Source organism: Enterobacter cloacae complex sp. P17RS (genome assembly GCF_014895885.1).
In the GTDB taxonomy this organism is placed as follows: Bacteria; Pseudomonadota; Gammaproteobacteria; order Enterobacterales; family Enterobacteriaceae; genus Enterobacter; species Enterobacter bugandensis.
In genome coordinates, this window is sequence record NZ_JADBQK010000022.1 from 171,968 (window position 1) to 222,610 (window position 50,643).

Genomic DNA, 50,643 nt, shown 5'->3' on the forward strand with positions numbered 1-50,643 from the left:
CACCTCAACGGCTAACCGCAGGCTGGCGATAGTGCTGTGGTTACAGGGGGCGGGCGTGCTGGCGGCCTGGCTGCTGCCGGGCATTGGCGGCTTGCTGACGGGCGGGCTGCTGGTCGGCGGCGGGTTCCTCTGCGCGGTGCAGCTCTCTCTTTTATACGGCCGCGAACTGGCACCGAACCACACGCGCTATATGGCGGGGCTGCTCACCACCGGGTATGCCATCGGGCAATTGGTGGGGCCGGTGACCTCGGCGTTATCAACCTGGCTAACCCACCGGCTGGAGCCTGCGCTGGGGCTGGCTGGCGTTGCGCTGTTTGTCGCAGGTACCCTGGTCTGGAATCGCCACGCTGAAAGGCAACAGCAATTGCAATAATTATCGTCGTGAATACTGGATTATGTGCGTCGCCTCACGCACAATGAGCGCATACTTTTGCCACAACGAGGGCGAAAGACGCCACACCTGCAGGAGAACAAAATGTCATCACTCAGTAAAGAAGCTGCCCTGGTCCACGAAGCCCTGCTCGCGCGCGGTCTTGAAACGCCACTGCGTCCGCCCGTTCAGGATATGGACAATGAAACCCGTAAAAGTCTGATTTCCGGGCATATGACCGAGATCATGCAACTGCTGAATCTCGATCTGAGCGATGACAGCCTGATGGAGACGCCCAAGCGTATCGCGAAAATGTACGTTGATGAAATTTTCTCCGGACTGGATTACGCCAACTTCCCGAAAATTACCGTCATCGAAAACAAGATGAAGGTGGATGAGATGGTGACGGTCCGTGATATTACGCTGACCAGCACCTGCGAGCACCATTTCGTGACCATCGACGGTAAAGCGACCGTGGCGTATATCCCGAAAGACACGGTGATTGGCCTGTCGAAGATCAACCGTATTGTGCAGTTCTTCGCGCAGCGTCCGCAGGTTCAGGAGCGTCTGACGCAGCAGATCCTGATCGCGCTGCAAACGCTGCTGGGTACCAATAACGTGGCGGTCTCTATTGATGCGGTGCACTACTGCGTGAAAGCGCGCGGCGTGCGTGATGCGACCAGCGCGACCACCACCACCTCGCTGGGCGGCCTGTTTAAATCGAGCCAGAACACCCGCCAGGAGTTCCTGCGCGCCGTGCGTCACCACAACTAATCAGACAGGGCAGGGACCATGGAGCGAAACGTCACGCTCGATTTTGTTCGCGGCGTCGCCATTCTGGGTATCCTGCTGCTGAATATCAGCGCCTTCGGTCTGCCGAAGGCCGCTTACCTCAATCCCGCCTGGTACGGCGACATCACCCGCAGTGATGCCTGGACGTGGGCGATCCTCGACCTGTTTGCCCAGGTTAAATTCCTCACGCTGTTTGCGCTGCTGTTTGGCGCGGGCCTGCAGCTTCTGCTCAAACGCGGCACGCGCTGGATCCAGTCGCGCTTAACGCTGCTGGCAATTCTCGGCTTTATCCACGGCCTGTTCTTCTGGGATGGTGATATTCTTCTCGCTTATGGGTTAGTCGGGCTAATCTGCTGGCGGCTGATTCGCGACGCGCACAGCGTGAAAAGCCTGTTTAACACCGGCGTGATGCTCTATCTCATGGGACTCGGCGTACTGCTTTTGCTGGGGCTGATCTCCGGTGACGCCACAAACCGTTCCTGGATCCCGGACGCCGCTAACCTCCAGTACGAGCAGTACTGGAAGCTGAAGGGCGGTACGGAAGCGATAAGCAACCGTGCGGATATGCTGGGCGACAATCTGCTTGCCCTGGGGGCGCAATACGGCTGGCAGCTGGCGGGCATGATGCTGATGGGCGCGTCACTGATGCGCACCGGCTGGCTGAAAGGGGAATTCAGCCTGCGTCACTACCGCCGCACCGGCGCGGGGCTGGTTCTGCTGGGCGTGCTGATTAACCTTCCGGCGGTGATGGCGCAGTGGCACCTTCACTGGGATTACCGCTGGTGCGCGTTCCTGCTGCAGGCGCCGCGTGAATTGAGCGCGCCGTTCCAGACCATCGGTTATGCGGCGCTGATCTATGGTTTCTGGCCGCAGCTTTCTCGCCTGTGGATCGTCAGCGCCGTAGCCTGCGTTGGGCGGATGGCGTTAAGTAATTACCTCCTGCAGACGCTGATCTGCACCACGATTTTCTATCGCTTTGGCCTGTTTATGAAATTCGACCGCCTCGGACTACTGGCGTTTGTTATTCCGGTCTGGATAGTAAACCTGGCGTTTTCTGTCATCTGGCTGCGTTATTTCCGCCAGGGACCGCTGGAGTGGGTGTGGCGTCAGTTAACCGCACATGCTTCGGGGGTATCATTGAGTAATACATCCAGATAACGATCTGGATCACAATCATTAACAAAACGGATGTAAGCGTTTTCATGAGTGTGAGCTTCTTCACGTAGTCCCCTTTCTCTCGCTGCCAAAATAGCCACCTTGCTAAACACAGGGGGTGTCTGTGAGTTGCTGCAATTCTTTGAAGGATGGTGAATATGATCACCATTCGTGACGTCGCCCGTCTGGCGGGCGTTTCTGTGGCTACCGTCTCCCGCGTGCTGAACAACAGCGCGCTGGTCAGCCCTGAAACCCGTGAAACCGTAATGAAAGCCGTGACTCAACTCGGGTACCGGCCAAATGCCAACGCGCAGGCGCTGGCAACACAGGTCAGCGATACCATCGGCGTGGTGGTAATGGATGTCTCGGATGCCTTTTTCGGTGCGCTGGTGAAAGCGGTCGATGTGGTCGCCCAGCAGCATCAGAAATACGTGCTGATTGGCAACAGCTATCACGAGGCGGAAAAGGAGCGTTATGCCATTGAAGTACTGATCCGTCAGCGCTGCAACGCCCTGATTGTTCACTCAAAAGCCTTAAGCGATGAAGAGCTGGTCGGGTTTATGGAGCAGATCCCGGGCATGGTGTTGATCAACCGCATCGTCCCGGGCTATGCCCACCGCTGTGTCGGGCTGGATAACGTCAGCGGCGCCATGATGGCCACCAAAATGCTCATCAATAACGGTCATCAGCGGATCGGCTATCTGGCCTCCAGCCATCACATTGAAGATGACGAGCTGCGGCGTGAGGGGTGGCAAAACGCCCTGAAAGAGCACGGTATTACGCCATCAGAAAGCTGGATTGGCACCGGCACGCCGGATATGCAGGGCGGTGAGGCGGCAATGGTGGAACTGCTGGGCCGCAATCTGCAGCTTTCTGCCGTGTTTGCCTATAACGACAGCATGGCGGCAGGTGCGCTGACTGCGCTGAAGGATAACGGCATTGCGGTGCCACAGCATTTGTCATTGATTGGTTTCGATGATATTCCGATTGCCCGTTACACCGACCCGCAGCTGACTACGGTGCGCTATCCCATTGCTTCTATGGCAAAACTGGCGACCGAGCTGGCGCTACAGGGAGCGGCAGGGCTGCTGGATCCGGGGGCGACTCACTGCTTCATGCCGACGCTGGTGCGTCGTCATTCCGTCGCCGCCCGGCAAATTGTGGTTCCGATCACTAACTGATTACACCAGGTGATGTAACCGTTTTCAATCTGTGAGTAAATTCACAGTATCTTAACAAGGCGCTGACTATGATGTCAGCGTTTTAGGGGCTGAAACGCTATGTAACGGTGATTATTCGCTTTCACCATAGCCAATGTGCCGCAAACAACGAATAAAACGCATTTCTGGAGCGTTACCGACCACGGAAGATAGAAATTTTATAAGTGAACGTCGGCTGTCAGTAACGTTTTATTAACACCTGCCTGCCGATCGTTATTCACAAGAACTACCCTGCATAAAAAACCGGAGATACCATGAATAAGAAGGTGTTGACCCTGTCTGCTGTAATGGCAAGCATGCTTTTTGGTGCAGCAGCGCACGCTGCGGATACCCGTATTGGTGTGACCATCTATAAATACGACGACAACTTCATGTCTGTTGTACGTAAAGCAATTGAGAAAGATGCGAAAGCAGCGCCAGACGTACAGCTGCTGATGAATGACTCCCAGAACGACCAGTCCAAACAGAACGATCAGATCGACGTTCTGCTGGCTAAAGGCGTTAAGGCCCTGGCGATCAACCTGGTTGACCCGGCTGCAGCAGGCACGGTTATTGAGAAAGCGCGCGGCCAGAACGTGCCAATCGTCTTCTTCAACAAAGAACCTTCCCGTAAAGCGCTGGACAGCTATGACAAAGCGTATTACGTCGGTACTGACTCTAAAGAGTCCGGCATTATTCAGGGCGATCTGATCGCGAAGCACTGGGCGGCGAACCCGAACTGGGACCTGAACAAAGACGGTCAGATCCAGTTCGTGCTGCTGAAAGGTGAGCCTGGCCACCCGGATGCTGAAGCGCGTACCACCTATGTTATCAAAGAGCTGAACGACAAGGGTCTGAAAACCCAGCAGCTGGCGTTAGATACCGCGATGTGGGACACCGCTCAGGCGAAAGATAAGATGGACGCGTGGCTGTCTGGCCCGAACGCGAACAAAATCGAAGTGGTCATTGCCAACAACGATGCGATGGCAATGGGTGCGGTTGAAGCGCTGAAAGCCCACAATAAATCGTCCATCCCGGTATTTGGCGTGGATGCCCTGCCGGAAGCGCTGGCGCTGGTTAAATCTGGCGCGATGGCCGGTACCGTTCTGAACGATGCCAACAACCAGGCGAAAGCGACCTTCGATCTGGCGAAAAACCTTGCCGACGGTAAAGGCGCGGCGGATGGCACCAACTGGAAAATTGACAACAAAATCGTTCGCGTGCCTTACGTGGGCGTAGACCAGTCCAACCTGGCTGAGTTTATCGGTAAATAAGATCTTTGTTTTGTCTTCACTGGGCGCAATTCGTTGCGCCCTTTTATAACGCGATATGCGAGGCCAACAAGGTATAATTATGGTCAGCACAACTACTCAGTCGTCCGGTGAATACTTGTTGGAAATGACAGGCGTCAACAAGTCCTTCCCCGGTGTTAAGGCACTCGATAATGTTAATTTAAAAGTCCGTCCTCACTCTATTCATGCATTAATGGGGGAGAACGGTGCGGGTAAATCAACGTTATTAAAATGTCTTTTTGGGATCTATCAAAAAGATTCTGGCAGCATTCTTTTTCAGGGGAAAGAGATCGATTTCCATTCAGCGAAAGAAGCGCTGGAAAACGGTATCTCGATGGTTCACCAGGAATTAAACCTGGTACTGCAACGCTCGGTAATGGATAACATGTGGTTGGGACGTTACCCAACTAAAGGTGTGTTTGTCGATCAGGATAAAATGTATCGCGACACCAAAGCGATTTTCGATGAGCTGGATATTGATATCGATCCGCGCGCCCGCGTGGGGACATTATCCGTTTCCCAGATGCAGATGATCGAAATTGCCAAAGCGTTCTCCTATGATGCGAAAATCGTCATCATGGATGAACCTACCTCGTCATTAACGGAAAAAGAGGTTAATCACCTTTTTACCATTATTCGTAAGCTGAAAGAGCGCGGCTGCGGCATTGTGTACATCTCGCACAAAATGGAAGAGATCTTCCAGCTGTGTGATGAAATTACCATCCTGCGCGACGGCCAGTGGATTGCCACGCAGCCGCTTGAAGGGCTGGACATGGACAAGATCATCGCCATGATGGTCGGCCGTTCCCTGAACCAGCGCTTCCCGGACAAAGAGAACAAGCCAGGTGAAGTAATCCTGGAAGTGCGCAATCTGACCTCGCTGCGCCAGCCGTCCATCCGCGATGTTTCTTTCGACCTTCACAAAGGCGAAATTCTTGGCATTGCTGGCCTGGTAGGGGCAAAGCGTACCGACATCGTGGAAACCCTGTTTGGCATCCGCGAGAAGGCCGACGGCACCATCACGCTGCACGGGAAGAAAATTAACAACCATAATGCCAACGAAGCCATTAATAACGGTTTTGCGCTGGTGACGGAAGAACGTCGTTCGACCGGTATTTATGCTTATCTGGATATTAACTTTAACTCGTTAATCTCTAATATTCGCAATTACAAAAACAAAGTCGGGCTGCTGGATAACTCCCGCATGAAGAGCGATACCCAGTGGGTAATTGACTCCATGCGCGTGAAAACGCCTGGCCACCGTACCCAAATCGGTTCGCTTTCCGGTGGTAACCAGCAAAAAGTTATTATTGGCCGTTGGTTATTAACCCAGCCAGAAATTCTGATGCTGGATGAACCGACCCGCGGTATTGACGTCGGCGCGAAGTTTGAAATTTATCAGCTGATTGCCGAGCTGGCGAAAAAGAATAAAGGGATCATTATTATTTCTTCCGAAATGCCGGAACTGTTAGGGATCACGGACCGTATTCTGGTTATGAGCAATGGTCTCGTTGCCGGTATTGTTGACACCAAAACGACAACGCAAAACGAAATTTTGCGTCTTGCGTCTTTGCACCTTTAAGATCAGGGGCTCCTCATGAGTGCGTTAAATAAAAAAAGTTTTCTCACTTACCTGAAAGAAGGCGGTATTTACGTTGTTCTTTTAGTCCTGCTGGCCATTATTATTTTCCAGGACCCTACGTTCTTAAGCCTGCTGAACCTGAGTAATATTCTGACCCAGTCCTCCGTGCGTATCATCATTGCGCTGGGCGTGGCGGGCCTTATCGTCACCCAGGGGACGGACCTTTCTGCCGGTCGTCAGGTCGGCCTGGCGGCGGTTATTGCGGCAACCCTGCTGCAGTCGATGGAAAACGCCAACAAGGTGTTCCCGGAGATGGCGACCATGCCGATTTTCGTGGTGATCCTGATTGTCTGCGCCATCGGGGCGGTGATTGGCCTGATCAACGGTATTATCATCGCTTACCTGAACGTGACGCCATTTATCACTACGCTGGGTACGATGATCATCGTTTATGGTATCAACTCCCTGTACTACGACTTTGTGGGCGCGTCGCCGATTTCGGGCTTTGACAGCGGCTTCTCCACCTTCACGCAGGGGTTTATCGCGCTGGGCAGCTTCCGCCTGTCGTACATTACCTTCTATGCGCTGATTGCGGTGGCGTTCGTCTGGATCCTGTGGAACAAAACGCGCTTCGGTAAAAACATCTTCGCTATCGGCGGTAACCCGGAAGCGGCGAAAGTGTCCGGGGTAAACGTTGCCCTGAACCTGCTGATGATTTACGCGCTGTCCGGTGTGTTCTACGCCTTCGGCGGGATGCTTGAAGCAGGCCGTATCGGCTCCGCAACGAACAACCTTGGCTTCATGTACGAGCTGGATGCGATTGCGGCCTGCGTGGTCGGCGGCGTCTCCTTCAGCGGCGGGGTGGGTACCGTGCTCGGCGTGGTCACCGGTGTGATCATCTTTACCGTCATCAACTACGGTTTGACCTACATCGGCGTGAACCCGTACTGGCAGTACATCATCAAGGGCGCCATCATTATCTTCGCGGTGGCGCTGGATTCACTGAAGTACGCCCGTAAGAAGTAATCGTCACTCGCCATACCCGGCCCGCTCACCGAGCGGGCTTTTTTATGGCCTATGCCAGATGGGACTCTTCTTGCGTCACAATGCGCTCAAACCACTCGAGTTCAGAAAGCTTGCAGGCGACCCACTGTTCGGAAAAGGCGTCGCCCAGGCTGTCGGTGAGATACTGACAGCGGGCGAAGGCCTCAATTGCCTCCTGCTGGAACAGCGGGAGTTCCGGTTGGCCCTGCTGCGGCTCCGGGAGTTCCCCCTCGTCGATATGTTCCAGCCCGTACAGCATGCCGGTCAGGATTGTGGCCGCCACCAGATACGGATTCGCATCGGCTCCGGCCAGTCGGTACTCGATACGACGGTTGCTCTCTTCCGAGCAGGGAATGCGCAGGGCAGCGGAGCGGGTGTTATAGCCCCACGAGTTAAAGACGGGTTCCGTCAGGTTTTTTCGCAGGCGACGAAACGCGTTGACCCCCGGCGCAAGAATGGCGACGGAGGCGGGCATCAGCGCCAGCTGGCCCGCGATGCACAAGCGCATCATGCTGCTCAGCGCGTTCACCGGCGAGGCAAAAACGTTCTCGCCACGGCTGTTGTTCAGGCTGAAATGGATGTGCAAACCGCTGCCGGAGAGCTGGCTGAAGGGCTTAGCCATAAAGTTAGCCTGAAGACCGTGCTTTTCAGCGACATAGCGGGTCAGGCGGCGCAGGGCCAGCACGTTATCACAGACCTCTACGACGCGCTGGCTGTGCTTCAGGTTTAATTCGTACTGTCCGGACTCGGCTTCCGCTACCACCCCTGACAGCGGGATGCGCTGAAGGTGCGCCAGCTGTTCCAGCTCGTCAAAAAGCGCCGCGTGCGCCGACGAGGTGTCCATGTGAAAACAGCCCTGATTTTGCGGATCGCGATCGCCCTGTCCCGTCAGGTAAAACTCGATTTCCGGGGCAATGACCGGGAAAAGGCCGTGCTGGTGGAAGCGGGCCACGACGTTCTGCAGTATCGCGCGTGGCTCAAGCGGGCAGGGGTTACCGTCGCCGTCCTTCATCGTCAGCAGGATCTGCGCGGTATGCTCCGCATCCTGCGGACAGGGACGCAGAGAACCGGCGACCGGGACGCACAGCCGGTCGGGTTCATCATAAAGCGGGGCGGCGATTTTTCCCTTCTGATCCATGGAGTAGACGGAAAGCGGAAAATAACAGCCTTTTTCCAGACTCAGCATGCTCTCCACCGTGAGGCGCTTGCCGCGCATCGTGCCGTTGATATCGTTCAGGTAAACGTCAACGTGTTTCGTGTGCGGGTAGCGTTCCAGATAGTCGGCCACTTCCACGGCAATATTGTGCTGCAGGGCGTCAATTTTTTCATCCAGCCAGAGACCAGAATTAAGTGCGCCGGGGAGTGATAATCCGGGAAAGTTAAAGTAAGGGCGGAGACTTTTGAGGAAAAACGCATTCATTATCGAGTTCATAGTCATTCTTCAATGAAGCCGTAGCGGCAGTGAACTCAGGTTAAAAGAGCTGGCGTAAAGGGGGGATAAAAAGCGTCAGTGCCGGCGTAAAGAAAGTATAAAGGCAGGCCTACTTTTTCTCTTTTTTCTGCATATCCAGCAGCTGCTCTGGCGTCACCGCCGGGTAACCTTGCGCGTCTTCCGGCACTTCATGCATCGCCGGAATGGGCACCAGCGGGCCTAAAAAGCGCGGTTCGCGTTTGAAGATATAGAGATCGGCCAGGGCGCCAAAGCGGGCACCAAACTCGCGGACGCGCACGCTCAGCATATCTTTTGGCGACGGCACCGCATAGCACTGCGCCTGAATGCCCATATGCAGGGCGATAAACAGCGCGCGCTCGCAGTGGAAGCGCTGGGTGATGATGATGAAGTCGTTGGTATCAAAGACTTTGCGCGTGCGCACGATGGAGTCGAGGGTGCGGAACCCGGCGTAATCGAGCACGATATCGGCAGGGTCCACGCCCGCGGCAATCAAATCCTTCCGCATCGTCACCGGCTCGTTATAGCTTTGCAGCGCGTTATCGCCGCTCAGCAGCAGGTAGTTTACCTTGCCGCTGTTGTAGGCGTTCAGCGCGCCCTGAATGCGGTAGCGATAATACTGGTTGATCACCCCTGTGCGGTAATACTTGGCGGTGCCGAGCACCACGCCCACCTGACGGTAGGGGAGATCCTGCAGGTCATCAAAGATGTAGGGGGCCGTTTTCCAGCTCATCCAGCGGTCGAGACCCAGCACGATAAACAGCAGTATGCCGACCAGGACAGAAAGGCTGTAAAAAACGCGCTTTAACATGAAGATGGCTCGTTCGTGGATGAAATTTAACTCAGGCTACTTTACCCGCCTGGTTAGCGCAAGAAACAGCGACTCAACTGAGGGGTTTTTCAGCAACGTGGCGGACATTTCTGTCCGCCGGAAGGTTTACGCCAGCAGGACGCGGTCGATCGTCGTGCAGCCTAACGCCTTGAGCGTTGCGGCGGTGGCATCCCACTGAATCAGCGGCGCATCGGCCTTTTCGGCCAGAACGGCACGCTGAATGTCCGGATAATCGTAGCCGTTCAGGCTCAGCAGGTTGAGTGCGCCCTGCAGCGGCGGCAGCGTTGGGTTAAACGCGGCGTTTTCCGCATAGCTGCCGGTGAAGATACGGCCATCGCGGCACTGCAGTGCCACGCCGCTCGGGGAGTTGCTGTACGGGGTGTGGCTCTTGTTCGCCGCGCGTATGGCCGCCTGGTTCAGGTCATCGCCGGACAGGGCGAAACCGTGATCCTGCTCGTCCATCAGCAGCGTTTTAATCTCAAGATCTTTCGGGCCGAAGGCGTCAGGCAGGTAATCGCCCAGCGTGTGCGGCGCGCGGCCCGGCAGGTTAATGCGCAGCTGCAGCCCGCTGTTCAGCTCGTTCATAAACTGGCGGCAGTGGCCGCATGGGGTGTAGTTTACGGTGATGGCGCTCAGGGCTTTCTCACCGCGCAGCCAGGCGTGGCTGATGGCGCTCTGCTCGGCGTGAACGGTCTGCTGCATGGTTGCGCCGAGGAACTCCATGTTCCCGCCGAAGTACCAGGTTCCGCTGACGCCGCGCGCGATGGCGCCGACGTTGAAGTGGGAAAGATCGGCCCGGGCGCAGGCGGCAGCCAGGGGCAGCAGTGCGAAAGCCAGCGCGTCTTCATCCAGCCCGGTTGCCTGTTTAAGCACCGTGACCTGCTCCGCCGTCAGCAGGGCGGGGAAATGTGCATCTGCCAGAACGGGAGCCAGGGCTGACTGCAAATTCTCTGCAAGCTGAGCGAAGGCAGCTTGAAAACGTGGGTGCATGGCGTTTGCCTCATAAAGGTTAATGGATCGGTAGTTTACGGAGCCGTAAGGCCTTTATATGTGATCCACATCTCATTATGTATGCAACTTATGAAATCAAAATGAAATTTGCGCGACGCATCGCAAATTTTAGCCCATCACCGCCAGAATCAGCGGGAAAATGAACGGGGCGAGCAGGGAGGTGATAATCCCGCAGATCACCAGCGCAAGCGAGCTAAACGCCCCTTCCTGATAGTCCAGTTCCGCGCAGCGTGCGGTACCCAGCGCGTGCGAGGCGGTGCCCATCGACAGCCCGCGCGCCGCTTTGGTGTGAATACGCATCCCGTTCAGCAGAGTGTGGCCAAACACCGCGCCGAGAATACCGACGAAAATCACGCACATCGCGCTGATGGCCGGAATACCGCCGAGGCTGCCGCCTACCGCCATCGCGATAGGCGTGGTCACTGATTTAGGCAGGATAGAGGCGGCAATTTGCGGGGAGGCCCCCATCAACAGCGCCACCGACGTGCCGGTAATCATCGCCACCAGGCTTCCCACAAAACAGATAGTAATGATGGACTTCCACCGTGCGCGGATCTGGTGCAGCTGCTCATATAAAGGAAAGGCAAGCGCGACAACGGCGGGCTGCAGGAGGTCGTTTAAAATTTTGCTGCCTGCAAAGTAACGCTCATAAGGAATGCCGGTGAGCAGCAGGAAGGGAATAATCACCACCATCGCCACCAGCAGGGGGTTCAGCAAGGGCATTTTAAATCGTGCGGCAAGCTTGCGCGCGGCGAAGAATACCAGCAGGGTTAACGGCAGTGACCACCAGATATTAGCCATCATTTTTTTGTTTTCTCCCCGACCACGTTGCGTTCGCCATGTACCAGATGAGAACTCCAGCTCACCACCAGGAAAACCACCAGCGTACTGACCGCGCAGGAAACGACAATCGGGCCGAACTGCGCCTTGAGCAAATCAAAATACTGCATGACGCCCACGCCGATAGGCACGAAAAGCAGCGCCATATAGCGAATGAGTACGAAGCAGCCTGGATTGACCCACTTTGCAGGCAGAATTTGCAGCGCCAGTAAAACGAAGAGGATCAGCATACCGATAATGCTGCCGGGAATGGTGATGGGCAGCAGCGACGCGATGAAAATGCCGGCATACAGGCAGGCGTAAATCAGGACGAATGCGCGCAGATATTGCCAGATAATGTTCAATGATTTGCTCATGGTGATAGTCCTTGCTGAAACGCATTCATCATACAATTAAACCTAAAAATGTGCCACGGATCACATCATGAATTTTGAGCATACCAGACATTCCGGAATGGAACGTCCGGTATCACCTTACTGGTGCAGGCTACAGTTTAGAGGAAAGGGATTGCGCTGGCGAAGTCACGCGCCAGAGAAGGCATCAGCGTCAGGCGGTCAGTTTATCGAGAAAAGAAAACAGCACCAGGTTCATTTCGCGATAATCATGCGAGCGGAGTTTTTCCGCCGTTTCGACAAAACGGAATTCACCCGCACGGCGGAGGTCATTCTGCGAATGCTCAATCAGCAACTCTACCACCTCCGGCGTCAGCTCCATATGGCACTGGAAACCGTAAACCCGTTCGCTGTATTGCACGATCTGGCGGGGACAGCCCTCGCTGTAAGCCAGAACCTTAGCCTGCGGCGTCAACCCAGGCATATCGTTATGCCAGTGACCGACGTTCAGCACGCTGCCAAAGTCCTCAAACAGCGGGTTCGCCTTGCCTGCATCTGTGAGCCTGACGGGAAATTTGCCGATCTCTTTTTCCGGACTGTGGCAAAACGCTGCACCCAGCGCTTCGCCGATAAGCTGTGAGCCCAGACAAACGCCTATCACCGTTTTACCTGCCTCTATCGCGCGGCTGATGAGTGCCTTTTCCGCCTGCGCATCAAACCAGGGGCATTCCGCGAGCGTGGTAGCGGGGGATTGCGGGCCTCCCATGATGATAAGCAGGTCTGTGCCCCCCAGTTCCTCAGGTAAAGGTTCGCCCTGATACACTCTGGTGTAGCTCAGACTGCAGCCGCGGCTTTTCCCCCAGATTTCATAGGCGCCTGGCGCCTCGAAATGTTCATGAATAATAAAATGGATGTGCATTGCGTCTCTCTCTGGTTACGTGTACAAGCAGCATCATAAGAGGAAGGGGGGAATGTGAAATGCCAACCGTTATCGATAAAACGCCAATTCACGACGATGCTATCGGATGGTCAAGAGGGGCAATTCGCTATACGCGCGGCGAAGTCGATCCGCCTCACCAGCATTCGCAGGGACAACTTTTGTTTGCCATTAAGGGGGTTATGCTGGTTGAAACCGGCAGCAAACGCTGGGTCATACCGCCGCAGCGCGCGCTGTGGATCCCTCCCTTTCAGGAGCATACCTACAGCGTGTTATCCGCAACGGAGCTTCGAGCGGTCTGGTTTAGCCCGGCACTGATTTCGCAATGCGAACCTTTTAAGCGGAAAGACGAGGTTCACGTGATTATGGCCACAGCGTTGTTCAAAGAGCTGATTGCCGGGCTGTTCAGCGCGGAATACCGGCCGGCAAGCCAGCGCAGCATGGCCGTTTTGCTGCTCGACATCCTCAGCGAGACGCAGCAGATTTCTGCCGAACTGCCGATGCCCGTGGATGAGCGCTTACATCGCGTGGCCTGTGACATCATTGCCAACAATCTCTGGGATCTCTCTCTGGAAAGGCTGGCGGAACGGGCCGCGATGTCTGAACGCACATTTTCACGTGCGTTTATCAACGATACCGGCTTTAGCTTCCGGGCCTGGCGACAGCGCGCAAGGATTTGTGCCTCGCTGGATCTCCTCGCCAACGGATACCCGGTTAAGCAGGTGGCCTGGATGCTGGGGTTTTCCGGCCCGGCGGCATTTGCGGCGGCGTTTCGCGCTATTGTTGGGGCAACGCCGGGTGACTTTCTGCCTGAACAGAAGCGCTTCCCAGCGATATAGAGAGCGGCTACTATAGCGCGTCTTTTTTCACAGGTACTGCTATGCGTGTTTTACTGGCCCCAATGGAAGGCGTACTCGACTCCCTCGTGCGCGAGCTTCTGACCGAGGTGAACGATTACGATCTCTGCGTAACGGAGTTTTTACGCGTGGTCGATATGTTGCTGCCAGAAAAGTCATTCTATCGTCTCTGCCCTGAACTGTATCGCCAGAGCCGGACCCCTTCCGGCACGCTGGTGCGTATTCAGCTGCTTGGCCAGTATCCTGAATGGCTGGCGGAAAACGCCGCCCGCGCGGTAGCGCTTGGCTCTTACGGGGTGGATCTTAACTGCGGCTGCCCGTCGAAGCTGGTAAACGGCAGCGGCGGCGGGGCGACGTTGCTGAAAGATCCTGAGCTGATTTACCGCGGCGCGAAAGCCATGCGTGAGGCCGTGCCCTCGCATTTGCCGGTGACGGTTAAGGTGCGCCTGGGGTGGGACAGCGACGCCCGACAGTTTGAAATTGCCGATGCGGTGCAGCAGGCCGGGGCCACCGAGCTGGTGGTGCATGGCCGCACTAAAGAAGACGGCTACAAAGCCGAGCGCATTAACTGGCAGTCGATTGGTGAGATCCGCAAACGACTTACTATTCCGGTGATCGCCAACGGCGAAATCTGGGATTACGAGAGCGCGCAGGCGTGCCTGAAAGCCACCGGCTGCGATGCGGTGATGATTGGCCGCGGCGCGCTGAACGTGCCGAACCTCAGCCGGGTGGTGAAATATAACGAGCCGCGGATGCCATGGGCAGACGTGGTGACGCTGCTGCAAAAATACAGCCGTCTGGAGAAGCAGGGCGACACCGGTTTGTATCACGTCGCGCGAATTAAACAGTGGCTGAGTTATTTACGCAAAGAGTACAGCGAAGCGCTGGGATTATTTCAGGAGATCCGCACGCTGCAAACGTCGGCTGATATTGCGCGGGTTATACAGTCAAAATAATCGGCACTTATATTTAAAAATAAATAATTCACTCGGTGAATATTTTGCCGAGTATGTAAGTGTATGACAATTTGCGGATTGCCACGCGTTACTAAAAAATAGCGCGTCATCAAGCGTAAGTTGCGCCTTTATTTTTTTGAGTGCATGGCGTAATGAAACGTTTTCTTATTTTATCTCTGAGTGCTCCCCTTGTTTTTATGCTGGCTGCCTGCGCACCGGAACATTCCACGGTGTCGCCAATTCAAACGCAAGCGACAGCCGCGTCCGTTAATACCCAACTTCGTCATGCGGACTGGCCGAAAAATGAATGGTGGAAAGAATATAACGACCCGCAGTTAAATTCGCTTATTGCCAAAGCCATAGCGGATGCGCCCGATATGCAAATTGCCCGGCAGCGCATTACGCTTGCCGAAGCGCAGGCCAGAGCCGCTATCGCAGCCGATGGCCCACAAATGGATTTTTCAGCGGATGTTGAACGGCAAAAAATGTCGGCAGAGGGGCTGATGGGGCCGTTTGCCCTTACCGACCCGGCGGCGGGCACCACCGGACCATGGTATACCAACGGCACCTTTGGCCTGACGGCGGGCTGGGATCTCGATCTGTGGGGAAAAAACCGCGCCCGGATTGCAGCGCGTATCGGTAAAGTGAATGCGCAAAAAGCGGAGCTGGAGCAGACCCGTCAGCTGCTTTCAACCAGCGTTGCGCGTCTTTACTGGGCGTGGCAGACCCAGGCCGAAGCAGGGGAAGTTCTTACCCGGATTAAACAGGAGCAGGAAAATATTATCGACGCCGATCGCGAACTGTATCAGCACGGTATTACCTCCTCGGTGGAGGGCGTCGAAACCGATATACACGCCAGTAAGACTAATGAACAGCTGGCCGACGTAAAGGGCAAAATGAAGGCCATTGAAGCGCGTCTGGATGCGCTGACCGGCACCCCGGCAACACACCTTACGCGCCACCCGTTGCCTGCAGCAGAAGCCTCGCTACCGTCAACGCTGGGATATGAACTGCTGGCACGCCGTCCGGATCTGCAGGAGGCGCACTGGTATATCGAAGCCTCTATGAGCGAGGTGGACGCCGCCCGAGCGGCGTTCTATCCTGACGTGAACCTGATGGCGTTCTTACAGCAGGATGCCCTGCACCTGAGCGATCTGTTCCGCTCTTCAGCCCAGCAGATGGGCGTGACTGCCGGACTGACGCTGCCGATCTTCGACAGCGGCAGGCTGAACGCTAATCTGGATATCGCCCAGGCGCAGAATAACCTCTCGGTCGCGAACTACAACAAAGCGGTGGTGGAGGCGGTCAATCAGGTGGCGCGTACGGCAAGTGAAGTTGAAACCCTGACGGCAAAAAATCGTCACCAGCAGCAGATCGAAAAAGACGCGGCGCGCGTGGTGGCGCTGGCGCAGGCGCGTTTTAGCGCAGGTATTATTGCCGGTTCGCGGGTCAGCGAAGCCAGAATCCCGGCACTGAAAGAGCATCTCGAAGGCGTCATGTTGAAAGGCCAGTATCTCGACGCCACGCTGCAGCTGACGTCAGCGCTGGGCGGCGGCTATCATCATGGCTAAACAGGGCCATTATCTATACTTACCTCTTTGCAGTTTTTCAGGAGGTGAGTATGAACAGAGTAGCGATTGTAACCGCATCGGATTCCGGGATCGGTAAAACCACGGCGCTGATGCTGGCAGAGCGCGGGTTTGATATTGGCGTCACCTGGCATTCTGATGAAAAAGGGGCGCTGGAAACTTGCCGTGAAGTTGAAGCGCGTGGGCAGCGTGCAGAGGCTATCCATCTTGATTTAAGCACGCTCCCGGACGGCGCTGATGCTATTGAAACGCTGATTGCACGTTTCGGCCGGCTGGACGTGCTGGTTAACAATGCCGGAGCGATGACCAAAGCGCCATTTCTTGAGATGGCGTTTGACGACTGGCGGAACATTTTTACCGTCGACGTGGACGGCGCGTTTCTCTGCTCGCAGATTGCGGCACGGCAGATGGTGAAGCAGGGGGAAGGGGGGCGGATTGTGAACATCACCTCGGTGCATGAGCACACGCCGCTGCCTGATGCCAGCGCTTACACGGCTGCGAAACATGCGCTCGGCGGCTTAACCAAATCGATGGCGATGGAGCTGGTGAAGCACAAGATTCTGGTGAACGCCGTCGCGCCGGGGGCCATTGCCACTCCGATGAACGATATGGACGACAGCGAAGTGAAGGAAGGGTCAATGCCGGAAATCCCGCTGGCAAGGCCGGGCCACACCAAAGAAATCGCCAGCCTGGTGGCGTGGCTGTGTGACAGCGACGCCAGCTATACCACAGGGCAATCGTTTATCGTCGACGGGGGCTTTATGCTGGCGAACCCGCAGTTTAAGCCGGAAGGGTGACAGGTTTCCCCTCTCCCCAAAGGGGTGAGGGGCACCAGGCTGACTCACTCCTCATCCCGCTTCTTCTCTCTGTGCCGCATCCACAGCCTGACCCCAATCACCGCCACAACCACCAGAATCAACCACGCCCAGTGCTTCAGGTGTTGGTCAAGGTTATGCAGCCACGGGCCAATCACCTCGCCACCCACGTAACCAAGCGTCGTGAAGATCAGCGCCCAGGCTATCGCGCCAACAATATTCAGCGGCAGGAAAATTTTTGGCGGCAGGCGGCTGGCACCAATCAGTATCGGCCCGATGATCCTGAAGCCGTACATAAAGCGGGTGCCTATGACGAACAGATAAGGGTGACGCTGGATCAGGCGCTGCGCGCGGTTGATTTTCTTTTTGTGTTTAACGAAACGCTTGAGCAGCGTCGGGCCAAAGCGCAGCCCCAGGAAGTAGAGCAGCTGATCGCCAATCATGCCGCCCAGCGCGACCGCAGCGACGACCAGCGGAAACTTCAGTAAGCCCTGATGCGCGGCGACGCCGCCCAGCAGCGTGATGGTTTCACCTTCCGCCACGCTGCCGATGACCAGCGCGGCATATCCATATTGTTCAATGAGTGCGTTAATATCCATTACGTAACGGTTATCTCCCTCTGCGTTCCTCGTTTAATCATATACCTCATGAATCAACCGCGCGGCAATCAACGGAAATTTCCCACTGTACATAAAATAATCTAAAGCCTGCATTATACTTAAGGTATCGCTGACGGGCCGACAACAAGGGGGCGCTATGAACCATGTCTGGGGACTTTTCTCCCATCCCGATCGTGAAATGCATGTCATCAAAAGTGAGAACGAAACGGTCTCGCATCATTACACCCACCATGTGCTGCTGATGGCCGCGGTGCCGGTAATATGCGCGTTTATTGGCACAACACAAATCGGCTGGAACTTCGGTGACGGTACCGTGGTTCAGCTCTCCTGGTTTACCGGGCTTTATCTGGCCATTCTCTTTTATGGCCTGATGCTGGCAGGGGTGGCGGTCATGGGGCGCGTCATTCACTGGATGGCGCGTAACTACCCACAGCGCCCATCGCTGGCACACTGTATGGTCTTTGCCGGATACGTCGCGACCCCGCTGTTCTTAAGCGGTATTGTTGCGCTCTATCCACTGGTCTGGCTGTGCGCGCTGATCGGTACTGTTGCGCTCTTTTACACCGGTTATCTGCTGTATCTGGGCGTTCCAACCTTCCTGAATATCAATAAAGAAGAGGGCCTGAGCTTCTCCGGTTCCACGCTTGCCATCGGGGTGCTGGTACTGGAGGTGTTACTGGCACTGACGGTTATTCTCTGGGGTTATGGATACCGTCTCTTCTAAGCTCACTGCATTGCTGGCGTAAATGCCAGCAATGCAGCATCTGTTCACGATTATCCGCTGGCGACAAAGCACGGTGACCGCTATGATGCCGAAGCCAGCCTGTGTTTATCCGTCGACACAGGCGGTGTACGTCATTACGTGCGTGAATAATTATCAGAAGTCTCACCATGCTGAAATTTCGTGTCTCCTTACTTAGCCTGGCGCTGCTGCTGGGCGCGTCCGCTGCCGTGCCAGCTGTCGCCAAAACGCCCGCTGTGACCACCGCTGCTGCTCAGCCGCAAATTGCGTCCGGCAGCGCGATGATTGTTGATCTCAATACCAATAAGGTGATTTACGCCAGCCACCCGGACCTGGTGCGCCCAATCGCCTCAATAACAAAATTAATGACCGCGATGGTGGTGCTTGATGCTCGCCTGCCGCTGGACGAAAAGCTGAAAGTGGATATCAGCCACACGCCGGAGATGAAAGGGATCTACTCTCGCGTGCGCCTGAACAGTGAAATCAGCCGTAAAAATATGCTGCTGCTGGCGCTGATGTCGTCCGAAAACCGTGCGGCGGCAAGTCTGGCGCACCATTATCCTGGCGGTTACGATGCCTTTATCCGCGCGATGAACGCTAAAGCCAAAGCGCTGGGGATGAGCAATACTCATTTTGTTGAACCGACGGGGCTGTCGATTAACAACGTCTCCACGGCCCGCGATCTGACGAAACTGCTGATTGCCAGCAAGCAGTACCCGCTGCTCGGCCAGCTCAGCACCACGCGTGAGGACATGGCGACATTCTCGAATCCGTCTTACACGCTGCCGTTTCGCAACACGAACCATCTGGTGTACCGCGAGAACTGGAATATTCAGTTAACCAAAACCGGGTTTACCAATGCGGCAGGCCACTGCCTGGTGATGCGCACCGTGTTTAACGGTAAGCCGGTGGCGCTGGTGGTGATGGATGCCTTCGGGAAATATACCCACTTCGCGGATGCGAGCCGCCTGCGGACCTGGATTGAGACCGGGAAAGTGCAGCCCGTTCCGGCTGCAGCATTGACCTATAAAAAGCAGAAAGCGGAGCAGATGGCGACGGCGCAAAACGATTAATTCCCCTCTGCGCGTTGATGCCCTCACCCCGACCCTCTCCCACGGGAGAGGGAGAAAACACTAAAAACGGTAACCCAGGTTACCGTTTTACGTTTATTCCGGCAGCGTCCAGTCACCGTCATTGAGCGGGCGCTGCATTATCACCGTATCCCGCCAGTCGCCTTTCTTATACCCCACGCTGCGAAGCTGACCGACAATCTCAAAGCCGTGTTTTTTATGCAGCCGTAACGAGCCGGAATTATTATTGCCATCTCCGACAACGGCAATCATCTGCCGCCACGGGCCCTGCTCGCAGCGCGCGATCAGCGCGTTCATTAATGCGGTGCCAAAACCGCGTCCGGTGATGCTGGCATCCACGTAAATCGACTCTTCCAGAGTATAGCGATAGGCCTGACGCGGTCGGTAAGGGGTGGCGTAACAATAGCCCACCACGATGCCGCGATAGAGCGCGATGAGCCACGGTAAACCGTTCTCGGCCACGCTTTTCATGCGCTGACGCATTTCGTCGATGGTGGGGGGGACTTCTTCGAATGACGCGCGTCCGTGAAGCACATGCCAGGCATAGATGGCGGCGATGGCATGCACATCATCGGGAAGGGCGTCGCGCACTTCCAGTTCGGTTTCGGATAAAACATCAACAGCCGACATGATGCGCCTGCTCCTCGTTATAGAATGCCGGAGAAACATTTCTCCGGCGACAGACCGCTACTCTATTACGATTAAGGCGCGCGAAACAATCTCTCAAATTTGGCTGTAGGGTTTAATCAGACGCTTGCGTTATGCGCTGCTCCGCGTCTGCACTCTCTTTCCAGTATTTCTTCCGCGTTGTTTTCCCGATCCCGGGGTTCATGCTGTTTGTAGGGTCATTCTCGCGATAAAACTGCTTAAGGGCGTCAGGGGCCTTATAAAGATGCCCGACGTTGTGTTCCGCAGGATATTGTGCGCCACGCTCGCGCAGCAGGGCGAGCATCTGCTCCTTCAGTTCGTGAGCATCTACCCCTTTTTTGACGATGTAGTCCTGATGGAAGACGTAGCACATAAAGTGGCCGTAATAGAGCTTATGCACCAGCTTGCTGTCGATTTCCGGCGGCAGATGCTCAAACCATTCGGTGTCGTTGCGTCGCAGGGCGATATCCAGCGCCAGAATATCTTCCACCTCTTCGGAATGTACCGCCTGGTAACGGATAGCGGCACCCGCCGCGGCGAAGCGGTGCAGGAAGGCTTTGCTGCCTTCTTCCGGCGTGCAGGCAAAGAAATCACCCTCAGCCGTCCTGAAGAACTCGGTCAGCCAGCTCTGCGCTTCGGCGATCCCGTCCCCGGCCATTTTCAGCAGCAGGTGATGTTCGTACTTATCACGCCAGGTTTTCATTCGCTCTGGCAGATGCGCAGGGAAAACGTTGCCCAGCTTCTGCATAAAGCGGTCGGTAAAGTGGGGCTTGAACAGCGGCACTTTCTCCAGCATCGCGTCGGTGCGTCCCTTCATTGTGAAGAAGAACGGCATTTTGTCGGTGCCAAGCTTATCGATCATCAGGAAAGTGTCTTTCCCGTAGCGCTCCGCGATGTCGTAAATATCCCGATGCATGTACTCGCCCGCCACCGGCAGGTGGGTGAATTCGCCCAGAATATGGCGACGAATTTCGGTCAGGACCTCAGGCTGATTGGTGCCGATGTAAAATACCTGCTGCTTTTTCTCTGCCGGGAAGGTGTCGAGACGCACCGCAAAAACCGCCAGCTTGCCCGCGCAGCCGGACGATTCAAACAGGCGATCCGGATCGGCGTTGTAGCGCGCCGGGGTATCGGCCTCGATATCGCGTACGCGGGTGATGTAATCGTGGTCGTGCGCGTGGCGACCATCGTGCTGCACGTCTTCGTCCCTCACGCGGTCGTCGTCGAGCTTACTGAGGATCTGTTCCGGCGTTACGCCCAGATCGATGCCCAGGTGGTTCACCAGCGTCAGCTTGCCATTTTCATCAATGCGGGCAAAAAGTGACATTTCGGTGTAGGCCGGGCCGCGCTGGACCAGCGAACCGCCGGAGTTATTGCAGATCCCACCGACCACCGAGGCGCCAATGCAGGAGGAGCCGATCACCGAGTGCGGCTCGCGGCCCAGCGGCTTAAGTGCTTTTTCCAGCGAGTAGAGCGTGGTGCCCGGGAACGCGAGCACCTGCTCGCCTTTGTCCAGCAGATGCAGCTTGTCGAGGCGCAGGGTGCTGATAATCACGATATCGCGATCGTAATCGTTGCCGTTCGGCGTGGAACCTTCGGTCAGGCCGGTGTTGGCCGCCTGCATTAAAATAATTTTGTCGGCCGCAACGCAGGCGCTCAGCACGCGCCACAGCTCCAGCAGCGTGCCGGGGAAGACCACCGCCAGCGCGTCGCCCTGGCCGGAGCGGAAACCCTTGCGGTAGCGGGCGGTTTTGGCCGGGTCGGTAAGCAGGTGAGAGGAGCCAACCAGGCGCGACAGTTCGTTAATAAATGTTTTGTTATCGTCAGTTCGAACAGAAGTCATCTTCCACTCCTTGTGGTGAGGCAAATTTCTCGCTGTAAAGCATAGCGCGATTAACTGTTCAGCGGTCGAGTATTCACGAGAAAAATCAGAGAATAACCCTGCAACGTTCAGAGGGTTTATGGCACACTGCGCTTTTCGCACGGTCTGGCCGGGTGCTTCCCACGGTTATTGATGAGAGAGAATAACAACATGAAATGGCTATGTTCTGTAGGTGTCGCCGTCAGCCTGGCGCTGCAACCTGCGCTGGCAGAGGATTTGTTTGGTAATCACCCGCTCACGCCTGAAGCCCGCGACGCGTTTGTCACGGAGTTGCTTAAGAAGATGACGGTCGATGAAAAAATCGGCCAGCTGCGTCTGATCAGCGTTGGCCCGGATAACCCGAAAGAGGCCATCCGCGAGATGATCAAAGAGAACCAGGTGGGCGCGATTTTTAACACCGTCACCCGCCAGGATATCCGCGCCATGCAGGATCAGGTGATGCAGCTCAGCCGCCTGAAAATCCCGCTGTTCTTCGCCTATGACGTGGTGCACGGCCAGCGCACCGTCTTCCCGATCAGCCTCGGCTTAGCCTCCTCGTTTAACCTCGACGCGGTGAAAACCGTCGGGCGCGTGTCGGCCTATGAAGCGGCGGACGACGGCCTGAACATGACCTGGGCACCGATGGTGGACGTCTCGCGCGATCCGCGCTGGGGCCGCGCCTCGGAAGGCTTCGGTGAAGACACCTATTTAACGGCCACGATGGGCAAAACCATGGTGGAAGCGATGCAGGGCAAGAGCCCGGCGGACCGCTATTCGGTGATGACCAGCGTTAAACACTTCGCGGCCTACGGTGCCGTGGAAGGCGGTAAAGAGTACAACACCGTCGACATGAGCCCACAGCGCCTGTTTAACGACTACATGCCGCCGTACAAGGCAGGGCTGGATGCGGGCAGCGGCGCGGTGATGGTGGCGCTGAACTCGCTGAACGGCACGCCTGCGACCTCTGATTCCTGGCTGCTGAAAGACGTCCTTCGCGACCAGTGGGGCTTTAAGGGCATCACCGTTTCCGACCACGGCGCGATTAAAGAGCTGATCAAGCACGGCACGGCGTCCGATCCGGAAGACGCGGTGCGCGTGGCGCTTAAGTCCGGCATCAACATGAGCATGAGCGACGAGTACTACAGCAAATACCTGCCGGGGCTGGTGAAGAGCGGCAAGGTAACGATGGCGGAGCTGGACGATGCCGCGCGCCACGTGCTGAACGTGAAATATGACATGGGGCTGTTTAACGATCCGTACAGCCACCTGGGGCCGAAAGATTCTGACCCGGCGGATACCAACGCCGAAAGCCGCCTGCACCGCAAAGAAGCGCGTGAAGTGGCGCGCGAAAGCCTGGTGCTGCTGAAGAACCGCCTTGACACGCTGCCGCTGAAAAAATCCGGCACTATTGCTGTGGTCGGCCCGCTGGCTGACAGCAAGCGCGACGTGATGGGGAGCTGGTCTGCTGCGGGCGTGGCCGATCAGTCCGTTACCGTCCTGACCGGCATCAAGAGCGCCGTCGGTGAAAACGCCAAAGTGGTGTACGCCAAAGGGGCGAACGTCACCGACGATAAAGACATCGTCACCTTCCTCAACCAGTACGAGGAAGCGGTGAAGGTCGATCCGCGCACGCCGAAGGAGATGATCGACGAAGCGGTCCACGCGGCGAAGCAGTCTGACGTCGTTGTCGCGGTCGTGGGGGAAGCGCAGGGTATGGCGCACGAAGCCTCCAGCCGTACCGACATCACCATCCCGCAGAGCCAGCGCGATCTGATCGCCGCCCTGAAAGCGACCGGCAAGCCGCTTGTGCTGGTGCTGATGAACGGTCGTCCGCTGGCGCTGGTGAAAGAGGACCAGCAGGCTGACGCCATTCTGGAAACCTGGTTCGCCGGCACCGAAGGCGGTAACGCCATCGCCGACGTATTGTTTGGCGATTACAACCCGTCGGGCAAGCTGCCGATGTCCTTCCCGCGCTCCGTCGGGCAGATCCCGGTTTACTACAGCCACCTGAACACCGGTCGCCCGTACAACGCCGACAAGCCGAACAAATACACGTCTCGTTACTTTGACGAAGCTAACGGCCCGCTCTACCCGTTTGGTTATGGCCTGAGCTACACCACCTTCAAGGTCTCTGAGGTGAAAATGTCGGCGCCGAGCCTGAAGCGTGACGGCAAGGTCACCGCCAGCGTCGAGGTGACCAACACCGGCAAGCGTGAAGGGGCAACGGTGATTCAGATGTACGTGCAGGATGTCACCGCCTCGATGAGCCGTCCTGTGAAGCAGCTGCGCGGCTTTGAGAAGGTCAATCTCAAGCCTGGCGAAACCAAAACCATCAGCTTCCCGATTGACGTGGATGCGCTGAAGTTCTGGAACCAGCAGATGAAATATGATGCGGAACCGGGCAAGTTTAACGTCTTTATCGGGGTGGATTCCGCCCGCGTAAATAAAGGCGAGTTCGAGCTGCTGTAACCTTTCCCTCCTTTGCATCCCCCGTTCATCGGGGGATGCGTCTTACCTTATGCTAAAAAGGCATTTTGCCGGGTAAATCCGCCGTTTTAAGCTACGCTTTTCTCTCAAGCCTCTGAAAAAGGCAGCAAAAAAATGAGGATAGCGGAATGACGATTAAATCGGGGATGGTAGTTTCTGCGGCGCTACTCGCGGCGCTAAGCCTGCCGTTACAGGCGGCGGAGCCGGTAAAAGTGGGCTCAAAGATCGATACCGAGGGCGCGCTGCTCGGGAATATTATTCTCCAGGTGCTGGAAAGCCACGGCGTGAAAACCGTCAATAAAGTTCAGCTGGGCACCACGCCCGTCGTGCGCGGCGCGATTACCTCCGGCGAGCTGGATATCTATCCTGAATATACCGGCAACGGCGCGTTCTTCTTTAAAGAAGAGAACGATCCGGCATGGAAAAACGCCAAAGCTGGCTATGAAAAAGTCAAAAAACTCGACGCGGAACAGAACAAGCTGGTCTGGCTGACCCCAGCCCCGGCCAACAATACCTGGACTATCGCCGTGCGTAAGGACGTGGCGGAGAAAGGGAAGCTCACCTCGCTTGCGGATCTCAGCCGCTATCTGAAAGAGAAGGGCGACTTCAAGCTCGCGGCGTCCGCGGAGTTTATCGAGCGTCCTGACGCGCTGCCGGCGTTTGAAAAAGCCTACGACTTCAAGCTCGACCAGGCGCAGCTGCTCTCGCTGGCGGGCGGAGATACGGCGGTAACCATTAAGGCGGCGGCGCAGCAAACCTCCGGCGTTAACGCGGCAATGGCCTACGGTACCGACGGCCCGGTCGCGGCACTGGGCCTGCAAACCCTGACCGATCCAAAAGGCGTTCAGCCGATTTACGCTCCTACCCCGGTTGTGCGTGAGGCGGTGCTGAAAGCCTACCCGGATATTGCTGAATGGCTCAAACCGGTCTTCGAAAAGCTGGATGAAAAAACGCTGCAACAGCTGAATGCCAGCATTGCCGTCGAGGGACTGGATGCCAAAAAAGTGGCCGCCGACTTCCTGAAACAACAAGGGCTTGTGAAGTAACGGGAAAGGGCTGTGCCAATAAAATGTCATAACCGCGTACTGCTGCTTTTGGCCTGCGTGGCCATCGCGGCGGTCGCGTTACCGTTTGTGAACGTCGCGCCTAACCGCCTGATGTCGGGGGAAGGGCGTGCTCTCTGGGACGTATGGTCGTTCACGCCGTGGTGGCTGGCGGCTGCGCTGGCCGCGTGGGTTGCACTGTCGCTCTGGCAAGGGCGAACGGCGCAGTGGCTGACGCTGCTGCTCTCGGAAGGTCTCTTTATCACGCTGTTCTGGAGCGCGGGGCTGGCGGCAACGCATATGGCCTCGGCGGAAAGTCCGCTGGCGAGAACCACGCCAGGCAGCGGCCTGTGGCTCTGGCTGGCTTTGTGTTTACTGGCCAGCAGCGATGCGATTCGTCGTCTCATCGCCAGTTCTGTCTGGCGCTGGGTGCTTAATGCGCAGATATGGTCTATTCCGCTGCTGTTATTGTTCAGTGGTGAACTGAACAACCTCTCGCTGTTAAAAGAGTACGCCAACCGTCAGGAGGTGTTTGATGATGCCCTGGCGCAACATCTGACGATCCTTTTCGGCACGCTGATCCCGGCGCTGCTGATCGGGATACCGCTCGGCATGTGGTGTTATCGTCATCCCTCACGTCAGGGTAGCATCTTTGCTGTACTCAACGTCATCCAGACCATTCCCTCCGTTGCGCTGTTTGGCCTGCTGATTGCCCCTCTGGCCGGGCTGGTGAAGTCGTTTCCCGCGCTGGGCGCGGTGGGTATCGCCGGAACGGGGTTAACACCCGCGCTGATTGCGCTGGTGCTGTACGCGCTGCTCCCGCTGGTGCGCGGCGTGGTCGCGGGCTTAAGCCAGGTTGCGCCGGATGTGCTGGAAAGCGCCCATGCGATGGGGATGAGCGCGCGACAGTGTTTCTGGAAGATTCAGCTCCCGCTGGCGCTGCCCCTGCTGCTGCGCAGCTTGCGGGTGGTGGCGGTTCAGACCGTTGGCATGGCGGTGATTGCCGCGCTGATTGGAGCGGGCGGCTTTGGCGCGCTGGTGTTCCAGGGGCTGCTGAGCAGCGCCCTCGATCTGGTGTTGTTAGGCGTAGTCCCTACTATTGCGCTGGCGGTTGTCGTCGACGCCCTGTTTGCCTTATGGCTCGCGCTGCTCAGGAGAAGAGCCAATGATTGAATTTCATGATGTGAGTAAAACCTTTGCCGGCCGCCCGGCGGCAAGCCATCTGAACCTGAACTTTGCCGAGGGGGCATTTTCCGTGCTGATTGGCACTTCGGGCTCGGGAAAATCCACCACGCTGAAGATGATCAACCGGCTGGTGGAGCATGACAGCGGGTTAATTCGCTTTGCCGGGGAAGAGATCCGCAGCCTGCCGGTGCTGGAGCTGCGCCGCCGAATGGGCTATGCCATTCAGTCTATCGGCCTGTTTCCGCACTGGACGGTGGCACAGAACATCGCCACCGTGCTGCAGCTGGAGAAATGGTCGCGGGCTAAAATCGCTGACCGCGTTGATGAACTGATGTCTCTGCTGGGGCTGGAGCCCGCGTTGCGTGAGCGCTATCCTCACCAGCTCTCCGGTGGGCAACAGCAGCGCGTGGGCGTGGCGCGCGCGCTGGCGGCTAACCCGCAGGTGCTGCTGATGGATGAACCCTTTGGCGCGCTGGATCCCGTTACGCGCGGGGCGCTGCAAACGGAGATGACCCGCATTCACCGCATTCTTGGTCGAACCATCGTCCTCGTGACGCACGATATAGATGAAGCCCTGCGCCTGGCCGACCATCTGGTGCTGATGGACCACGGCGAGGTGGTGCAGCAGGGCGCGCCGCTTGCGCTGCTGACCAGCCCGAAGAATGACTTTGTGCGCGAGTTTTTTGGACGCAGCGAGCTGGGCGTCAGGCTGCTCTCCCTGCGGACGGTCGGAGACTATATGCGTCGGGAGAATGCACCGTCCGGCGGGGAACCGCTACAGGAGCAGATGAGCCTGCGGGATGCCCTCTCCGCGTTTGTCGCGCGCCGGTGCGAAGTCCTGCCCGTGGCGGATGTCCGGGGTGCGCCGTGCGGCAGCCTGCATTTTCGCGATCTGCTGGCCGGGGAGGTGACGCGTGAAGGCACTGCGTGATCCGCTCCTCTGGCTGGTAGCGCTCTTTGTCGCCTTACTGTTTCTGATGCCTCACAGCGCGGCGCTGTTTAACACTCTTTTTCCGGGGCTACCGCGGCCAGTGTATCAGCAGGAGAGCTTTATTAACCTTGCCCTGGCGCATCTCTGGCTGGTGGCGCTCTCAAGCGTCATCGCGGTGGTGCTGGGAGTAGGGGCGGGCATCGCGGTCACGCGACCTGCGGGCCGGGAGTTTCGTCCGCTGGTGGAGACGGTTGCGGCCATTGGACAGACGTTTCCGCCGGTGGCGGTGCTGGCGATAGCGGTGCCGGTGATGGGTTTTGGTCAGCAGCCCGCGATTATTGCGCTGATTTTATATGGCGTGTTGCCCGTTCTGCAGGGCACGCTGGCGGGCGTTGCGGCGGTCCCGGCGTCTGTTTTAAGCGTGGCGGAAGGGATGGGGATGAGCCGCTGGCAGCGGCTGCGCAAGGTAGAACTGCCGCTTGCGGCACCGGTTATTATTGCCGGGATCCGCACGTCGGTGATCATTAACATCGGGACGGCGACCATTGCGTCTACGGTCGGTGCCAATACGCTGGGAACGCCGATCATCATCGGCTTAAGCGGGTTTAATACGGCTTATATTGTGCAGGGGGCGGTACTGGTCGCGCTGGCGGCCATCGTTGTCGATCGCCTTTTTGAGCGGCTGGCGCTGTACCTCAGCCGACACCACCACGAACGATAAACGAGTATCCTGCAAGCATCACGCCGCCGATACCACTTACGGCCATCAGGACAAAAAGGGTAATAATGGCGAGTTTAGTTGCCTTCATCATGTGCTCCTGTTGTTAACGGAACAATTATACGGTGAAGCGCAGCTGTTAATGAACCATTAAATGCCGTTATGGCTCATCCGGGCCAAGGGAATAAACCGGATAACCATGCTCACGCCACTCCGTCAGCAGCTGTTGCTGCGTGGCGGACGGCACTTCGCCACACCAGACCAGCAGGGTCTGGCCGTCGAAAAACTCGGGTTTGAGCTGCCCCAGCGAGTGCGCAAGGACATCCACGCGCCAGCCCTTTTGGGTGGCGATCCACGCTTCCAGCCACAGACGGGTAGTATCGTGCACGTTCCAGCCGACCACCAGCGCATCTTTTCCTGCCTTGTTCTTCGCCGAGGCAAGACAGACGGCAATATAGTTGATCAGCACCCCGTCAAGCATGCTGAGCAGCGCCTGCAGGGTAGACTGTTGGCACTGCAGGCGCCGACGGAGCGGAATGAAAAGATGGGTGATAAGCGTTTTCGCCGGATAATCGCGACCCTGCTCTTTGATCCAGGCGCGCAGTCGCTGCAGGTTACCCGCCTGCAGGAGCCGCAGCAGCGTTTCCTGCTGCTCGCGCCAGAGGCGTTGCGTGTCCGGGTCGTCGTGGCTCAGCAGGGACTTCACTTTCCCGACCTGCACCCCGTTGTCGATCCAGCTTTTGATTTCGCGGATCCGGTCGATATCGGCATCGTTGAAAAGGCGATGACCACCGTCCGTCCTCTGCGGTTTGAGCAATCCATACCGTCGCTGCCACGCCCGTAGGGTAACGGGATTGATATCACAAAGGAGTGCCACTTCACCGATTGTGTAAAGCGCCATATTTGCCCCCTGGCTTACGCGTCCCCAGCTTAACTGTAGACCCACTTTGCCGAACCAGGAAGAATTGATTAATTTTTAAACAAATAATGCGAACCATGCACGATGTGCAGAAAAAGATGTGATAACGGACACGATTTTGCGCTTTTTTGGGGTGCTTCAAAGAAAGTTCAGCCGCATCCGTGTATGTTACGCGTTTTTTAGCGTGTGCGGTTTTGAGTATGTACGAGTTTAACCTGGTGCTGCTGTTGCTTCAGCAGATGTGCGTGTTTCTGGTCATTGCCTGGCTGATGAGCAAAACGCGTCTTTTCATTCCGCTGATGCAGGTCACCGTACGCCTGCCGCACAAGCTGCTCTGCTACGTCACCTTCTCTATTTTTTGCATCATGGGGACCTACTTCGGCCTCCACATCGAAGACTCTATTGCTAATACGCGCGCCATCGGCGCGGTGATGGGCGGGCTGCTGGGCGGCCCGGTCGTCGGTGGCCTTGTCGGTTTAACCGGTGGGCTGCATCGCTATTCCATGGGCGGGATGACGGCGCTCAGCTGCATGATCTCGACGATCGTCGAAGGGCTGCTTGGTGGCCTGGTGCACAGCTATATGATTAAGCGCGGTCGCCCGGACAAGGTGTTTAGCCCGCTTACCGCCGGGGCCATCACATTTGTGGCTGAAATGGCGCAGATGGCGATCATTCTGCTGATTGCCCGCCCGTTCGAGGATGCGCTGCACCTGGTCAGCAGTATTGCCGCCCCGATGATGGTGACCAACACCGTCGGCGCGGCGCTATTTATGCGTATTCTGCTCGACAAGCGCGCCATGTTTGAGAAGTACACCTCGGCCTTTTCCGCCACGGCGTTGAAGGTTGCCGCCTCGACCGAAGGGATCCTGCGTCAGGGGTTTAACGAAGAGAACAGCATGAAGGTTGCGCAGGTGCTCTATAAAGAGCTGGATATCGGTGCGGTGGCCATTACCGATCGCGAAAAGCTGCTGGCGTTTACCGGCACCGGAGACGATCACCACCTGCCGGGCAAACCGATCTCGTCGACCTATACGCTGCGCGCCATTGAAACCGGCGAAGTAGTGTATGCCGACGGTAACGAAGTGCCTTACCGCTGCTCGCTGCATCCGCAGTGCAAGCTGGGCTCCACGCTCGTCATTCCGCTGCGCGGGGAAAATCAGCGGGTGATGGGCACCATCAAGCTGTATGAGGCGAAAAACCGTCTGTTCAGCTCCATCAACCGCACGCTGGGGGAGGGTATCGCCCAGCTTCTTTCCGCGCAAATTCTGGCCGGGCAGTATGAACGGCAGAAAGCCCTGCTGACGCAGTCTGAAATTAAGCTGCTGCATGCCCAGGTCAATCCGCATTTCCTGTTTAATGCCCTCAACACGCTCAAAGCGGTGATTCGCCGCGACAGCGATCAGGCCGCGCAGCTGGTGCAGTTTTTGTCGACCTTTTTCCGTAAAAACCTGAAGCGCCCGTCAGAGATCGTGACCCTCGCCGATGAAATTGAGCACGTGAATGCCTATCTGCAAATTGAGCAGGCGCGGTTTCAGTCCCGCCTGCAGGTGTCGCTCTCCGTTCCGGACGAGCTGGCGTATCAGCATCTTCCGGCCTTTACCCTGCAGCCTATTGTGGAGAACGCCATCAAGCACGGTACCTCGCAGCTGCTGGGGACAGGGGAGATAACCATTGCCGCCAGCCGTTTTAACCACCATCTGGTGCTGGATATTGAAGATAACGCCGGGCTGTACCAGCCTTCCGCTTCGGGCGGATTAGGGATGAGCCTGGTTGATAAACGTCTGCGCGCCCATTTTGGCGACGACTGTGGCATTACCGTCGCCTGCGAGCCTGACCGTTTTACCCGTATTACCGTTCGACTGCCGCTGGAGGAAAACGCATGTTAAGAGTGCTGATTGTGGATGACGAGCCGTTGGCACGGGAAAACCTGCGCGTTCTGCTGCAGGAGCAGCCAGACATTGAGATTGTGGGGGAGTGCGCCAACGCCATTGAGGCCATCGGTGCGGTGCACAAGCTGCGCCCGGACGTGCTGTTCCTCGACATTCAGATGCCGCGCATCAGCGGGCTGGAGATGGTCGGCATGCTCGACCCGGCGCATCGCCCCTACATCGTGTTTCTGACGGCGTTCGACGAATATGCCGTTAAGGCTTTTGAGGAGCACGCGTTCGATTATTTACTCAAGCCGATTGAAGAGAAGCGGCTGGAAAAAACGCTCACCCGCTTACGCCAGGAGCGAACCGTCCAGGACGTTACGCTGTTGCCGGAGAACCAGCAGCCGCTGAAATTTATCCCCTGCACCGGGCACAGCCGGATTTATCTGCTGCAAATGGATGATGTGGCGTTTGTCAGCAGCCGCCTGAGCGGGGTGTTTGTCACCAGCGCGGAAGGGAACGAAGGGTTTACCGAGCTGACCCTGCGCACGCTCGAGAGCCGCACGCCGCTGATTCGCTGTCACCGTCAGTATCTGGTGAACATGGCGCACCTGAAGGAGATCCGTCTGGAAGATAACGGTCAGGCCGAGCTGGTGCTGCGCGCCGGGCAGACCGTCCCCGTCAGCCGCCGCTATCTGAAAAGTTTGAAAGAGGCGATTGGCCTGTAAAACTGGTACACTGCGCGCCATTGCATCATCGACATTCGAAGGCTCTATGCTAAGTAACGATATTCTTCGTAGCCTGCGCTACACCCTGAAAGCAAACAATAACGACATGGTGCGTATTCTTGCGCTGTCCGACATGGAATCCACGTCTGCAAATTTTGATACCTGGATGACCAAAGAGGACGAAGAGGGCTTCGTCCGCTGCCCGGACATCATTCTGTCGGGTTTTCTGAACGGGCTGATTTACGATAAACGTGGAAAAGATGACTCCGCGCCCGAGCTGGCGCTGGAGCGTCGCGTGAACAACAACACGGTGCTGAAAAAGCTGCGTATCGCCTTCTCGCTGAAAACGGACGATATCCAGGCGATCATGACCGAGCAGAAATACCGCGTGTCGATGCCGGAAATTACTGCCATGATGCGCGCGCCGGACCACAAAAATTACCGCGAGTGCGGCGACCAGTTTCTGCGTAATTTCCTGCGCGGGCTGACCCATCGGGTGCATCACCCGAAACCATAAAAAAAGCCGGAGATTATCTCCGGCTTTTTTGTTATTTCACCTGCTGGCCCGGCTTCGCGCCTTCGTCTGGGCTTAACAGGAAGATATCCTTCCCGCCAGGGCCTGCTGCCATCACCATCCCCTCGGAAATGCCGAAGCGCATTTTGCGCGGCGCCAGGTTAGCGACCATCACGGTTTGACGGCCGATCAGCACCTGCGGGTCCGGGTAGGCAGAACGGATGCCGGAGAAGACGTTGCGCTTCTCGCCGCCGAGATCCAGCGTCAGGCGCAGCAGCTTGTCAGAGCCTTCCACGAATTCTGCGTTTTCAATCAGCGCCACGCGCAGGTCGACTTTAGCGAAGTCATCAAAGGTGATGGTCTCCTGAATCGGATCGTCCGCCAGCGGGCCGGTTACCGGTGCTGCAGCCGCTTTCACCTCTTCTTTAGAGGCTTCGACCAGCGCTTCAACCTGCTTCATCTCGATGCGGTTATACAGCGCCTTAAAGGTGTTCACCTTGTGGCCGAGCAGCGGCTGCGCCATTGCATCCCAGGTCAGTTCGGTGTTCAGGAACGCTTCAGCGCGGGCTGCCAGCTGCGGCAGAACCGGCTTCAGGTACGTCATCAGCACGCGGAACAGGTTGATGCCCATGGAGCAGATGGCCTGCAGATCGGCATCGCGGCCTTCCTGTTTAGCGACAACCCACGGCGCCTGCTCGTCCACATAGCGGTTAGCCAGGTCAGCCAGCGCCATGATTTCACGCACTGCTTTACCGAACTCGCGCGTTTCCCAGGCTTCGCCAATGGTGGCTGCCGCGTCGGTGAAGGTTTGGTACAGGGCAGGGTCCGCCAGCTCAGCGGCCATTACGCCGTCAAAGCGCTTGGCGATAAAGCCCGCGTTACGGGACGCCAGGTTCACCACCTTGTTCACGATGTCTGCGTTCACGCGCTGCACGAAATCTTCCAGGTTCAGGTCGATATCGTCGATGCGGGAAGAGAGCTTCGCGGTGTAGTAGTAGCGCAGGCTGTCCGCGTCGAAATGGTTCAGCCAGGTGCTGGCCTTGATGAACGTCCCGCGGGACTTGGACATCTTGGCGCCGTTCACCGTGACGTAGCCGTGTACGAACAGGTTGGTCGGCTTGCGGAAGTTGCTGCCTTCCAGCATGGCCGGCCAGAACAGGCTGTGGAAGTAAACGATGTCTTTGCCGATGAAGTGGTACAGCTCGGCGGTAGAGTCTTTCTTCCAGTATTCGTCGAAGCTGACGGCGTCGCCACGCTTGTCGCACAGGTTCTTGAAGGAGCCCATGTAGCCGATTGGCGCATCCAGCCAGACGTAGAAATATTTGCCCGGCGCATTCGGGATTTCGAAGCCAAAGTACGGCGCATCGCGGGAGATATCCCACTGCTGCAGGCCGGATTCGAACCACTCCTGCATCTTGTTCGCCACCTGCTCCTGCAGCGCGCCACTGCGGGTCCACGCCTGCAGCATTTCGCTGAAGGACGGCAGGTCGAAGAAGAAGTGCTCGGAATCACGCATCACAGGTGTGGCGCCGGATACCACGGATTTTGGCTCAATCAGTTCGGTCGGGCTGTAGGTCGCGCCGCAGACTTCGCAGTTATCGCCGTACTGATCCGGGGATTTACATTTTGGACAGGTGCCTTTGACGAAACGGTCCGGCAGGAACATGCCTTTTTCCGGATCGTACAGCTGAGAGATAGTGCGGTTTTTGATGAAACCGTTCTCTTTCAGACGGGTGTAGATCAGCTCAGACAGCTCGCGGTTTTCGTCGCTGTGCGTGGAGTGATAGTTGTCATAGCTGATGTCAAAGCCAGCAAAATCGGTCTGATGCTCCTGACTCATTTCGGCAATCATCTGCTCCGGGGAAATCCCCAGCTGCTGCGCTTTCAGCATGATCGGCGTGCCGTGGGCATCGTCCGCACAGATGAAGTTAACCTCGTGGCCGCGCATTCGCTGGTAACGGACCCAGACATCAGCCTGGATATGCTCCAGCATGTGGCCGAGGTGGATTGAGCCGTTGGCGTACGGCAGGGCGCACGTTACCAGAATTTTTTTCGCGACTTGAGTCATAGTAGGCATTACTTCTTTTAACTGTGAAAAGGGTTTTCGATATTACCAAAAGGGGCATTATTAAGTAAGCACAAACCACGGCCTTTCAGGTAAACTTGTTTGTCTAAGGTCTTATTCACAAGAACAAAGGAGTCGGGATGAGTTCTCAATCCCAGGCCAAATCACCGGAAGCCTTACGAGCAATGGTCGCCGGGACGCTGGCTAACTTTCAGCATCCAACCCTGAAACATAACCTCACTACGCTGAAAGCGTTGCACCACGTCGCGTGGCTGGACGATACGCTGCACGTTGAAGTGCAGATGCCGTTCGTCTGGACCAGCGCCTTTGACGCGCTGAAAGAGCAGACCAGCGCCGAGCTGCTGCGCATTACCGGTGCGAAAGCGATTGACTGGAAGCTGAGCCACAGCATTGCCACGCTGAAGCGTGTGAAAAATCAGCCGGGCGTCAACGGGGTGAAAAACATCATCGCCGTGAGTTCAGGTAAGGGTGGGGTGGGTAAATCCTCTACCGCCGTCAACCTCGCGCTCGCGCTGGCGGCGGAAGGGGCAAAGGTCGGTATTCTGGATGCCGATATCTACGGTCCGTCTATTCCAAACATGCTGGGTGCGGAAAATCAACGTCCAACCTCGCCGGACGGCACGCATATGGCGCCGATCGTGGCGCACGGTCTGGCGACCAACTCCATCGGTTACCTGGTGACCGACGATAACGCCATGGTCTGGCGCGGCCCGATGGCCAGCAAAGCGCTGCTGCAGATGCTGCAGGAAACGATGTGGCCGGATCTGGATTATCTGGTGCTGGACATGCCGCCGGGCACCGGTGACATTCAGCTGACGCTGGCGCAGAACATCCCGGTAACGGGGGCCGTTGTGGTCACCACGCCGCAGGATATCGCGCTGATCGACGCCAAAAAAGGCATCGTGATGTTTGAGAAAGTGGAAGTGCCGGTGCTCGGCATCGTCGAGAACATGAGCATGCACATCTGCAGCAACTGCGGACACCATGAGCCTATCTTTGGTACGGGTGGGGCGGAAAAACTGGCAGCGCAGTATCACACCCAGCTGCTGGGGCAGATGCCGCTGCATATTTCCTTGCGTGAAGATCTGGACAGCGGGAAGCCGACGGTCGTCAGCCGTCCGGACAGCGAGTTCGCTGAGATGTACCGCCAGCTGGCGGGGCGAGTTGCGGCGCAGCTCTACTGGCAGGGTGAAGTGATCCCGGGTGAAATCGCCTTCCGCGCGGTGTAACCCCCCAGCGCTGGATTGCCGGGTGGCGGCTTCGCCTTACCCGGCCTACGAAATACGATTTTGTAGGTCAGGTAAGCGAAGCGCCACCTGACTTTACCCAAGCCGGTAATGCATAAGATAGTACTCTCCCTCAGGAGAATTCCCCGTTGCCTCAATGTGCCAGCCGTGCCGCTGGTAAAACGTAATAGCCCGCGCATTTTTCACCAGACACTTGAGTGAGCCCGTGCTGGTAAACGTCTTCTCTACGTGCTCAAGCAACACATGTCCGACGCCCAGGCTCTGATACTGCGGGTCGACAAACAGGTTGTGCAGAAAATTATCGTTCGTCCAGACTGAGGCGAAGCCAAGTCGGTGCCCATCCTGCTCCGCCACCCAAATCTCTTCGTCCAGGGTTGCCGCGTCAAAATCTTCAAGCTGCCACGCAGAACTGTCCAGCCACGGCCAGGCTTCACGCCGGGCGTGGAGGTAGAGCGTACGCAGGAAAGGGCGGTCGCTCTCCTGCCACGGACGGATTACGATCGTATCAGCGATGATAGAAAATATCTCCATTGTAGGCTTTGTAGATTTTGCCATCTGCATCGCCAATCAGGACGTAGTTTTCGCCCATGTAGGTCCAGTGGGTACCGGCATCCGGTGCCGGAAGGTTACGCAGCTGGTACTGTTTAATGGTGTACTCCGGCGTTTGATACTGCGCCGGTGCCGTATCGCCGATTTTAAACTTCGTGAAATCGGCGATGAACTCTTGTTCTTCATAGGCCTTGATGCCCGATGGCGCAGCGGCGGTTTGCGGAGCAGAAAACGCGGAGCCCGCCAGAGACAGTAATACACCCAGAAGCAGCAATTTACGCTTAGCCATTTTTTCTCCAGTGATATTGTTTCAGAGACTTTCGTCTGCAGGGCACGCAGCACAAGACAGACGGTCTATTTTAAGTATCAAAGCATGATGCGTTTGATAAAAAATGTAACAAAAGTGGAGGGGTTTGGGTAGTCGATAACGGTGATGCTCATCATTGCGGTGAATGTTGATTGTGCGGAATATTTGTTATTTTTATTATTTTATTAATCTATTCTGAAAATAAGTTTATACGTCAAAATAGCACCGTTAAGCGAATGCTTTCGTAAGGGATAACATTTAATATCGCGGCGCATAAAGTATTATTACTCTCCGTTTTCTTGCGCAATTGTGCGCTGTTTTTTAACTTTTTAAACAACAGCGAACGTGTGTTTTACGGTATCACGGGGAAATAATAAATAACTATATTTCAATGGCTTGCTTGCTTTCTTTTGCGAGTTAACTACCCAGCGCAACGATAAATCAACATTTTATATAAATGAAAAATACAACTGCTCTTTTACTGTCCTTTCTGACGCTCAGCCAGCTAACAGGATGTGTATTTTCACCAGGCCAGAACTTAAGTCTTTCCGGGAAAAAAGTCACTACCGGTGAGGAAATTAACGATCCGCTGGACAAACGCGTGGAAGTTTTTCCTTTAACCCCTGGATTGATTGAAAAACTGCGCCCACCCGTTTCTAAATCTCAGGCAAATCCTACTCTGGATGAGCAGCTCAAAAACTGGGAATACCGCATTGGCTCAGGGGACATTTTGACGGTCACCGTCTGGGATCACCCTGAACTCACGACGCCCGCAGGGCAGTACCGTAGCGCGAGCGACGCGGGTAACTGGGTTAACGCCGATGGTACGCTTTTCTACCCCTACGTCGGCAAGCTGAAAGTGGCGGGCAAAACGGTTTCGCAGGTACGTGAGGAGATCACCGAGCGGCTGGATGAGGTCATTGAGAGCCCTCAGGTGGACGTCAGCGTTGCCTCCTTCCGTTCTCAAAAAGCCTATATCACCGGAGAGGTTGAGAAATCGGGCCAGCAGCCAATAACCAATATTCCATTGACGGTAATGGATGCGGTGAACGCCGCGGGCGGTCTCTCTGCGGATGCCGACTGGCGTAACGTCGTGCTCACGCATGATGGCCAGGACTCGCGCCTTTCCCTCTATGCTCTGATGCAACATGGCGATTTAACCCAAAATAAGCTGCTTTATCCGGGCGATATCCTGTTTGTTCCCCGGAACGACGCGCTGAAAGTGTTTGTGATGGGCGAGGTGGTTAAACAGAGCACCCTTAAGATGGATCGTAGCGGCATGACGCTGGCCGAAGCCCTGGGGAATGCAGGCGGGCTGAACCAGAATATGGCCGATGCAACCGGGATTTTTGTTATTCGCCCGGTTTCACGAAAAGGCGAGAAAGATAAAATCGCCAACATCTATCAACTCAATGCGGAAGATGCCTCAGCCATGGTGCTGAGCACAGAATTCGAGCTGGAACCGTACGACATTGTCTATGTCACGACGGCACCGCTTTCACGCTGGAATCGTGTGATCGCCCAGCTGGTACCCACCATCAGTGGCGTACATGACCTGACCGAAGCCGTCCGTTACATCAGGTCGTGGCCGCAATAATGTTCAATTCAATTCTCGTGGTTTGCACCGGCAATATTTGCCGTTCACCGATTGGTGAGCGGCTGTTGCGCCAGCAGCTACCCGACGCGCAGGTGACCTCGGCAGGTATTTTCGGGCTTGAAGGACGCCCGGCGGATGCGACTGCAAAGGCAGTCGCCTTACGTCATGGCGTTTCGCTGGAAGGTCACGTGGCGCGTAAGGTCACACGTTTTCTGTTACAAAAATCCGATTTGATTCTGGTGATGGAGCCAGAGCATCTCCGTTTTATTGCCTCAGTGGCGCCGGAGAATCGGGGGAAATCGCTGTTGTTTGGTCAGTGGCTGGAAACAAAGGACATACCCGACCCGTATCGCAAAAGCCGGGAAGCCTTCGAATATGTTTTCGAGCAGTTAGGAAAAGCCAGTCAGGAATGGGCTCGTCGTTTGCGTCAACAAGGAATGAAGCAGTAATGTCGTCTCATAAATCAGACAAATTTGGTGCTGCGACACCGCATGATAATGAAATTGATCTCATTCAGCTGTTGGCTGAGATGTTTGATCATCGGGTAATGATAGCGTGCATCACGCTCCTGTTCACCGTATGCGCCGGGATCTATGCGTATAGCGTCACACCGATCTATCAGGCTGATGCCCTTGTGCAGATAGAAGCGAAGCAGGACAACTCGTTGCTCAAAAGCTTAAGCCAGTTTGGTACCGATCTTTCACCTGATGTTGCGCCCGAACTCTTGCTGCTCAAGTCGCGGATGATTCTGGGGGAGACCGTTGATAAGCTGGGGCTAACATACAGCGTCAAACGGCGCGTGCTGCCCGTCATTGGGCCGCTGCTGGAACGAGGGCGTAAAGCCGGTGAACTGACAATTGGCGCGCTTACCCTTCCTCTTCTGGAAGACAAGCCACAGGAACTTTTACTGACCGTTCAGGAGCAGGGCCGGTATCACCTCGAAGGAAAAACGCTGGAGGCTGATGGCGTTGTTGGGAAAACGCTGGTTAAAGACGGAGTAACGCTGCTTGTCACCTCGCTCAGTGCGGCACCAGGCACCCGTTTTGCCCTCAAAACCGTCACAAAGCTTGAAGCAATTAACGCCCTTCAGCGCCGACTCATTGTTTCTGAGTCGGCGAAGCAGAGCGGAATTATCACCTTAACGCTGACGGGCGAGGACCCTGACAAGATCGCCGTGGTGCTCAACACCATTGCTGAAAATTATCTCAGCCAGAATATTGCGCGCCAGGAAGCTAAAGATACCCGCAGCCTGACGTTTTTACAGGACCAATTACCTAAAATCAGGCGCGAACTGGATGAAGCAGAAGCACGACTGAACGCCTACAGAGAGCAGCGCGATTCTGTCGATCTATCCCTTGAGGCGAAGACGGTTCTCGATCAGGTTGTTAATGTGGAAAATCAGCTTAACGAGCTGACGTTCCGCGAAGCAGAAGTTTCTCAGCTTTTCAAAAAGGATCACCCAACCTACCGCGCCTTACGGGAAAAAAAACAGACCCTGGAGCAGGAACGTACGCGCCTGAATAATCGAGTCTCATCCATGCCTTCTACGCAGCAGGAAATTTTGCGTTTAAGCCGTGACGTTGAGTCCGGGCGCACCATCTACCTGCAGCTGCTGACGCGTCAGCAGGAGCTGAATATCTCGCGCTCCAGCGCCATCGGAAACGTGCGGATCATTGACCCTGCAGTAACGCAGCCTGGACCCGTCAAACCGCACAAAGTGATTATCATTGTGTTCGGTATGCTGGTGGGATTGATGCTCTCTGCAGGAACGGTGTTGGTGCGCTCTGCGTTTAAACGGGGCATCACCTCGTCTGAACAGCTGGAAGCGCAGGGAATGCCTCTTCTGGCTACGCTCCCGCGTTCAGTGTGGCTATGGAAAAAAACGCATTTGCGCAGAAGGACGCTGTTTGCTTCCCACTGGAAGCACAGGACGTCAAACGTACCTTTCCTGCCCGTTGACCGACCGGCGGATATATTTGTCGAGGCGGTGCGCGGGTTACGCACCAGTCTGCATTTTACCATGATGAATGCCGTTAATCGGATAGTGGTGATTTCAGGCCCTTCGCAGGACTGCGGAAAGACTTTGGTTAGCACCTCGCTGGCGTCGATTGCCGCTCAGGCAGGTCAACGGGTACTGTTTATTGATGCGGATATGCGCAAGGGATATGTTCACAATATTTTCAAACTGAACAACCAGCATGGGTTGTCCGGCGTGCTGGGGGGAAGCGTAGAGTGGCAGGATGCGATTCAACGCTTCGAGAAAGGTGGCTTTGATGTCTTGACCTGTGGACCTCAGCCTTCACATCCTGTCGAGCTGCTCATGAATGAGCGCTTCCAGACGGTAATGTCGCGAATAGACAAAGAGTACGACATCGTGATTGTCGACACGCCACCGGTGCTGGCCGTGACGGATGCGCTACTCGTCGCCAGAGCCGCGGCAACCACGTTGCTGGTTGCCCGTTTCGGTAAAACCAGCGTCAAAGAGATCGAAAACTGTCGGAAGCGTCTGCAGCAGATGGGCGTCCAGGTTGAAGGCGCGATTCTCAATGATATTGTGAAATCCGCTGCGTTCTATTACCACTCGGGTTATAGCCATTACAACTACGGCTATACCCCGGAATAAAGTGACGCGACACTTCTTTACAGCATGACGCCGAATAGCCCGCTAAGATGACCTCCGTTAAATCGAGAGGTCATAATGGATAACCGTAAATTGAGTCGCCTGCGCCGCTGGGCGCGGGAAGGGATCATACTCATTCTGCTTACGCTGGCGGTTATGTGGGGCGTGGATCAATACCGAAAGCCGTCATTACCCGCCAGCTTTAGCGCAACGCCTATGCAGAGCATCGACGGTAATATTCACGATATCGCGGCGCTCAGCAAGGAGCGCCCCCTGCTGATTTACGTCTGGGCAACCTGGTGCAGCATCTGTCGTTATACGACACCTGCGGTCGATAAGCTGGCAAAAGAGGGCGGTAACGTCGTAAGCATTGCCATGCGCTCCGGTGACGATGCAAAGCTCGCTCGCTGGGTTGAAAAGAAAAACCTGAGTATGCCGGTGATTAACGATGCAAACGGTGCCGTGTCGCAGCAGTGGCAGGTGAGCGTAACGCCGACGCTGGTGATTGTGTCAAAGGGGAAAGTAGTCAGTACCACAACGGGCTGGACGAGCTACTGGGGATTGAAAATCAGAATGTGGTGGGCAGGCGTATAAGATAACCCCTCTTCCGACGGAAGAGGGGTTTTGTATTACTTCGCGAGAACTTCCTGCGCGGTGCGCTCAACCAGCGACAGCAGGATTTTGATATCCTCCAGCGTCACGGTTGGGTTCAGCAGAGTCAGCTTCAGGCAGGTGATGCCGTTATGCTCGGTCACACCGACGTTTGCACGGCCGGATTCCAGCAGCGCATCACCAATTTTCTGGTTCAGCAGGGCGATGCCCGCGTCGTCCATCTGCACCTGGCCACGGAAGCGGAACAGCACGCTTGCCAGCTGTGGCTGCATAACCAGTTCCAGAGCAGGCTGCTCTTTCACGTAGGCCGCGACCTGCTGCGCCAGCGTTACGCCGTGATCGATGATCGCCGCGTATTGCTCCTGACCCAGCGCTTCCAGGCTCATCCACAGCTTCAGCGCGTCGAAACGACGGGTGGTCTGCAGAGATTTGGACACCAGGTTAGGCACGCCCGCTTCTTCGTCGAACTCAGAGTTCAGGTAGGCCGCCTGATAGCGCATCAGCTCATAGTGACGCGCTTCTTTCAGCAGGAACGCGCCGCAGCTGATGGTCTGGAAGAACTGCTTGTGGAAGTCCAGGGTGACGGAATCCACCAGCTCGATGCCGTCCAGGTAGTGACGATACTGATCGGACATCAGTAGCGCGCCGCCCCAGGCCGCGTCAACGTGTACCCAGATGTTCTGCTTCGCCGCCAGTTCAGCAATGGCACGCAGTGGATCGATAGCACCGGCATCGGTAGTACCTGCCGTCGCGACGATGGCCAGAATCTGCTCCCCGTTCGCGTTGCACTGCTCGATTTTCGCCGCCAGATCGGTCAGATCCATGCGGGAGAACTCGTCGGTTTTCACCTGCACTACGGACTGATAGCCCAGGCCCATCAGCGCCATGTTTTTCTGCACGGAGAAGTGTGCGTTTTCGGAGCACAGCACGCGAATTTTGCGCAGATCGCCCACCAGACCGTCCTGCTGAACGGAGTGGCCCTGACGCGCGAAGAATGCGTCACGCGCCAGCATCAGACCCATCAGGTTGCTCTGGGTACCGCCGCTGGTGAAGACACCCGCGTCGCCAGCCTGATAACCCACGCGGGTACGCAGCCACTCGATCAGTTTGATCTCAATAATGGTTGCGGACGGGCTTTGATCCCAGGAGTCCATACTCTGGTTAGTGGCGTTGATCAGCACTTCCGCCGCCTGGCTTACCACCAGGCTTGGGCAGTGCAGGTGCGCCACACACTGCGGGTGATGAACGGACAAGCTGTCTTTCAGGAAGAACTCCACGGCGCGTTCAATCGCCGCTTCGTTGCCCAGACCTTTCGGGTTAAAATCCAGCTTAATACGGTCGCGCAGCTCCGCGACCGTTTTGCCCTGGTACATCTCAGGCTGCTTCAGCCACTGCATCACAGCCTGAGTGCTTTGTTCAATCGCCTGCTGGTAAGCTTCAATGCTCTGCGCAGAGGAGAACAAAATTGGGTTTGAATCTGACATCGTAATCAACTACTCCGGTTACGCCGGGCGAACGCCCGCAGCAAGCAGTGCCTGCTCGAATTTATCCAGGAAGATTTTCAGCTCTTCGTCGCTGATCAGCAGGGAAGGCAGCAGGCGCAGAACGATACCGTTACGACCACCACGCTCCAGAATCAGACCGGCTTCAAAGCACTTCTTCTGAATCAGCGCAGACAGCTCGCCGTCGCCAGGGAAGCAGCCCATATGGTCAGCAGCTTCGTGTGGCTTAACGATCTCGATACCGATCATCATGCCCAGACCGCGCACGTGACCGATGACCGGATAACGTTTTGCCATCTCTTTCAGCTGGCCTTTCAGCCATTCGCCCTGTGCAGCCACTTTGCCCGCGATGTTCTGGTCTTTCAGGATCTTCAGCGTTGTCAGGCCGGTTGCCATTGCCAGCTGGTTGCCGCGGAAAGTACCGGTGTGGTGGCCTGGCGCCCATGCGTCGAACTGCTTTTTGATACCGAGCACGGCCAGCGGCAGACCGCCACCAACCGCTTTAGACATCACGATGATGTCTGGCTCGATGCCCGCGTGTTCGAAGGCGAAGAATTTACCGGTACGGGCAAAGCCAGCCTGAACTTCGTCGAGGATCAGCAGAATGCCGTGTTCCTGAGTCACTTTACGAATGCGCTGCAACCACTCAGCCGGAGCCGGGTTCACGCCGCCTTCGCCCTGAACGGCTTCCAGGATCACCGCGGCAGGCTTACGCACGCCGCTTTCAACGTCGTTGATCAGGTTGTCGAAGTAGTAAGTCAGCGCTTTCACGCCCGCTTCACCACCGATACCCAGCGGGCAGCGGTACTCGTGCGGGTAAGGCATGAACTGCACTTCTGGCATCATACCGTCAACTGCTTCTTTCGGAGACAGGTTGCCGGTCACGGACAGTGCGCCGTGGGTCATGCCGTGGTAACCACCAGAGAAGCTGATGATACCGCTACGGCCGGTCACTTTTTTCGCCAGCTTCAGCGCCGCTTCAACGGCGTCGGCACCGGATGGACCGGTGAACTGCAGGCAGTACTCTTTGCCCTGACCAGGCAGCAGAGAGAGCAGATATTCAGAAAACGCGTCTTTCAGAGGCGTAGTCAGATCCAGAGTGTGTAACGGCAAGCCGCTGGTAATGACATTTTGGATGCTTTTCAGCACATCAGGATGGTTATGGCCAAGCGCAAGGGTCCCTGCGCCTGCTAAACAGTCAAGGTATTCTTTATTATCTGCATCGGTGATCCACACGCCTTCTGCTTTAGTAATCGCTAAAGGCAGTTTGCGGGGATAACTCCTGACGTTAGATTCAAACTCGGCCTGACGGGCCAGATAGGTTTCGTTGCTTTTGTGGGCATCTACGGTGTCAATACGGACTTTATCCGTCATCATATCACTCCTACAACCGCCGCTTCGCTATGAGCCACGATTGAATAAAAAGTTAAAAAACAGATGGGGCCTGAAAAAAACGCCGCCAATATAGAGCCTTTTGTCACGGGGCTCAATGGTTAATTTGTTTACTGTTTTGTGACATGGAGCACAGGAGAGGCAATATCACCATTTTTAAAAAGAAAATTGCACTTTATTGGCAATAAAAACAATTGCTTATTTGGCGTTCGTTTGGGTTGTTAAATGACAGAAAAGAGTGTGACAAATCGTGCCATTGGCTGACAAAAGAAGGGGGTATGCTGCCTTCATACCCCCTTCTTTTTCCATCAACGACAAAAAGCGGTAGTCACATGGCGCGCGCAATGGAATCACGCATTAAAAATGGACTTTCAACGCGCGTCGTTTCCCGGTGTTGTGCTCCGTTAATAATGTGCAGGGCGCTCAGGCGACCAATTTCGTAGTGGGGCAACTGAACCGTTGAAAGAGGCGGCAAAAACAGCTCGCCAATGCCCACCATATTGTCATAGCCGATAACCGCGACATCTTCAGGGATGCGAAGCCCTTGCGCCAGCAGCGTCTGGTAAACCATTAACGCGATCCGATCGTTACCGCAGATAACGGAATCAAACCGCGGGATGCCGTTCCGGATACGTGCCAGCAATGCGGTCGGAATATCACGATAATGCTCATCCCCGTGCGCCATATATTCATGTTCCAGGCTGTCCGGGTCGATTCCGGCTTCACGGCAGGCGCGTTCAAGCCCCTGACGGCGCCGGGTTGTGGCCAGATGGCCCACAGGTAAATGCAGACACAGGGGCTGCCGATAGCCTTCTGCGAGTAATGCCCTGACGGCGGCGTACTGCCCCTGTTCATCATCCGGGATATAGCTGGCGACCTTTTCACCGACACTCTCGCAGTTGGCCAGCACGCAGGGGAGGGTGAGCAGCTTGGCAGGAAGAGGAACCTGACGTAACCCCATCGTGGTGTAGATAATCCCGTCAGGCCGGTGGGAGAGCAGAAGATCAACAATGGCATCCGGATTGTCGTCAGCAAACATATTCATGACGAAGCTATTCCAGCCGTGCATCCTGGCCGTCTCTTCAATGGACAGCGTAATCTCCACCGAAAAAGGTGTCGTGACCGTATCGAGCGCCAGCACGCCTATGGTTTTAGGCGAAGCATTCGCGCCGCGTATTTTCTTGGCGGACAGATCGGGAACGTAGCTGGTTTGCTCGATAGCCCACTGTACGCGCGCCAGCGTTTCCGGTTTAAGCCGCTCCGGGCTGTTAAGCGCGCGGGAAACCGTCATCAGCGATACGTTAGCCAGCTTTGCGACGTCCTTCAGGGAAGCCATTTTCTTACTCCGTTAATGCTCTGTGAGAGGGTATACAACTAAGTCGCTGATGTAAAAGGAAGGCTGATGACCAGGTTAAGTCATGCTTACCTCAGTTATGAATTTATGATCGCGATCTCACTTCCTTAATGTTAACGTTAACTTTCGTGATTAACATCTTAAATCTTAATCAGACAGCATGAGAAAGCATAGATGTTAACGTTACCATTGGGTCATTACTCCAACACGAGAATGCCATGATGAAAACGCATCACTCTCACAGCTATCCCTTACTGAGCGCATTACTGTTTTTCTTTTTTGTCACCTGGTCATCTTCCGGCTCGTTGCTCTCTATCTGGCTCCACCAGGAAGTGGGGTTAAAAGCGGGGGATACGGGCGTTATCTATGCCGTGCTTTCCATCTCCGCGCTGTTTGCTCAAATCTGCTATGGATTTATTCAGGACAAACTCGGCCTGCGCAAAAACCTGCTCTGGTTTCTGACCAGTCTGCTTATTCTTTCCGGTCCGGCCTTTTTGCTGTTTGGCTATCTGCTGCAAATTAACCTGTTGCTGGGCAGTATTTTCGGCGGGATTTTTATTGGCCTGACGTTTAACGGTGGGATTGGGGTGCTGGAATCCTATACCGAACGCGTGGCCCGTCAGAGCCAGTTTGAGTTTGGCAAGGCGAGAATGTGGGGATCGCTTGGCTGGGCGGCGGCAACCTTTTTTGCGGGGCTCCTGTTTAACATCAATCCGAAGCTGAATTTCGCTGTCGCGAGCTGCGCCGGGCTGGTGTTTTTTGTTTTGCTCGCGCGCCTGCGGGTCTCTTCCGCACCGCACGCCATGCAGGAAGCGGTGTCCGGTGGCAAGGTGACGCTGGAAGACGCATTGCGCCTGCTGACGCTGCCGCGTTTCTGGGCGCTGGTGTTTTTCGTTATCGGCACCTGCATTTACGGCGTTTACGATCAGCAGTTCCCGGTCTATTTCTCATCACAGTTCCCGACGTTGCAGGAAGGGAACGCCATGTACGGCTATCTCAACTCCTTCCAGGTTTTCCTTGAGGCGGCGGGCATGTTTTGCGCCCCGTGGCTGGTGAACCGCCTCGGCGCGAAAAACGGGCTGATATTCGCGGGAATGGTGATGGCAATGCGTATGGTGGCATCTGGTCTGGTTGAGGGGCCGGTGCTCATCTCCATTACCAAGCTGCTGCACGCGGTAGAACTGCCCGTATTGCTGGTCTCGGTATTTAAATACAACAGCTTACATTTTGATAAGCGGCTCTCTTCCACGCTCTATCTGGTGGGCTTTGCCTGTACAAGCTCGGTGATTGCGTCTGTGCTGTCGCCGCTGGCGGGTTACAGCTATGAGAAATACGGCTTTGCCCAATCCTATCTCATTATGGGGCTGTTAGTTTTCAGCACCACGCTCATCTCCATCTTCCTGTTGCGCTCGGGTAAGTCTTCTTCTGACCCGCTCATGCCGCAACCCTCCACTATCTGACTGAAAAGAGTAAACAAATGATGTATTCCATTGCCAAAGCTGAACAATCATTACAGGCCAAACGCGGCGATCTTAACCTGCGCTGGTATCCGCGTTACCACCTCGCCGCGCGTGCCGGCTGGATGAACGACCCGAATGGTCTGGTGTGGTTTGACGGCTGGTATCACGCGTTTTACCAGCATCATCCGTACTCGACCCAGTGGGGGCCGATGCACTGGGGCCATGCGCGCAGCAAGGATTTAGTTCGCTGGGAACACCTCCCGGTGGCGCTGGCACCGGAAGGGCCAGAGGATAAGGACGGCTGTTTTTCCGGCTCGGCGGTGGTGGATGGCGATACGCTGGCGCTGATTTATACCGGCCACAAATTCCACGGCGATCCGGATGACGAGGCTAACCTTTACCAGGTGCAGTGCCTGGCAACCAGCCGTGATGGCGTCCATTTTACGCGGCAAGGAACGATCGTTGACACGCCGCCTGGGCTGCATCACTTTCGCGATCCGAAAGTGTGGCGGGAAGGGGAGCGCTGGTACATGGTTGTCGGCGCGCGGGATGGCGAGACGGGCCAGGTGCGCGTTTACCGTTCTGACGACCTGCGCGAATGGCAGGATATGGGCGTGCTTGCGGTGGCTGAAAAAGAGATGGGTTACATGTGGGAATGCCCGGACTTTTTCACTCTCAACGGCAAACGCGTGCTGATGTTTTCACCTCAGGGGCTGGCTGCGGAGGGATTCAAAAATCGCAATCTTTTCCAGAGCGGTTACCTGCTGGGGGAGTGGCAGCCCGGCCAACCTTTCGTGCGTGAAGGTGAGTTTGTGGAGATGGATAGCGGGCATGATTTCTATGCGCCGCAAAGCTTCCTGACGCCTGACGGCCGCCGCATCGTTATCGGCTGGCTGGACATGTGGGAATCTCCCCTTCCGGAACAGCAGGACGGGTGGGCTGGCATGCTCTCTTTACCGCGCGAACTGACGCTAAGCGCGGATAACCGCCTGCAGATGCGGCCAGCCAGAGAAGTGGAAAGCTTGCGGGGAGCGTGGTTCCCCTGGCCGGTGAGCACGCTCAACAATCAGCAGATCGTTCAGGTGGAAAGCTGCGATGCGATGGAGATCATTCTGCAGTGGGACTGTGCTAACAGCAGCGCGGAGCAGTACGGCATTCGTCTTGGCGACGGATTCCGTCTCTACGTTGATGCGCAGATGCAGCGCCTGGTGCTGGAGCGTTATTATCCGCAGTATGGCCTGTGCGGTACCCGAAGCGTCGCGCTGAACCTGAACGACGCGCTAAGCCTGCGCCTGTTCGTTGACAGCTCGTCAGTGGAAGTGTTTGTCAATGAAGGGGAGGCGTGCCTGAGCAGCCGCATTTATCCTGATGAAGGGGCGCGCGAACTGGCAATGTTTGCCTGGACGGGAACCGCATCGCTTATTGATGCCGGGGCGTGGCAGCTAGAGTAATGCGTTAAGGCCTGCAAATTAAAAAAGGCGACAGGTGTCGCCTCTGTTTCTATTTAATCTTTGTTGCGTAGCCTTCGAACTTTCCTTCTTTACTCACCGCTAATTTGCCTTTAGCAGGATAGTAAATGAAGGTGTATAGCCCTTGTGAATAAACTTTTGCCTGAGGCTCATTTTCATCCAGCGCGCCCAATACGCCATCGACATCCAGGATCTCGCCTTTAATTGTGATCTTCATTCCTTCCCATTTAAAGGCGTGTACCGTTTTGGCCGCCTGAGCATGTTGTTTCGCGTCTTTTTTAGCCCAGATACCCGTACCTGCTGCGGCATCACGCGCGTTCGCCCATGCTGCATTTTGTGCGGCTTCATTATAAGCATTCTGGCGATTTTGCTCAGCCAGGTAGCAGGTATCTTTGCTAATGCCCTGGCGCTCACATTCGGCCATGCGCTGAGCAGTTGAAGTACACGCAGAAAGCAGGATGGCAGCACCAGCTATTAATACCGCTAAGAGTGACTTTATCATTACGATGATACCTTTGGTGAAATATATTCTATAGAAGAAGGTTTAATAGCCGCAAATATAATAAGCCTGATACATAATACCTAACCATGCGCCAACGATAATAAGCATCAGGTACACTATTACAGAGATAACAATGTATTTTGTCATACTGGTTATTTATTAAAAGCCAATCCCTACGCCGACTGAAGCCCCCATATTATTTGCTGTGTCATCAGAGAAGCTCACTTTACCAACCATATGTTCGTTAAAGTTAACCGACGCCCCAACCGCTAACGCGCTTTCACCGTTGTAAGTCGCACCGCCAGCCGAGAACATCACGCGCTGATTTGTTTGCACCTGAGGTAAACCGGCCATCGCCATCGCGCCGCTGATACCCGCGTTTGCTTCTTTCTTGTTATTATCGACCTCCTCACGCAGCGATCTAAATTGCTGGTTAGCGTTGTTATTCAGAGCCTGTAATGTCTGTTTGGTCGCCTGCAGCTCCTGAGCCTCGGCCGTAACCGCATGACTATTAGTAGCGACTTTAGCCTGTGTTGCCGTGTCTACCTGCGTGCGTGTCACAGTGGTCATCACGCCATTTTTTCCATCTTTACCGTCTTTACCATTCGCTCCGTCACGTCCGTTAATTCCGGCAACGCCCTGTGCGCCGGTATCGCCTTTCTCACCCTTAGCGCCGTCTTTTCCATCAACGCCATTAGTTGGTTTTTGTGCATTCTCAAGAGCTAACAGGCGGCCATCTTGTATACCGTTAGTAGCTTCAACAGTTGCAAGGCGGCTATCCTGGACAGCGTTAACAGTTTCAATATTAGTAATTGCAGTTCCGTTAGTCAGCACGCCCTGTAACGCCGCATCACCTTTTTTATTAGCGGTGTCAGCAAGAGCGCCTGCTAATTTAGCTTCATGATCGACACCAGAAACAGAAGTCTGAAGAGAGGAAATATTATTGGCGTTAGTGCTGATATTACCATTACTTGTGTCAATCTCGTTTTGCATCCGCTCACGATCGCCTTGTAAGTTATAGATCTGCCCGTCTTGTTTTACATTTTCAGCTTTCATATTATCCAGATTATAAGCGGTTTTGTCAGTGCCCTGAACCTGAATAAAAGTACCTGAATTGAATACGTTATCGTTAAGGTTTATGTTTACATCAGCTGCTTGAGTTACGTTCATAGAGCCAGTGAAAATAACACCAAATACAAAAGCAGTAACGGCATTTTTAACAACTTTCATTTGTAAAACACTCATCATTTAAAAAGTAAAAATGGGCAAGGCAGGCTATCCTGGCTTGTTGATGTAACGTCTGGTTACGCCTGATTAAAATAACGGAGTTACGTTAAATTTTGAATAAATCACTTAATTCGTAACGTGCAGTAACTATCAGTTAATGCGAGCTTTGGGATATTGATCTAAATCATAAATAGCATCTATAGCTAATCAGGTCTGCTGTGATAGAAATGGCATTATCCCAATAATTACAGTTAGATACAGATCAGTAGAGATTTGAAGTGAAAAAAGTATTAAACACTAATCAATAA

47 protein-coding genes (1 of these 47 running past the window's edge) are annotated in these 50,643 nt (G+C 55.6%); 28 read left to right on the plus strand and 19 right to left on the minus strand.

Annotated features, from left to right (window positions below; translation table 11 throughout):
- The 7 genes from IM265_RS16895 to mglC form a co-directional block, all read left to right on the plus strand.
- A protein-coding gene (locus tag IM265_RS16895; RefSeq protein ID WP_193030470.1) for a YbfB/YjiJ family MFS transporter crosses the window boundary here: on the plus strand, positions 1-373 show its final stretch. The gene continues 776 nt to the left of window position 1, outside the view; only the last 373 of its 1,149 coding nucleotides appear in the window; its start codon lies off the left edge, out of view; its stop codon occupies positions 371-373.
- A 102-nt stretch (positions 374-475) separates the two neighbouring features.
- Entirely contained in the window at positions 476-1,144 is a 669-nt protein-coding gene (folE, locus tag IM265_RS16900; RefSeq protein WP_023330924.1) for a GTP cyclohydrolase I FolE, read from the plus strand.
- An 18-nt stretch (positions 1,145-1,162) separates the two neighbouring features.
- Positions 1,163-2,320, plus strand: a complete 1,158-nt coding sequence (yeiB, locus tag IM265_RS16905; RefSeq protein ID WP_045259731.1) for a DUF418 domain-containing protein YeiB — start codon at positions 1,163-1,165, stop codon at positions 2,318-2,320.
- 155 nt (positions 2,321-2,475) lie between these two features.
- Positions 2,476-3,498 carry an HTH-type transcriptional regulator GalS gene (gene galS, locus IM265_RS16910; protein WP_048960194.1) on the plus strand — a complete coding sequence of 341 codons (1,023 nt, stop codon included), beginning with the start codon at positions 2,476-2,478 and terminating at the stop codon, positions 3,496-3,498.
- A 293-nt stretch (positions 3,499-3,791) separates the two neighbouring features.
- Positions 3,792-4,790, plus strand: coding sequence for a galactose/glucose ABC transporter substrate-binding protein MglB (gene mglB / locus IM265_RS16915; protein ID WP_008500923.1), 999 nt, complete (start codon positions 3,792-3,794; stop codon positions 4,788-4,790).
- Positions 4,791-4,869: 79 nt separating this feature from the next.
- Positions 4,870-6,390, plus strand: a complete 1,521-nt coding sequence (mglA, locus tag IM265_RS16920; RefSeq protein ID WP_028013859.1) for a galactose/methyl galactoside ABC transporter ATP-binding protein MglA — start codon at positions 4,870-4,872, stop codon at positions 6,388-6,390.
- A 15-nt stretch (positions 6,391-6,405) separates the two neighbouring features.
- Entirely contained in the window at positions 6,406-7,416 is a 1,011-nt protein-coding gene (gene mglC / locus IM265_RS16925; RefSeq protein WP_013097952.1) for a galactose/methyl galactoside ABC transporter permease MglC, read from the plus strand.
- Between the two features lie 49 nt (positions 7,417-7,465).
- On the opposite strand, the gene IM265_RS16930 is transcribed toward mglC, so the two are convergent.
- From IM265_RS16930 to IM265_RS16955, 6 genes are all read right to left on the minus strand, one after another.
- On the minus strand, positions 7,466-8,854 hold the full coding sequence (locus IM265_RS16930) for a glutamine synthetase family protein (protein ID WP_193030543.1): 1,389 nt from the start codon (positions 8,852-8,854) through the stop codon (positions 7,466-7,468).
- 121 nt (positions 8,855-8,975) lie between these two features.
- The gene (gene sanA, locus IM265_RS16935) at positions 8,976-9,695 is read right to left on the minus strand and encodes an outer membrane permeability protein SanA (protein WP_028013857.1); all 720 of its coding nucleotides are present in this window, start codon (positions 9,693-9,695) and stop codon (positions 8,976-8,978) included.
- A 126-nt stretch (positions 9,696-9,821) separates the two neighbouring features.
- On the minus strand, positions 9,822-10,706 hold the full coding sequence (gene cdd, locus IM265_RS16940; RefSeq protein ID WP_028013856.1) for a cytidine deaminase: 885 nt from the start codon (positions 10,704-10,706) through the stop codon (positions 9,822-9,824).
- Positions 10,707-10,835: 129 nt separating this feature from the next.
- A complete protein-coding gene (locus IM265_RS16945; RefSeq protein ID WP_041909023.1) occupies positions 10,836-11,531 on the minus strand; it encodes a CidB/LrgB family autolysis modulator in 696 nt (231 codons plus the stop codon).
- Positions 11,528-11,923: a CidA/LrgA family protein gene (locus tag IM265_RS16950; protein WP_045629863.1), complete on the minus strand. Its 396-nt coding sequence runs from the start codon at positions 11,921-11,923 to the stop codon at positions 11,528-11,530. The genes IM265_RS16945 and IM265_RS16950 overlap by 4 nt, the downstream gene beginning before the upstream one ends.
- Positions 11,924-12,113: 190 nt before the next feature.
- Positions 12,114-12,818: a type 1 glutamine amidotransferase gene (locus tag IM265_RS16955; RefSeq protein WP_193030472.1), complete on the minus strand. Its 705-nt coding sequence runs from the start codon at positions 12,816-12,818 to the stop codon at positions 12,114-12,116.
- A gap of 59 nt (positions 12,819-12,877) precedes the next feature.
- Here IM265_RS16955 and IM265_RS16960 point away from each other — a divergent pair, with 59 nt between their 5' ends.
- From IM265_RS16960 to IM265_RS16975, 4 genes are all read left to right on the plus strand, one after another.
- Positions 12,878-13,675, plus strand: a complete 798-nt coding sequence (locus tag IM265_RS16960; protein WP_045259735.1) for a helix-turn-helix domain-containing protein — start codon at positions 12,878-12,880, stop codon at positions 13,673-13,675.
- A 41-nt stretch (positions 13,676-13,716) separates the two neighbouring features.
- Entirely contained in the window at positions 13,717-14,649 is a 933-nt protein-coding gene (gene dusC / locus IM265_RS16965; protein WP_193030474.1) for a tRNA dihydrouridine(16) synthase DusC, read from the plus strand.
- Between the two features lie 152 nt (positions 14,650-14,801).
- Positions 14,802-16,220, plus strand: coding sequence for a multidrug resistance outer membrane protein MdtQ (mdtQ, locus tag IM265_RS16970; RefSeq protein ID WP_193030476.1), 1,419 nt, complete (start codon positions 14,802-14,804; stop codon positions 16,218-16,220).
- Positions 16,221-16,270: 50 nt separating this feature from the next.
- On the plus strand, positions 16,271-17,035 hold the full coding sequence (locus IM265_RS16975; protein ID WP_100169965.1) for an SDR family oxidoreductase: 765 nt from the start codon (positions 16,271-16,273) through the stop codon (positions 17,033-17,035).
- A 44-nt stretch (positions 17,036-17,079) separates the two neighbouring features.
- Here the strand turns inward: IM265_RS16975 and IM265_RS16980 are convergent, their stop codons facing one another.
- Complete coding sequence (locus IM265_RS16980) at positions 17,080-17,652, minus strand: DedA family protein (RefSeq protein WP_028013848.1); 573 nt, start codon at positions 17,650-17,652, stop codon at positions 17,080-17,082.
- Between the two features lie 157 nt (positions 17,653-17,809).
- On the opposite strand from IM265_RS16980, the gene IM265_RS16985 reads away from it, so the two are divergent.
- Positions 17,810-18,397: a Yip1 family protein gene (locus IM265_RS16985; RefSeq protein ID WP_028013847.1), complete on the plus strand. Its 588-nt coding sequence runs from the start codon at positions 17,810-17,812 to the stop codon at positions 18,395-18,397.
- A 167-nt stretch (positions 18,398-18,564) separates the two neighbouring features.
- Positions 18,565-19,488 carry a D-alanyl-D-alanine endopeptidase gene (gene pbpG, locus IM265_RS16990; RefSeq protein ID WP_028013846.1) on the plus strand — a complete coding sequence of 308 codons (924 nt, stop codon included), beginning with the start codon at positions 18,565-18,567 and terminating at the stop codon, positions 19,486-19,488.
- Between the two features lie 93 nt (positions 19,489-19,581).
- On the opposite strand, the gene IM265_RS16995 is transcribed toward pbpG, so the two are convergent.
- Complete coding sequence (locus IM265_RS16995) at positions 19,582-20,136, minus strand: GNAT family N-acetyltransferase (RefSeq protein WP_028013845.1); 555 nt, start codon at positions 20,134-20,136, stop codon at positions 19,582-19,584.
- Between the two features lie 112 nt (positions 20,137-20,248).
- Positions 20,249-21,997 (minus strand): D-lactate dehydrogenase, encoded by a 1,749-nt coding sequence (dld, locus tag IM265_RS17000; RefSeq protein WP_045259739.1) that lies wholly within the window; start codon positions 21,995-21,997, stop codon positions 20,249-20,251.
- Positions 21,998-22,186: 189 nt separating this feature from the next.
- Between dld and bglX the strand changes: the two genes are divergently transcribed.
- The 5 genes from bglX (at position 22,187) to IM265_RS17025 (ending at position 28,382) form a co-directional block, all read left to right on the plus strand.
- Positions 22,187-24,484, plus strand: a complete 2,298-nt coding sequence (bglX, locus tag IM265_RS17005) for a beta-glucosidase BglX (RefSeq protein WP_069733512.1) — start codon at positions 22,187-22,189, stop codon at positions 24,482-24,484.
- A gap of 146 nt (positions 24,485-24,630) precedes the next feature.
- Positions 24,631-25,548 carry an ABC transporter substrate-binding protein gene (locus tag IM265_RS17010; protein WP_041909045.1) on the plus strand — a complete coding sequence of 306 codons (918 nt, stop codon included), beginning with the start codon at positions 24,631-24,633 and terminating at the stop codon, positions 25,546-25,548.
- Positions 25,549-25,560: 12 nt separating this feature from the next.
- On the plus strand, positions 25,561-26,718 hold the full coding sequence (locus tag IM265_RS17015) for an ABC transporter permease (RefSeq protein ID WP_047367953.1): 1,158 nt from the start codon (positions 25,561-25,563) through the stop codon (positions 26,716-26,718).
- Complete coding sequence (locus IM265_RS17020; protein WP_126345334.1) at positions 26,711-27,661, plus strand: ABC transporter ATP-binding protein; 951 nt, start codon at positions 26,711-26,713, stop codon at positions 27,659-27,661. The genes IM265_RS17015 and IM265_RS17020 overlap by 8 nt, the downstream gene beginning before the upstream one ends.
- Positions 27,645-28,382: an ABC transporter permease gene (locus IM265_RS17025; protein ID WP_193030478.1), complete on the plus strand. Its 738-nt coding sequence runs from the start codon at positions 27,645-27,647 to the stop codon at positions 28,380-28,382. Before IM265_RS17020 ends, IM265_RS17025 begins: the two co-directional genes overlap by 17 nt.
- On the opposite strand, the gene IM265_RS17030 is transcribed toward IM265_RS17025, so the two are convergent.
- Together IM265_RS17030 and mlrA are read right to left on the minus strand one after the other, a co-directional pair.
- Positions 28,357-28,470 (minus strand): protein YohO, encoded by a 114-nt coding sequence (locus IM265_RS17030; RefSeq protein ID WP_008500895.1) that lies wholly within the window; start codon positions 28,468-28,470, stop codon positions 28,357-28,359. The genes IM265_RS17025 and IM265_RS17030 overlap by 26 nt on opposite strands.
- Before the next feature lie 69 nt (positions 28,471-28,539).
- Positions 28,540-29,280: an HTH-type transcriptional regulator MlrA gene (gene mlrA, locus IM265_RS17035; RefSeq protein WP_028013838.1), complete on the minus strand. Its 741-nt coding sequence runs from the start codon at positions 29,278-29,280 to the stop codon at positions 28,540-28,542.
- A 218-nt stretch (positions 29,281-29,498) separates the two neighbouring features.
- Between mlrA and IM265_RS17040 the strand changes: the two genes are divergently transcribed.
- From IM265_RS17040 to IM265_RS17050, 3 genes are read left to right on the plus strand one after another with little or no spacing between them, the layout of a single operon-like run.
- A complete protein-coding gene (locus IM265_RS17040) occupies positions 29,499-31,184 on the plus strand; it encodes a sensor histidine kinase (protein WP_059354110.1) in 1,686 nt (561 codons plus the stop codon).
- Entirely contained in the window at positions 31,178-31,897 is a 720-nt protein-coding gene (gene btsR / locus IM265_RS17045; RefSeq protein ID WP_023312443.1) for a two-component system response regulator BtsR, read from the plus strand. The genes IM265_RS17040 and btsR overlap by 7 nt, the downstream gene beginning before the upstream one ends.
- 46 nt (positions 31,898-31,943) lie before the next feature.
- Positions 31,944-32,414, plus strand: coding sequence for a DUF1456 family protein (locus IM265_RS17050; protein ID WP_045259745.1), 471 nt, complete (start codon positions 31,944-31,946; stop codon positions 32,412-32,414).
- A gap of 31 nt (positions 32,415-32,445) precedes the next feature.
- On the opposite strand, the gene metG is transcribed toward IM265_RS17050, so the two are convergent.
- The gene (metG, locus tag IM265_RS17055) at positions 32,446-34,479 is read right to left on the minus strand and encodes a methionine--tRNA ligase (RefSeq protein ID WP_047363114.1); all 2,034 of its coding nucleotides are present in this window, start codon (positions 34,477-34,479) and stop codon (positions 32,446-32,448) included.
- A 137-nt stretch (positions 34,480-34,616) separates the two neighbouring features.
- Between metG and apbC the strand changes: the two genes are divergently transcribed.
- Positions 34,617-35,726, plus strand: coding sequence for an iron-sulfur cluster carrier protein ApbC (apbC, locus tag IM265_RS17060; RefSeq protein ID WP_028013834.1), 1,110 nt, complete (start codon positions 34,617-34,619; stop codon positions 35,724-35,726).
- 93 nt (positions 35,727-35,819) lie between these two features.
- Here the strand turns inward: apbC and IM265_RS17065 are convergent, their stop codons facing one another.
- Together IM265_RS17065 and IM265_RS17070 are read right to left on the minus strand one after the other, a co-directional pair.
- Positions 35,820-36,299: a GNAT family N-acetyltransferase gene (locus IM265_RS17065; protein WP_045629901.1), complete on the minus strand. Its 480-nt coding sequence runs from the start codon at positions 36,297-36,299 to the stop codon at positions 35,820-35,822.
- On the minus strand, positions 36,250-36,582 hold the full coding sequence (locus IM265_RS17070; RefSeq protein WP_008500887.1) for an RcnB family protein: 333 nt from the start codon (positions 36,580-36,582) through the stop codon (positions 36,250-36,252). Before IM265_RS17070 ends, IM265_RS17065 begins: the two co-directional genes overlap by 50 nt.
- A 475-nt stretch (positions 36,583-37,057) precedes the next feature.
- Here IM265_RS17070 and IM265_RS17075 point away from each other — a divergent pair, with 475 nt between their 5' ends.
- From IM265_RS17075 to IM265_RS17090, 4 genes are all read left to right on the plus strand, one after another.
- Positions 37,058-38,197 (plus strand): polysaccharide export protein, encoded by a 1,140-nt coding sequence (locus IM265_RS17075; RefSeq protein WP_069733514.1) that lies wholly within the window; start codon positions 37,058-37,060, stop codon positions 38,195-38,197.
- Positions 38,197-38,646 carry a protein-tyrosine-phosphatase gene (locus IM265_RS17080; protein ID WP_028013831.1) on the plus strand — a complete coding sequence of 150 codons (450 nt, stop codon included), beginning with the start codon at positions 38,197-38,199 and terminating at the stop codon, positions 38,644-38,646. The genes IM265_RS17075 and IM265_RS17080 overlap by 1 nt, the downstream gene beginning before the upstream one ends.
- Positions 38,646-40,820 carry a polysaccharide biosynthesis tyrosine autokinase gene (locus IM265_RS17085; protein WP_193030480.1) on the plus strand — a complete coding sequence of 725 codons (2,175 nt, stop codon included), beginning with the start codon at positions 38,646-38,648 and terminating at the stop codon, positions 40,818-40,820. Before IM265_RS17080 ends, IM265_RS17085 begins: the two co-directional genes overlap by 1 nt.
- 75 nt (positions 40,821-40,895) lie before the next feature.
- A complete protein-coding gene (locus IM265_RS17090; protein ID WP_059358523.1) occupies positions 40,896-41,411 on the plus strand; it encodes a protein disulfide oxidoreductase in 516 nt (171 codons plus the stop codon).
- 35 nt (positions 41,412-41,446) lie between these two features.
- Here IM265_RS17090 and IM265_RS17095 read toward each other — a convergent pair whose 3' ends face one another.
- The 3 genes from IM265_RS17095 to IM265_RS17105 form a co-directional block, all read right to left on the minus strand.
- A complete protein-coding gene (locus IM265_RS17095) occupies positions 41,447-42,913 on the minus strand; it encodes an aspartate aminotransferase family protein (protein WP_028013828.1) in 1,467 nt (488 codons plus the stop codon).
- Positions 42,914-42,931: 18 nt separating this feature from the next.
- Positions 42,932-44,308: a diaminobutyrate--2-oxoglutarate transaminase gene (locus IM265_RS17100; RefSeq protein ID WP_014884533.1), complete on the minus strand. Its 1,377-nt coding sequence runs from the start codon at positions 44,306-44,308 to the stop codon at positions 42,932-42,934.
- Between the two features lie 343 nt (positions 44,309-44,651).
- Complete coding sequence (locus IM265_RS17105) at positions 44,652-45,659, minus strand: LacI family DNA-binding transcriptional regulator (protein ID WP_193030482.1); 1,008 nt, start codon at positions 45,657-45,659, stop codon at positions 44,652-44,654.
- 236 nt (positions 45,660-45,895) lie between these two features.
- On the opposite strand from IM265_RS17105, the gene IM265_RS17110 reads away from it, so the two are divergent.
- Both IM265_RS17110 and IM265_RS17115 read left to right on the plus strand, forming a co-directional pair.
- The gene (locus tag IM265_RS17110; protein WP_193030484.1) at positions 45,896-47,137 is read left to right on the plus strand and encodes an MFS transporter; all 1,242 of its coding nucleotides are present in this window, start codon (positions 45,896-45,898) and stop codon (positions 47,135-47,137) included.
- A gap of 17 nt (positions 47,138-47,154) precedes the next feature.
- Positions 47,155-48,588, plus strand: coding sequence for a glycoside hydrolase family 32 protein (locus IM265_RS17115; RefSeq protein ID WP_193030486.1), 1,434 nt, complete (start codon positions 47,155-47,157; stop codon positions 48,586-48,588).
- A gap of 49 nt (positions 48,589-48,637) precedes the next feature.
- On the opposite strand, the gene IM265_RS17120 is transcribed toward IM265_RS17115, so the two are convergent.
- Together IM265_RS17120 and IM265_RS22065 are read right to left on the minus strand one after the other, a co-directional pair.
- The gene (locus IM265_RS17120; RefSeq protein ID WP_065421367.1) at positions 48,638-49,108 is read right to left on the minus strand and encodes a hypothetical protein; all 471 of its coding nucleotides are present in this window, start codon (positions 49,106-49,108) and stop codon (positions 48,638-48,640) included.
- A 159-nt stretch (positions 49,109-49,267) separates the two neighbouring features.
- Positions 49,268-50,338 carry a YadA C-terminal domain-containing protein gene (locus tag IM265_RS22065; RefSeq protein WP_226839471.1) on the minus strand — a complete coding sequence of 357 codons (1,071 nt, stop codon included), beginning with the start codon at positions 50,336-50,338 and terminating at the stop codon, positions 49,268-49,270.
- Between the last annotated feature and the right edge of the window lie 305 nt (positions 50,339-50,643).

Excerpts from the sequence above, each read along its gene's own strand:
- folE (WP_023330924.1), top strand. The coding sequence starts at position 476 with ATGTCATCACTCAGTAAAGAAGCTGCCCTGGTCCACGAAGCCCTGCTC.
- yeiB (WP_045259731.1), top strand. The coding sequence starts at position 1,163 with ATGGAGCGAAACGTCACGCTCGATTTTGTTCGCGGCGTCGCCATTCTG.
- galS (WP_048960194.1), top strand. The coding sequence starts at position 2,476 with ATGATCACCATTCGTGACGTCGCCCGTCTGGCGGGCGTTTCTGTGGCT.
- mglB (WP_008500923.1), top strand. The coding sequence starts at position 3,792 with ATGAATAAGAAGGTGTTGACCCTGTCTGCTGTAATGGCAAGCATGCTT.
- mglA (WP_028013859.1), top strand. The coding sequence starts at position 4,870 with ATGGTCAGCACAACTACTCAGTCGTCCGGTGAATACTTGTTGGAAATG.
- mglC (WP_013097952.1), top strand. The coding sequence starts at position 6,406 with ATGAGTGCGTTAAATAAAAAAAGTTTTCTCACTTACCTGAAAGAAGGC.
- IM265_RS16930 (WP_193030543.1), bottom strand. The coding sequence starts at position 8,854 with ATGAATGCGTTTTTCCTCAAAAGTCTCCGCCCTTACTTTAACTTTCCC.
- sanA (WP_028013857.1), bottom strand. The coding sequence starts at position 9,695 with ATGTTAAAGCGCGTTTTTTACAGCCTTTCTGTCCTGGTCGGCATACTG.
- cdd (WP_028013856.1), bottom strand. The coding sequence starts at position 10,706 with ATGCACCCACGTTTTCAAGCTGCCTTCGCTCAGCTTGCAGAGAATTTG.
- IM265_RS16945 (WP_041909023.1), bottom strand. The coding sequence starts at position 11,531 with ATGATGGCTAATATCTGGTGGTCACTGCCGTTAACCCTGCTGGTATTC.
- IM265_RS16950 (WP_045629863.1), bottom strand. The coding sequence starts at position 11,923 with ATGAGCAAATCATTGAACATTATCTGGCAATATCTGCGCGCATTCGTC.
- IM265_RS16955 (WP_193030472.1), bottom strand. The coding sequence starts at position 12,818 with ATGCACATCCATTTTATTATTCATGAACATTTCGAGGCGCCAGGCGCC.
- IM265_RS16960 (WP_045259735.1), top strand. The coding sequence starts at position 12,878 with ATGCCAACCGTTATCGATAAAACGCCAATTCACGACGATGCTATCGGA.
- dusC (WP_193030474.1), top strand. The coding sequence starts at position 13,717 with ATGCGTGTTTTACTGGCCCCAATGGAAGGCGTACTCGACTCCCTCGTG.
- mdtQ (WP_193030476.1), top strand. The coding sequence starts at position 14,802 with ATGAAACGTTTTCTTATTTTATCTCTGAGTGCTCCCCTTGTTTTTATG.
- IM265_RS16975 (WP_100169965.1), top strand. The coding sequence starts at position 16,271 with ATGAACAGAGTAGCGATTGTAACCGCATCGGATTCCGGGATCGGTAAA.
- IM265_RS16980 (WP_028013848.1), bottom strand. The coding sequence starts at position 17,652 with ATGGATATTAACGCACTCATTGAACAATATGGATATGCCGCGCTGGTC.
- IM265_RS16985 (WP_028013847.1), top strand. The coding sequence starts at position 17,810 with ATGAACCATGTCTGGGGACTTTTCTCCCATCCCGATCGTGAAATGCAT.
- pbpG (WP_028013846.1), top strand. The coding sequence starts at position 18,565 with ATGCTGAAATTTCGTGTCTCCTTACTTAGCCTGGCGCTGCTGCTGGGC.
- IM265_RS16995 (WP_028013845.1), bottom strand. The coding sequence starts at position 20,136 with ATGTCGGCTGTTGATGTTTTATCCGAAACCGAACTGGAAGTGCGCGAC.
- dld (WP_045259739.1), bottom strand. The coding sequence starts at position 21,997 with ATGACTTCTGTTCGAACTGACGATAACAAAACATTTATTAACGAACTG.
- bglX (WP_069733512.1), top strand. The coding sequence starts at position 22,187 with ATGAAATGGCTATGTTCTGTAGGTGTCGCCGTCAGCCTGGCGCTGCAA.
- IM265_RS17010 (WP_041909045.1), top strand. The coding sequence starts at position 24,631 with ATGACGATTAAATCGGGGATGGTAGTTTCTGCGGCGCTACTCGCGGCG.
- IM265_RS17020 (WP_126345334.1), top strand. The coding sequence starts at position 26,711 with ATGATTGAATTTCATGATGTGAGTAAAACCTTTGCCGGCCGCCCGGCG.
- IM265_RS17030 (WP_008500895.1), bottom strand. The coding sequence starts at position 28,470 with ATGAAGGCAACTAAACTCGCCATTATTACCCTTTTTGTCCTGATGGCC.
- mlrA (WP_028013838.1), bottom strand. The coding sequence starts at position 29,280 with ATGGCGCTTTACACAATCGGTGAAGTGGCACTCCTTTGTGATATCAAT.
- IM265_RS17040 (WP_059354110.1), top strand. The coding sequence starts at position 29,499 with ATGTACGAGTTTAACCTGGTGCTGCTGTTGCTTCAGCAGATGTGCGTG.
- btsR (WP_023312443.1), top strand. The coding sequence starts at position 31,178 with ATGTTAAGAGTGCTGATTGTGGATGACGAGCCGTTGGCACGGGAAAAC.
- IM265_RS17050 (WP_045259745.1), top strand. The coding sequence starts at position 31,944 with ATGCTAAGTAACGATATTCTTCGTAGCCTGCGCTACACCCTGAAAGCA.
- metG (WP_047363114.1), bottom strand. The coding sequence starts at position 34,479 with ATGACTCAAGTCGCGAAAAAAATTCTGGTAACGTGCGCCCTGCCGTAC.
- apbC (WP_028013834.1), top strand. The coding sequence starts at position 34,617 with ATGAGTTCTCAATCCCAGGCCAAATCACCGGAAGCCTTACGAGCAATG.
- IM265_RS17065 (WP_045629901.1), bottom strand. The coding sequence starts at position 36,299 with ATGGCAAAATCTACAAAGCCTACAATGGAGATATTTTCTATCATCGCT.
- IM265_RS17070 (WP_008500887.1), bottom strand. The coding sequence starts at position 36,582 with ATGGCTAAGCGTAAATTGCTGCTTCTGGGTGTATTACTGTCTCTGGCG.
- IM265_RS17075 (WP_069733514.1), top strand. The coding sequence starts at position 37,058 with ATGAAAAATACAACTGCTCTTTTACTGTCCTTTCTGACGCTCAGCCAG.
- IM265_RS17080 (WP_028013831.1), top strand. The coding sequence starts at position 38,197 with ATGTTCAATTCAATTCTCGTGGTTTGCACCGGCAATATTTGCCGTTCA.
- IM265_RS17085 (WP_193030480.1), top strand. The coding sequence starts at position 38,646 with ATGTCGTCTCATAAATCAGACAAATTTGGTGCTGCGACACCGCATGAT.
- IM265_RS17090 (WP_059358523.1), top strand. The coding sequence starts at position 40,896 with ATGGATAACCGTAAATTGAGTCGCCTGCGCCGCTGGGCGCGGGAAGGG.
- IM265_RS17095 (WP_028013828.1), bottom strand. The coding sequence starts at position 42,913 with ATGTCAGATTCAAACCCAATTTTGTTCTCCTCTGCGCAGAGCATTGAA.
- IM265_RS17100 (WP_014884533.1), bottom strand. The coding sequence starts at position 44,308 with ATGATGACGGATAAAGTCCGTATTGACACCGTAGATGCCCACAAAAGC.
- IM265_RS17105 (WP_193030482.1), bottom strand. The coding sequence starts at position 45,659 with ATGGCTTCCCTGAAGGACGTCGCAAAGCTGGCTAACGTATCGCTGATG.
- IM265_RS17110 (WP_193030484.1), top strand. The coding sequence starts at position 45,896 with ATGATGAAAACGCATCACTCTCACAGCTATCCCTTACTGAGCGCATTA.
- IM265_RS17115 (WP_193030486.1), top strand. The coding sequence starts at position 47,155 with ATGATGTATTCCATTGCCAAAGCTGAACAATCATTACAGGCCAAACGC.
- IM265_RS17120 (WP_065421367.1), bottom strand. The coding sequence starts at position 49,108 with ATGATAAAGTCACTCTTAGCGGTATTAATAGCTGGTGCTGCCATCCTG.
- IM265_RS22065 (WP_226839471.1), bottom strand. The coding sequence starts at position 50,338 with ATGAAAGTTGTTAAAAATGCCGTTACTGCTTTTGTATTTGGTGTTATT.